Annotated in this window: 41 protein-coding genes, 1 tRNA gene and 1 CRISPR repeat array (2 of these 43 only partly in view); of the genes, 17 read left to right on the top strand and 25 right to left on the bottom strand. The window is 36.6% G+C overall.

Annotated features, from left to right (window positions below; all coding sequences use genetic code 11):
* The 3 genes from prmC to HNP38_RS04965 form a co-directional block, all read left to right on the top strand.
* Positions 1–523 carry the 3' portion of a peptide chain release factor N(5)-glutamine methyltransferase gene (gene prmC, locus HNP38_RS04955; RefSeq protein WP_184185344.1) on the top strand. The gene continues 344 nt to the left of window position 1, outside the view, so 523 of the gene's 867 nt are visible here — the last part of the coding sequence; its start codon lies beyond the left edge, outside the window; its stop codon occupies positions 521–523.
* A 3-nt stretch (positions 524–526) separates the two neighbouring features.
* Positions 527–886 carry a DUF4180 domain-containing protein gene (locus HNP38_RS04960; RefSeq protein WP_184185347.1) on the top strand — a complete coding sequence of 120 codons (360 nt, stop codon included), beginning with the start codon at positions 527–529 and terminating at the stop codon, positions 884–886.
* Between the two features lie 128 nt (positions 887–1,014).
* Positions 1,015–2,277, top strand: coding sequence for a hypothetical protein (locus HNP38_RS04965; RefSeq protein ID WP_184185350.1), 1,263 nt, complete (start codon positions 1,015–1,017; stop codon positions 2,275–2,277).
* A 209-nt stretch (positions 2,278–2,486) separates the two neighbouring features.
* Here HNP38_RS04965 and HNP38_RS04970 read toward each other — a convergent pair whose 3' ends face one another.
* The 4 genes from HNP38_RS04970 to HNP38_RS04985 are packed head-to-tail and all read right to left on the bottom strand — an operon-like array spanning position 2,487 to position 8,157.
* The gene (locus HNP38_RS04970; protein ID WP_184185366.1) at positions 2,487–3,128 is read right to left on the bottom strand and encodes a rhomboid family intramembrane serine protease; all 642 of its coding nucleotides are present in this window, start codon (positions 3,126–3,128) and stop codon (positions 2,487–2,489) included.
* A gap of 17 nt (positions 3,129–3,145) precedes the next feature.
* A complete protein-coding gene (locus tag HNP38_RS04975; protein WP_184185369.1) occupies positions 3,146–5,743 on the bottom strand; it encodes a DNA gyrase/topoisomerase IV subunit A in 2,598 nt (865 codons plus the stop codon).
* Positions 5,718–6,227 carry a hypothetical protein gene (locus tag HNP38_RS04980; protein WP_184185372.1) on the bottom strand — a complete coding sequence of 170 codons (510 nt, stop codon included), beginning with the start codon at positions 6,225–6,227 and terminating at the stop codon, positions 5,718–5,720. The genes HNP38_RS04975 and HNP38_RS04980 overlap by 26 nt, the downstream gene beginning before the upstream one ends.
* A 49-nt stretch (positions 6,228–6,276) precedes the next feature.
* On the bottom strand, positions 6,277–8,157 hold the full coding sequence (locus HNP38_RS04985; protein ID WP_184185375.1) for a DNA topoisomerase IV subunit B: 1,881 nt from the start codon (positions 8,155–8,157) through the stop codon (positions 6,277–6,279).
* A gap of 278 nt (positions 8,158–8,435) precedes the next feature.
* On the opposite strand from HNP38_RS04985, the gene HNP38_RS04990 reads away from it, so the two are divergent.
* On the top strand, positions 8,436–9,587 hold the full coding sequence (locus HNP38_RS04990; protein WP_184185378.1) for a methionine aminotransferase: 1,152 nt from the start codon (positions 8,436–8,438) through the stop codon (positions 9,585–9,587).
* A gap of 105 nt (positions 9,588–9,692) precedes the next feature.
* On the opposite strand, the gene ychF is transcribed toward HNP38_RS04990, so the two are convergent.
* The 3 genes from ychF to typA form a co-directional block, all read right to left on the bottom strand.
* Positions 9,693–10,784 carry a redox-regulated ATPase YchF gene (gene ychF, locus HNP38_RS04995; protein ID WP_184185382.1) on the bottom strand — a complete coding sequence of 364 codons (1,092 nt, stop codon included), beginning with the start codon at positions 10,782–10,784 and terminating at the stop codon, positions 9,693–9,695.
* Between the two features lie 365 nt (positions 10,785–11,149).
* The gene (locus tag HNP38_RS05000; RefSeq protein ID WP_184185385.1) at positions 11,150–12,748 is read right to left on the bottom strand and encodes a glycoside hydrolase family 10 protein; all 1,599 of its coding nucleotides are present in this window, start codon (positions 12,746–12,748) and stop codon (positions 11,150–11,152) included.
* Between the two features lie 126 nt (positions 12,749–12,874).
* Positions 12,875–14,683: a translational GTPase TypA gene (typA, locus tag HNP38_RS05005; protein WP_184185388.1), complete on the bottom strand. Its 1,809-nt coding sequence runs from the start codon at positions 14,681–14,683 to the stop codon at positions 12,875–12,877.
* A gap of 246 nt (positions 14,684–14,929) precedes the next feature.
* Between typA and HNP38_RS05010 the strand changes: the two genes are divergently transcribed.
* Positions 14,930–15,400 carry a hypothetical protein gene (locus tag HNP38_RS05010; RefSeq protein WP_184185391.1) on the top strand — a complete coding sequence of 157 codons (471 nt, stop codon included), beginning with the start codon at positions 14,930–14,932 and terminating at the stop codon, positions 15,398–15,400.
* On the opposite strand, the gene HNP38_RS05015 is transcribed toward HNP38_RS05010, so the two are convergent.
* Positions 15,393–15,662, bottom strand: a complete 270-nt coding sequence (locus HNP38_RS05015; protein WP_184185394.1) for a DUF1294 domain-containing protein — start codon at positions 15,660–15,662, stop codon at positions 15,393–15,395. The genes HNP38_RS05010 and HNP38_RS05015 overlap by 8 nt on opposite strands.
* A gap of 81 nt (positions 15,663–15,743) precedes the next feature.
* On the opposite strand from HNP38_RS05015, the gene HNP38_RS05020 reads away from it, so the two are divergent.
* A complete protein-coding gene (locus HNP38_RS05020; protein WP_184185397.1) occupies positions 15,744–16,652 on the top strand; it encodes a hypothetical protein in 909 nt (302 codons plus the stop codon).
* On the top strand, positions 16,594–17,517 hold the full coding sequence (locus HNP38_RS05025) for a hypothetical protein (RefSeq protein ID WP_184185400.1): 924 nt from the start codon (positions 16,594–16,596) through the stop codon (positions 17,515–17,517). The genes HNP38_RS05020 and HNP38_RS05025 overlap by 59 nt, the downstream gene beginning before the upstream one ends.
* 618 nt (positions 17,518–18,135) lie before the next feature.
* A CRISPR array of direct repeats spans positions 18,136–20,187; the repeat unit is 47 nt; unit sequence GTTGTGAATTGCTCTCAAAATTTAGTATCTTAGTGATTAGTCACAGC.
* Between the two features lie 58 nt (positions 20,188–20,245).
* Here HNP38_RS05025 and cas2 read toward each other — a convergent pair.
* From cas2 to cas9, 3 genes are read right to left on the bottom strand one after another with little or no spacing between them, the layout of a single operon-like run.
* On the bottom strand, positions 20,246–20,584 hold the full coding sequence (cas2, locus tag HNP38_RS05035; RefSeq protein WP_007842732.1) for a CRISPR-associated endonuclease Cas2: 339 nt from the start codon (positions 20,582–20,584) through the stop codon (positions 20,246–20,248).
* Entirely contained in the window at positions 20,581–21,474 is an 894-nt protein-coding gene (gene cas1 / locus HNP38_RS05040; protein ID WP_184185405.1) for a type II CRISPR-associated endonuclease Cas1, read from the bottom strand. The genes cas2 and cas1 overlap by 4 nt, the downstream gene beginning before the upstream one ends.
* 15 nt (positions 21,475–21,489) lie before the next feature.
* A complete protein-coding gene (gene cas9 / locus HNP38_RS05045; RefSeq protein WP_184185408.1) occupies positions 21,490–25,701 on the bottom strand; it encodes a type II CRISPR RNA-guided endonuclease Cas9 in 4,212 nt (1,403 codons plus the stop codon).
* Between the two features lie 218 nt (positions 25,702–25,919).
* Between cas9 and HNP38_RS05050 the strand changes: the two genes are divergently transcribed.
* A complete protein-coding gene (locus tag HNP38_RS05050) occupies positions 25,920–28,043 on the top strand; it encodes a Tex family protein (protein ID WP_184185411.1) in 2,124 nt (707 codons plus the stop codon).
* 97 nt (positions 28,044–28,140) lie between these two features.
* Here the strand turns inward: HNP38_RS05050 and HNP38_RS05055 are convergent, their stop codons facing one another.
* The 5 genes from HNP38_RS05055 to HNP38_RS05075 form a co-directional block, all read right to left on the bottom strand.
* Positions 28,141–28,317 (bottom strand): histone H1, encoded by a 177-nt coding sequence (locus HNP38_RS05055; RefSeq protein ID WP_184185414.1) that lies wholly within the window; start codon positions 28,315–28,317, stop codon positions 28,141–28,143.
* 158 nt (positions 28,318–28,475) lie between these two features.
* Positions 28,476–30,617, bottom strand: coding sequence for a DEAD/DEAH box helicase (locus HNP38_RS05060; RefSeq protein WP_184185417.1), 2,142 nt, complete (start codon positions 30,615–30,617; stop codon positions 28,476–28,478).
* Entirely contained in the window at positions 30,614–31,930 is a 1,317-nt protein-coding gene (locus HNP38_RS05065; protein ID WP_184185420.1) for an ATP-binding protein, read from the bottom strand. Before HNP38_RS05065 ends, HNP38_RS05060 begins: the two co-directional genes overlap by 4 nt.
* Positions 31,923–33,395, bottom strand: a complete 1,473-nt coding sequence (locus HNP38_RS05070) for a tellurite resistance TerB C-terminal domain-containing protein (protein WP_184185423.1) — start codon at positions 33,393–33,395, stop codon at positions 31,923–31,925. The genes HNP38_RS05065 and HNP38_RS05070 overlap by 8 nt, the downstream gene beginning before the upstream one ends.
* Before the next feature lie 43 nt (positions 33,396–33,438).
* Entirely contained in the window at positions 33,439–34,329 is an 891-nt protein-coding gene (locus HNP38_RS05075) for a BRCT domain-containing protein (RefSeq protein ID WP_184185426.1), read from the bottom strand.
* 473 nt (positions 34,330–34,802) lie between these two features.
* Between HNP38_RS05075 and HNP38_RS05080 the strand changes: the two genes are divergently transcribed.
* Positions 34,803–36,314 (top strand): WG repeat-containing protein, encoded by a 1,512-nt coding sequence (locus HNP38_RS05080; RefSeq protein ID WP_184185429.1) that lies wholly within the window; start codon positions 34,803–34,805, stop codon positions 36,312–36,314.
* 83 nt (positions 36,315–36,397) lie between these two features.
* Here the strand turns inward: HNP38_RS05080 and HNP38_RS05085 are convergent.
* From HNP38_RS05085 to HNP38_RS05095, 3 genes are all read right to left on the bottom strand, one after another.
* Positions 36,398–36,469: transfer RNA gene (locus HNP38_RS05085), tRNA-Arg, on the bottom strand.
* A gap of 34 nt (positions 36,470–36,503) precedes the next feature.
* Positions 36,504–38,273 (bottom strand): TonB-dependent receptor, encoded by a 1,770-nt coding sequence (locus HNP38_RS05090; RefSeq protein ID WP_184185432.1) that lies wholly within the window; start codon positions 38,271–38,273, stop codon positions 36,504–36,506.
* 81 nt (positions 38,274–38,354) lie between these two features.
* Positions 38,355–41,318, bottom strand: a complete 2,964-nt coding sequence (locus HNP38_RS05095; protein ID WP_184185435.1) for a tetratricopeptide repeat protein — start codon at positions 41,316–41,318, stop codon at positions 38,355–38,357.
* 252 nt (positions 41,319–41,570) lie between these two features.
* Between HNP38_RS05095 and HNP38_RS05100 the strand changes: the two genes are divergently transcribed.
* From HNP38_RS05100 to HNP38_RS05110, 3 genes are read left to right on the top strand one after another with little or no spacing between them, the layout of a single operon-like run.
* Positions 41,571–43,241, top strand: coding sequence for an APC family permease (locus HNP38_RS05100; protein WP_184185438.1), 1,671 nt, complete (start codon positions 41,571–41,573; stop codon positions 43,239–43,241).
* 7 nt (positions 43,242–43,248) lie between these two features.
* On the top strand, positions 43,249–43,863 hold the full coding sequence (locus tag HNP38_RS05105) for a hypothetical protein (protein ID WP_184185441.1): 615 nt from the start codon (positions 43,249–43,251) through the stop codon (positions 43,861–43,863).
* Positions 43,864–43,865: 2 nt separating this feature from the next.
* Complete coding sequence (locus HNP38_RS05110) at positions 43,866–44,180, top strand: DUF962 domain-containing protein (protein WP_184185444.1); 315 nt, start codon at positions 43,866–43,868, stop codon at positions 44,178–44,180.
* 471 nt (positions 44,181–44,651) lie between these two features.
* Here the strand turns inward: HNP38_RS05110 and HNP38_RS05115 are convergent, their stop codons facing one another.
* Positions 44,652–46,676: a hypothetical protein gene (locus HNP38_RS05115; protein ID WP_184185447.1), complete on the bottom strand. Its 2,025-nt coding sequence runs from the start codon at positions 46,674–46,676 to the stop codon at positions 44,652–44,654.
* A 266-nt stretch (positions 46,677–46,942) separates the two neighbouring features.
* On the opposite strand from HNP38_RS05115, the gene HNP38_RS05120 reads away from it, so the two are divergent.
* Positions 46,943–47,173: a DUF4377 domain-containing protein gene (locus HNP38_RS05120; RefSeq protein ID WP_184185450.1), complete on the top strand. Its 231-nt coding sequence runs from the start codon at positions 46,943–46,945 to the stop codon at positions 47,171–47,173.
* 41 nt (positions 47,174–47,214) lie between these two features.
* Here the strand turns inward: HNP38_RS05120 and HNP38_RS05125 are convergent, their stop codons facing one another.
* Positions 47,215–48,153, bottom strand: coding sequence for an SPFH domain-containing protein (locus HNP38_RS05125; RefSeq protein WP_184185453.1), 939 nt, complete (start codon positions 48,151–48,153; stop codon positions 47,215–47,217).
* A gap of 60 nt (positions 48,154–48,213) precedes the next feature.
* On the bottom strand, positions 48,214–49,569 hold the full coding sequence (locus HNP38_RS05130) for a deoxyguanosinetriphosphate triphosphohydrolase (protein WP_184187587.1): 1,356 nt from the start codon (positions 49,567–49,569) through the stop codon (positions 48,214–48,216).
* A gap of 158 nt (positions 49,570–49,727) precedes the next feature.
* Between HNP38_RS05130 and HNP38_RS05135 the strand changes: the two genes are divergently transcribed.
* Positions 49,728–50,270: a hypothetical protein gene (locus tag HNP38_RS05135; RefSeq protein ID WP_184185456.1), complete on the top strand. Its 543-nt coding sequence runs from the start codon at positions 49,728–49,730 to the stop codon at positions 50,268–50,270.
* A gap of 37 nt (positions 50,271–50,307) precedes the next feature.
* Here HNP38_RS05135 and HNP38_RS05140 read toward each other — a convergent pair whose 3' ends face one another.
* Both HNP38_RS05140 and HNP38_RS05145 read right to left on the bottom strand, forming a co-directional pair.
* The gene (locus HNP38_RS05140) at positions 50,308–51,030 is read right to left on the bottom strand and encodes a LytR/AlgR family response regulator transcription factor (protein ID WP_184185459.1); all 723 of its coding nucleotides are present in this window, start codon (positions 51,028–51,030) and stop codon (positions 50,308–50,310) included.
* On the bottom strand, positions 51,027–52,118 hold the full coding sequence (locus tag HNP38_RS05145; protein WP_228460940.1) for a sensor histidine kinase: 1,092 nt from the start codon (positions 52,116–52,118) through the stop codon (positions 51,027–51,029). The genes HNP38_RS05140 and HNP38_RS05145 overlap by 4 nt, the downstream gene beginning before the upstream one ends.
* Before the next feature lie 161 nt (positions 52,119–52,279).
* Here HNP38_RS05145 and HNP38_RS05150 point away from each other — a divergent pair, with 161 nt between their 5' ends.
* The 3 genes from HNP38_RS05150 (at position 52,280) to HNP38_RS05160 (ending at position 57,235) form a co-directional block, all read left to right on the top strand.
* Positions 52,280–54,652: a TonB-dependent receptor gene (locus HNP38_RS05150; RefSeq protein WP_184185465.1), complete on the top strand. Its 2,373-nt coding sequence runs from the start codon at positions 52,280–52,282 to the stop codon at positions 54,650–54,652.
* A 17-nt stretch (positions 54,653–54,669) separates the two neighbouring features.
* Positions 54,670–55,494 (top strand): DUF4249 domain-containing protein, encoded by an 825-nt coding sequence (locus HNP38_RS05155; RefSeq protein WP_184185468.1) that lies wholly within the window; start codon positions 54,670–54,672, stop codon positions 55,492–55,494.
* 781 nt (positions 55,495–56,275) lie between these two features.
* Positions 56,276–57,235, top strand: a complete 960-nt coding sequence (locus HNP38_RS05160) for a hypothetical protein (protein ID WP_184185471.1) — start codon at positions 56,276–56,278, stop codon at positions 57,233–57,235.
* Between the two features lie 293 nt (positions 57,236–57,528).
* On the opposite strand, the gene gcvP is transcribed toward HNP38_RS05160, so the two are convergent.
* Positions 57,529–57,671, bottom strand: the 3' portion of a protein-coding gene (gcvP, locus tag HNP38_RS05165; protein WP_184185474.1) for an aminomethyl-transferring glycine dehydrogenase. The gene runs 2,716 nt beyond the window's last position; only the last 143 of its 2,859 coding nucleotides appear in the window; the start codon falls outside the window, past its right edge; it ends in the stop codon at positions 57,529–57,531.

The following is a 57,671-nucleotide window of genomic DNA, read 5'->3' on the forward strand; positions in this document are numbered from 1 at the left end:
CCGGAATGAGACCGCCGGGAAACAGCTAAAAATTCTTGACATAGGAACCGGAAGCGGAATTATCCCTCTTGTGCTAAAAAAGCATTTTCCTGAAGCGGAGGTTCACTCTATAGACTTTTCTGAAAAGGCTTTACAGACGGCGGTAAGAAATGCCCGACACCATAAGCTGGACATTCAATTCATCCACCATGATTATCTTGCTTTTGAACTGACAGAACGTTATGATATTATTATTTCAAACCCACCTTACATCGGTATTGAAGAAGAGCATGAAATTGCAGATTCCGTAAAAGAGTTTGAACCTAAAATGGCACTCTTCTCTCCCACTTCCGATGCTTTGATCTTTTACAGGAAGATTGCCGAAGATTCCCAAAAGCACCTCAATGATGAAGGACTTCTTTTCCTGGAGATCAACCAGAAACTGGGAGCAGAAACATTAAATCTTTATACTCATTTGTTCACTAAGGTAGAGTTGATGAAAGACCTGTCTGAGAATGACCGGTTTATTGCAGGAATCAAATAAACAATGGAAATCCGGGCACACTTTATCACCAAGATAAAAATTGCAGAGATCATCTCTGATGCAATGGTTATCGGATCTGTTGAGGATGGGCTGGACCTTCTTGGAAACATTTATTATCAGGATTTTGACAGGGTTATTCTTCATGAAAAGCATATTACTCCTGATTTCTTCGACCTGAAAACAAAGATTGCCGGAGAAATCCTTCAAAAATTTTCTAACTACAGGGTCCGATTGGCCATAGTAGGTGATTTCAACAAGTACAAAAGTAAGAGCATTCAGGATTTTATTTTTGAAAGTAACAGCACACAGCATATCAACTTTGTTGGCAGCTTGCCGGAAGCTTTGGAGAGGCTTTCAAAGTAAAAGATCTCTTTTCCCGATCTCTCTGGATTGTCTGATATTTAATCAGTAAAAACAAATAAACTATTAATACCGGCTATAAGAAAATAATCCGGATCAGGTTTACGTTATAGGATTCTAATAGCCTATGAATGAAAAATAAAATTGTTTTACTAGCCGGAATTATTTTTAATTCCTTTCTGTCTGCCCAATCCGAATTCACTACCTTCAATAACGGACTGATCTATAATGAGCATACAATGGATAAACTGGAAAGAATTGTGGACTCATTAAACCTGAAATATAAAACCTGTGACCTGAACAAGGTATTTTATTCCCAACAGCAGGTGAAAGGGCATATCATCAGATTATCCAAAGGGAATGTGGCTCAGGCTAAAAAAGATATGGATATGAACATTTCTTTTGAAAATTTTGTTTCAAAATATCCTGACGCGGAAATTCAAAAGGATGTTTTAATCATAAAACTAAAAACCAAAGACTACCATGAAAAAGACATTATCCGGTTTTATGAGATCAGGCTTGACGATGACTATGAGCTTAAAATAGATAAGGAATACAAAAAAACGGTCCATAATAAACCTGTAAAAAATACATGGTACTATGAGTACAGTGACAAAACATCTTATTCGAATGAGTCTGTAAAAGCATTTTATTTTCCTGAAAACATGAAAAGCATTCCTCTGGATCCAAAATATTCCCGGCAGATCATCTATTCGGATTGCCTTATTGATACTTCAATTACAAAATTCAAGGAAAATTCAAGTAGGGACAGATATGATTTAAACAGACGCATTAAGCTTCCCTATAACTGGAAAAACCTTACGACGCCTGAAAAAGAAAAGATTCTTGATGAAATGAGATCTAACATGGCAGTAGGAATGTGTAGCCAGGATAACAGCCCCAGAATTCAGGGGATCAACATGGCTTTATTGTCCGCTGATATTGCACATTGGGGACTTTTTCTAAAATCTCATCTTGACATTATGAATGACCGGTTTGAAAGGGTTTCCGATGCAAGCTATGCATGGGGTAATCGCCAAACCTATATTAAAGAGCTTGAAGAGCTGGATATCAATGTGCCGGATCTTATTTTCGGCATTTCATTCCGCATAGAAAATCCTGTGAACAATCATTATTACGGGAGTATCGGAAGGTTAGGAAGGGCAATTTCAGAGTCAAAAGACAGGGAAAAATTCTTATCTCAGATGCTTTCTATGATCCGGGATGAGGATCTGGATGATTACAACCGGGTTTTATCCTATTTCTTATACATCAACTGTAATCATTATATTGAGAATGAACGTGAGAAAAAAATAAACAAATTAAATCTCAATGATGCCGTAAAAAAGCTTCCTCAATACCTGTCAGAAAAAATTAAGCCCGAAAAAATATGATATTGAGCTAAGATGTCTTATTTAGCAATTTCTTTCAGGCATCTTAATGTTTTCATACACCATCAAAGCTCTGTCTTTTGTTTTTTAGGCTCACAAAAAGCCTTCAATATAAAAAACCAATGAACCATAAAAGAACTCAACCTATATGTTGCTTTATACTCTATGGTTCATTGGTTCTGATATTCTGATATTTTAATCAAAGATAATTTTTATCCTATTCTCTTCCTTATAAAAATTTCATAGCTCAGATAAGCAAGCGGAAGTGACATTACTCCCAGGTAATACCAGTTGCTCAATGCCAGCTGAGAATGTAATACGAGGGAGTAAACCAATCCGAAAAACGCTCCTCCAAGATGTGCAGAATGTCCTAAATTATCCCACTGTTTCGGATTCAGCATCATATAAACCGAATATCCGAAATATAAGGTCCCAAAGATCCAGCCCGGTAAAAAGTTAACTCTGATCTCTTTCGGAGCCAAGGCTATTGCAGCAAAAATTATTCCCGAAACAGCTCCGGAAGCTCCAATCGCAGAATACCAAGGCTGATTTTTATAGATCATTAAGCTGAAAAGGTTCCCAAGGATCATTGATCCGAAATAGATGATCAGGAAACCTATATTTCCAAAAAAATAAGTAACCACTCCCTGAAAAAAATATAGGGAAAGCATATTGAAAAACAAGTGCATAAAATCTGCATGAAGAAATGCAGAGGTTATCAGCCTGTAGTATTCCTTTTTGGAAGTGATGGCCGATACATTAAATTTATATTTCTCAAATAACTCTACATTGTTCATTCCCATATAACTGATAATGCATGTTACCGCTATTATCACCAAAACTATTATACTCATAATTTTAATCTTAACATTTAGTTTTCATTTCCATCTCCTTCAAACAGATCGCCGATGACGCCTTCGTCCATATCATGATCGATAAAACTGATATGCCCTTCGGTGTGCTCTACTTCATCAAAGCCTTCATTTTCCTCAGGCTCAGGGACGGTTATATTAATTGCTTTTACTTTAAATTTTGTAAACTGATTACCAATGGCTTTTATTCCTTTTACTGCAATGAATTCATCTATATTTACGGTTTCCGGATCCCGTTCTTTGCCTTTGTCTTTGGCAAAAATGATCTCTGCGGTGGAACCGTCGGCCACAATTACGTTTTCGATAAATGATTTGGAATGTTCAGACGGCATGAAGGTCTGTGCATTGGTCGTATTTTCCAGCAGGAATCTTTTGATGAAATAAATTTCTTTTTCTCCGTCATAATAGATACAGGTGATCGGCTGTTCCGGTTTCCATTTTTCAAGGATCAGGTATTCGTCGTCAAAGCGGTTTCCAAGATCAAAGGTTATCAATTTGGCTTCTCCGTTGGAATTGATGGTCAAAATTTTATCATCCCCTTTAAAGCTCCCCAGCAGTGTCCCTCTTGCATCCGCATTCAGCCTTCTTACGGTATCATCAAACCATATTTTCCTCGGAGCAAGGGTAGATACGCCTTCTTCTTTCATATCCACTTTTTTCACGGCATATTTGGTCACAAGGTTTCCTTTGGAATCACGCCCTTTGATAGCCAGTTCAGAAAAATCTACATCCATTTTGTTCTTCCTGATCCTTGGATTAGGCTTTAAAAGAACCGTTACTGTTTCTGCTTCGCCATTCGGGTTGGCTGAGAAATACAGCATTTCCGAACCTTTTTTGTCTGAAGCTAAAGGATAATCCGTATTCCTGGTCACTCCCGTTACGGAGAAGCGCTTCATATAGTACGGCCCTTCTTTCCCCTCACGGTAGATCATGTTATATACGGTCCTTTTATCATTTTTCTTCCACACGGCAACATGCAGGATGTCTTTTCCGATGAAGGTTTTGGCTTCTACTTTCACCACTTTCATGCTTCCGTCTTTCCTGAAGGTAATGATGTCGTCAATATCCGAACAGTCAAATAAATACTGGTCTTTTTTCAAAGAAGTTCCTATGAAGCCTTCTTCAAAGTTGGCATAGAATTTTTCGTTGGCAACCGCCACTTTGGTTGCATCAATGGTATCGAAGATCCTGAGCTCTGTCTTCCTTTCTTTTCCTTTTCCGTATTTTTTCTGGATATTCAGGTAATAATCGATCGCATAGGCAATAAGATGGGCCAGATGATGTTTTACCTGTTCTATTTTACCTTCAAGGGCAGCAATATTTTCTTTAAATTTATCTAAATCGAATCTGGAGATCCTCTTGATCCTGATCTCCGTCAGTTTAAGGATATCTTCTTCGGTTACGGCTCTTAAAAGATGACCCGTATGAGGTTTCAGCCCTTCATCAATGGTTTTAAGAACGTCTTCCCATGTCTTCACTTCTTCAATATCGTGATAGATCCTGTTTTCTATAAATATCCTTTCCAGTGAGGAAAAATGCCAGCTTTCCTGCAATTCGTGCAATTCGATTTCCAGTTCCTTTTTAAGCAATGAAACCGTATGATCGGTATTCATTCTTAAAATTTCGGAAACATTCAGGAACATCGGCTTATCTCCTACGATCACACAGGCATTGGGTGAAATGGTCACCTGGCAGTCTGTGAAGGCATACAGCGCATCTATTGTTTTATCCGGAGAAACCTCATTGTGAAGATGAACAAGAATTTCTACCTTATCTGATGTATTGTCTTCAATTTTTTTGATCTTGATCTTGCCTTTTTCATTGGCTTTTAAAATGGAATCGATCAGATCGCTGGTAGTCTTTGAGAAAGGTAGCTCAGAAATGACCAGGGTATGCTTATCCTGTTGTGAGATCCTTGCTCTTGCTCTTACCTTTCCGCCTCTATGCCCGTCATTGTATTCGGTAACATCCAGATAGCCTGCCGTTAGGAAATCCGGGAATAACTCAAATTTCTTGCCTTTCAGATAAGCCACAGAAGCATTGATCAGCTCATTAAAGTTATGCGGAAGTATTTTTGTGGAAAGTCCTACCCCGATCCCCTCCACTCCCTGAGCAAGAAGCAAAGGAAATTTAACAGGCAGGTCTATCGGCTCATTATTCCTTCCGTCATAGGATTTTGCCCATTCTGTAGTTTTAGGGTTGAAGACCACTTCCAGTGCAAAGGGAGTCAGCCTGGCTTCAATATATCTTGCCGCAGCTGCAGAGTCTCCCGTATACACATTTCCCCAGTTTCCCTGGGTGTCTATAAGCAACTCTTTCTGCCCTATCTGTACCATTGCATCTGTAATAGAAGCATCACCATGAGGGTGATATTTCATGGTATTCCCAACGATATTCGCGACTTTATTATACCGCCCGTCTTCCAGCTCCCGCATGGAATGCATAATTCTTCGCTGAACAGGCTTAAAACCATCATACACGGATGGTATGGCCCTGTCTAAAATTACATAAGAGGCATAATCCAGAAACCAGTCTTTATAAAGCCCGGAAACTTTTTTCAGACTTTCTCCTTCATGCGAATGTTCTTCTGTCATCATTTACACTTTGTACTTTTTTCTCGTTATTAGCTTTTATTACTTTATTCAGAGATATCTTGAGGTCACTTACTTCTTTTTTTGTGAGATAAGAGATCTCGTATTTTAAAATTGTAGATCCGTTATTTTTACTTGAAATGGTAACATACAGTCTTTTCATAAAAAACATGCTTACTACTTCATACTTCATCAGTTTATATTTAGGGAATTCATCACTCATAGACCCACTCATAAACGGGATGATATTTCTGTTCTTAAAATTCAGGGCTTCCCCGTCACTGTCATATTCAAAGATCTGTCTTCCATTAAAATAAAAAAGGCTTAATAAAATAATGGGCAAAATAATCAATAAATAGCTCTCTAATCCTAAAATATTAAACTTGTATTCTTCTAAGAAGAATGCAGCAAAACCTGCTAATAAGATCATTAATAATAAGGTACTAATGAAGTTATAAACCGGAATTTTGTTTCGGTTACTTAATCTCATAATAATTTTTTTGATTTGTGTTTGTTTTTTGATCGGTGTGTTTTGTTATCTATTCTGCATCGCTTAAAATCTCTTTTTTATCTATATCCGGATCTTCCACTACTAAATTATCTAAAATAAATACCTGTCTGTCCGGTGTATTCTTACCCATATAAAATTCCAGGATCTGATCAATCGTCTGGTCTTTTCCTATCACCACAGGCTCCAGGCGGATATCATTCCCGATAAAGTGCTTGAACTCATCTGGTGAAATTTCTCCTAACCCCTTAAATCGTGTAATTTCAGGGTTCTTTCCGAGTTCATTCAATGCTTTTATTCTTTCAGTTTCCGTATAGCAATATCTTGTTTCTTTTTTATTTCTTACTCTGAACAAAGGGGTTTGAAGGATATAAAGATGTCCGTTTTTAATCACATCCGGAAAGAACTGAAGGAAGAACGTGATCATCAAAAGGCGGATGTGCATCCCGTCAACATCGGCATCCGTAGCAATGATCACCTGGTTATACCTCAGGTCTTCCAGGCTTTCTTCAATATTCAAAGCCGCCTGTAATAAATTGAATTCTTCATTTTCATAAACCACTTTCTTGGTGAGTCCGTAGCAGTTTAGGGGTTTTCCTTTTAAAGAAAATACGGCCTGGGTCTCTACATCCCTTGATTTGGTGATGGAACCGGAAGCGGAGTCTCCCTCTGTAATGAAGATCTGGGTTTCTGCTTTTCTTTCGGCCTTCTGGTCGTTATAATGCTGTCTGCAGTCACGCAACTTTTTATTGTGCAGGGAAACCTTCTTAGCTCTTTCCCTGGCCAGTTTCTGAATTCCTGAAAGCTCTTTTCTTTCTCTTTCGGAGATCAGGATCTTTCTTTGTATAGCTTCGGCGATCTCAGGGTTTTTGTGCAGGAAATTGTCCAGCTTGCTCTTCAGGAAGTCAATGATAAAAGTCCTTACCGTAGGGCCTTCCGGTCCCATATCATTGGATCCCAGTTTTGTTTTTGTCTGGGATTCGAAAACGGGTTCTTCCACATTGATGGAAATAGCTGCAATAATGGATTTCCTGATATCCGAAGCATCAAAGTTCTTATTGAAGAATTCCCTTATGGTTTTCACATAGGCTTCACGGAATGCATTGAGGTGCGTCCCGCCTTGTGTTGTATTTTGTCCGTTCACAAATGAGAAATAGGTTTCCGTCTGCGATTTATCCGAATGGGTAATAGCCAGCTCAATATCATTATCTTTCAGATGAACGATAGGATAGAGAGTTTCGGTTTCCATTTCTTCTTCCAGCAGATCTTTAAGTCCGTTCTCTGAATAATAGGTCTCCCCGTTAAAAATGATCTTCAATCCGGGATTCAGGTAGGCATAATTACGCAACATCCTTTCAATATACTCTTTCCGGTATTTGAAATGGAGAAAGATGTCGGCATCCGGTATGAAAGAAATTTCGGTACCGTTCCTGTCCGATGTATCTGCTTCGGAATGGTTCTGGGTAATCATTCCCCGGGAGAATTCCGCCATTTTCATTTTTCCTTCACGGAAAGACCTCACCCGGAAATAATCTGAGAGCGCGTTCACCGCTTTGGTACCCACCCCGTTCAGACCCACGGATTTTTTAAAGGCTTTACTGTCATACTTTCCTCCCGTATTCATTTTAGAAACGGCATCTACCACCTTTCCCAAGGGAATTCCCCGGCCAAAATCACGGATCGTGACTTTACCGTCATCCACTTTTATCTCGATTCTTTTCCCGGCTTTCATCCTGAATTCATCGATAGAGTTGTCCAGAATTTCTTTAAGCAGGATATAAATACCGTCATCAGCAGATGAGCCGTCGCCCAGTTTCCCGATATACATACCGGGACGTAAGCGTATATGCTCCTGCCAATCGAGGGTTCTTATATTATCTTCAGAATAGATAGGTTGTATTTCTTGTGACATATGTATTTCAGCAAACATACAAAAGTACGAAATTGGACAAGATTATTCTACACTTTTTTGATTCATTTTTTCGATATTAGTCTATATGCATTGGCTTATTATCAATCATTATATATTTACGGCATGATTCATTAAAAAGTGAGAAATATATTTATTTTTTCATTTTAGAACGGGACATTTTTGTATCGTTAAAGGTTATCAGCTGCAATATTGGCGTTTTTAATGTTTCATTCTGAAAAAAATAAATTAAATTCGGGGTACGTAAAAACTCCGTTTCAATGATACAACTTCCTTTTTCGAAGCTTTCCAATGTAGGGACCACCATTTTCAGCCAGATGACGCAGCTGGCCAATGAGAACCAGGCCATCAACCTGTCCCAGGGATTTCCTGATTTTATGCCGGACACCGAACTTTTGGATCATGTGGAACACTTCATCAGAAAAGGCTTCAACCAGTATGCACCTTTAGGAGGAATGATAGGGCTAAAGGAAGAGATCGCTAGGAAGATCGGAAACAGCCATCAGGCCGATTATCACCCTGACTCTGAGATAACCATTACAGCAGGCGGTACACAGGCCATATTTACTGCTATTGCGGCCTTCATCAAAAAAGGTGATGAAGTGATCATCTTTGAGCCTGCTTATGACTGCTATGAGCCTACCGTAGAGCTTTTCGGAGGAATTGTAAAACGTTTTGAAATGAAAGCTCCTGATTATGAGATCGACTGGAATGCAGTAAAAGGGCTGGTCAGCGAAAAAACCAGGATGATCATCCTTAATAATCCCAATAATCCTTCAGGAAAGATCTTACAGGAAAAAGACATTCAGGAGCTCATCCGTATTGTAAAAGATACTTCCATACTGATCTTAAGTGATGAAGTCTATGAAAATATTGTCTTTGACGGAAAACAGCATTTAAGTGTATGTAAATATCCCGAACTCAAAGAGCGGAGTCTTCTCGTGGCATCGTTTGGAAAGCTTTTCCATGTTACGGGCTGGAAGGTAGGCTATTGTGCCGCTCCGAAGAATTTAACGGATGAATTCAAGAAAGTGCATCAGTTCAATGTATTCTGTGTGAACACACCTATTCAGCTGGCTTTGGCCGAATACATGAAAAATGAAGGGCATTACAATTCTCTTAACGGGTTCTTTCAGGAAAAAAGGGATTTCCTGAGAAAAGGACTCGCCGGTACTTCCTTCGGGCTTCTGGATTGTGAGGGAACTTACTTTCAGGCTGTGACTTATGATAAGATCTCCGATAAAAGCGATTTTGAATTTGCCCGGGAATTAACGGTCACCCATAAAGTGGCCAGCGTACCCTTTTCATCTTTCTATAACAGCAAATTGAGTGAAAATGTAATACGGTTATGCTTTGCTAAAAAACAGGAGACATTGGAACAGGCCATTGAGAATTTATCCAAATTATCCTGAATTCGGGATAAGATTTTCTAAACTGTAATGAAAATCCAACAAAAAAACGCCCCCAAATTCATGGAAACGTTTTTCAATTACTATAACTAACTTTAATACTTTTTCTTATACGTTAAATCTGAAGTGCATGATATCACCGTCCTGAACGATATATTCCTTTCCTTCTACAGAAAGCTTTCCTGCTTCCTTTACCTTCACTTCAGATCCATAGTTCATGTAATCATCATATTTGATCACCTCTGCACGGATGAAACCTTTTTCAAAGTCAGTATGGATCACTCCGGCTGCCTGAGGAGCCGTCCACCCTTTCCCAATCGTCCATGCCCTTACCTCCTTCACACCTGCCGTAAAATAAGTCTGAAGCTTTAATAGGTCATAAGCTTTTCTGATGAGACGGTTTACACCCGGCTCTTCCAGACCTAATTCTTCAAGGAAGATCTGCCTTTCTTCATAAGTCTCCAGTTCATTGATGTCTGCTTCGATCTGAGCCGCCAAAACCACAACTTCCGCCCCTTCATTTTTAGCCATTTCTTCAATTTTGCCTATCCATTCATTTCCGTTTTTGATGGAATTTTCATCTACATTACAAACATAAAGAACCGGCTTTTTGGTCAATAACTGAACGTCATCAATAATGGGTTTTGTAAGGTCATTTACAGGAAATTCCCTTGCATTTTTACCATCCTCAATAAATTGCTGAAGGTTTTGAAGCGTCTCATACGTCAAAACATCTTCTTTCTTCCCGGATTTGATGAATTTTTTAGCTTTCTCCACTGCTTTTCCTACTGTTTCAAGGTCTTTCAGCTGAAGCTCAATATCAATGATCTCTTTATCCCTCAAAGGATCTACTGAACCTTCTACGTGAACAATATTTCCATTATCAAAACATCTTAAAACATGAATGATCGCTTCACATTCACGGATGTTGGCCAGGAACTGGTTTCCTAAACCTTCTCCTTTACTGGCTCCTTTTACAAGCCCTGCAATGTCAACGATCTCAACTACTGCCGGCAAAACTCTCTCCGGTTTTACTATTTTTTCAAGCTCAAACAATCTGCTATCCGGTACGGAAACCGTTCCCAGGTTAGGTTCTATGGTACAGAAAGGATAGTTTGCTGATTGTGCTTTGGCATTACTCAGACAGTTAAAAAGAGTTGATTTACCTACGTTCGGCAATCCTACGATTCCACATTTCATATTGTTCGATTCAAAGTTTAATGTTCAATGTTTAAAGTTCAATTTTCAACCTTGAACTTTCAGCGTGCAAAGATAGTAATTTTGAAGTGAGTTTCATAATAAAAAGAGGCTATCTCAAAATGCAATCTTTGAAGCTTAATAGCAAAGTTTAATATTTGTGGAGGTTGGATTACTACCGGAATGACAAGATTATGTTTAAATCATGCTTAATAGTATTTTAGTTGAGGTTTACAGTATTTATTCACGTAGTTTGTCATTCTGTAAGAACCTAAACCCATTCAAATATTCAGAATTTATGATCTAATAAATAGGACTAAAAATGACGATTTCTCAGGTCTTCACAATTCTGTTTTTCAGCTTTTTGATCATTTGATCTTTTTTGCCATATAATCACTTTCGTTGCCTAGTCTGTCGATGGCTTTAACAGCAACTGCATTCAAAGTTTTACCGTCTTTATATTTCGGGATATCTCTTGAAAGGTTATCCAAAGTTAAAATCTCTGTCTCCCAAACGCCGTTATACTGTGTAAAAAGTACCCATTGAAAAACATCACCCATATTTTTGCAGCTCCAGGTTGTCTGTGCAAAGCTTCCGTTATCTGTAACGAATACGGTAGGTACAGGAAGGGGAACTGTTTTGATCCAGGGAGTTTTCGGAACCAGGGCCTTTTCCTTGTAAGGCCCGTTCTTCAAAGTGGAAAGCATAGCCGGATTCTTGGTTAATCCTGCAATACTCCAATGAATTTCCCCGGCATCATTTTTCAAAACCTGCCTGGAAATCTCGATCTGGTTTTTAATTTCTGCCGCACGGTCCGAAACCTTTATTTCCACGGTATTCAATCCCGGCCAGAGATGACGGTTCTGGGTATTCTCGGACTGCCACCATTTCAGCAAGGGCTCAAAGCCCTGTTCTTTCGCATTTACAGGCCAGTATAGCTGCGGTGAAAAATAATCGACCCAGCCTTTGTTCAGCCATAATTTTGCGTCAGCATACAGCTCGTCATACTGTGAAGAACCTGCAATACCTTCCGGATATCCCGGTTTCCAGATCCCAAACGGGCTGATCCCGAACTTTACATGGTTTTTCTCGGCATGCACCTCTTTATAGATCCGTTCTACGAATTTATTGACGTTGTCTCTTCTCCAGTCTGCTCTGGATAATGTACCGCCATTCTTCAGATATTCATTCCAGCTGGCCTTGTCCGGAAAATCTGCTCCTCTGTTATAGGTTGCATACGGGTAGAAATAGTCATCGAAATGCACCGCATCAATGTCATACCTTTTCACAATATCCTTCACCACATTGGAAACATGCCCCTGTGTCCTCGGACCAGCGGGATCAAACCAATACATTCCGTTCTTCAGCCTTACGATAAGTTCAGGCAACCTATTGACCATAGACTGGCTGGTCACCGTACCTCCATTGGCATGGTGCGCTCTGTAAGGATTCAGCCATACGTGGAGCTCCAGCCCTCTTTTATGGGCTTCTTCGATCCAGAACTGCAACGGGTCATAGTTCGGATAGGGAGCCTGACCGGTATACCCTGTCAAAAAATAAGACCATGGCTCGATATTACTGGTATATAAGGCATCTGCGGAAGGACGTGCCTGAAAGATCACCGCATTGAAATTATTGTCTTTCAGCATATCCAGCATCCGGACAGCTTCTGCTTTTTGCTGCTCAACAGACAGGTTGTTCCTTGAAGGCCAGTTGATATTGGCAACACTTGCCACCCAAACACCCCTGAACTCTCTCCTGATCTCGGGAAGGGTAACTTTAAAAACCTCTTCTTGTACAGCTGTACCAATGGTTTTAATGGAATCTTTGTTTTTGGAAGGGGTTGTAACTGACCCTAACGGGGTTTTTGTAATGGGCTTTACCGTATTATTCTGAAGGGAGCGGGCACTGCTGCATGATACAAACATTCCCACCAAAAATATCAGCGTTAATTTATTCACTTTCATAGGCTGCAAAACTACATTTAAATTGTATTTTCTAAGAGATTATTATGCCAAAATAGGCATTTTTAGCTTTATCTAAGAAAAAAGCCCCGAAAAACCGGGGCTTCAATATTTTATCTTGTACAGAAATTATTCTGCTTTTGCCATTCTTTCAGCACGTTTTCTGTCTTCTTCAGCCAATAGCTTTTTACGCATTCTGATGAAGTTTGGAGTCACCTCGATGCATTCATCCTGCTGAATATATTCCATGCATTCTTCAAGAGAGAATAATATTTTTGGAGCAATGTTCCCATCTTTATCCTTTCCGGAAGCTCTCATGTTGTTAAGCTGTTTTCCTTCCACGATGTTTACGACAAGATCCCCGGGCTTATTCTGTTCTCCTACGATCATCCCCATATAAACTTCTTCTCCCGGATCAACGAAGAATCTTCCTCTGTCCTGTAATTTTTCAATAGAATAAGCGGTTGCCGGACCCTGGTTTTTAGACACTAAAACACCCTGGCTTCTTCCCGGAATCTGACCTTTGAAAGGCTTATACTCTGAGAATCTGTGTGCCATGATCGCTTCACCGGCAGTAGCTGTTAACATCTGGGAACGCAATCCGATCAAACCTCTTGAAGGAATATCGAATTCCATATGCTGCATTTCTCCTTTGGTTTCCATGATCAGCAAATCTCCTTTTCTTTGGGTAGCCAGGTCGATCACTCTTGATGAATATTCTTCAGGAACGTCTACTACCATTGTCTCGTAAGGTTCGCACTTTTCACCATCAATATCTTTCAGGATCACCTGAGGCTGCCCGATCGTCATTTCATATCCTTCTCTTCTCATTGTTTCAATAAGAACCGACAAGTGAAGAATACCTCTACCGAATACCAAGAATGTATTAGCATCATCTGTCTGCTGAACTCTTAATGCAAGGTTTTTCTCTAATTCTTTTTCCAATCTTTCTTTAAGGTGATTGGAAGTAACATATTTACCATCTTTCCCGAAGAACGGAGAGTTGTTGATAGAGAACGTCATGTTCAACGTAGGCTCATCAATCGCAAGTCTTTCCATTGGCTCCGGATTTTCAAGGTCAACGAAAGTATCCCCGATCTGGAAAGCATCGAATCCTACCACAGCACAAATATCTCCTGCCTGAACCTCTGTTACTTTTTTCTTTCCTAATCCTTCGAAAATATATAATTCTTTTACTTTTCCTTTTACGATCTTATCTCCTTCCTGTGCAAGGCCTATCCACTGCCCTTCTTTCAAAGATCCTCTGATCACTTTTCCGATCGCAATTCTTCCCAGGAATGAAGAATAGTCTAAGGAAGTTACCTGCATCTGAAGGCTTCCTTCTTCTATTTTCGGAGCCGGAACGTGTTCCAGAACACCATCAAGAATAGGAAGAATGTTATCTGTAGGCTCTAAAGATGTATTGAACCATCCCTGTTTTGAGGAACCGTAATAGGTAGGGAAATCCAACTGCTCTTCAGTTGCATCCAATGCAAAGAAAAGATCGAAAACTTTATCATGAACTTCATCAGGACGACAGTTTTCTTTATCTACCTTATTGATCACCACAATAGGCTTCAGTCCCAACTGAAGGGCTTTATGCAAAACGAAACGGGTTTGCGGCATCGGGCCTTCAAAGGCATCTACCAATAGTAAAACTCCGTCAGCCATTTTCAATACTCTTTCCACTTCTCCTCCGAAATCGGCGTGACCGGGAGTATCAATTACATTAATTTTTGTGTCCTTATAGGTTACAGAAATATTTTTGGATAAGATGGTGATCCCTCTTTCTCTTTCAAGATCATTGTTATCCATAATTAATTCGCCACTTTCCTGATTTTCCCTGAAAATATTGGTAGCGTGAATGATCTTGTCAACCAGGGTTGTTTTACCGTGGTCAACGTGTGCGATAATCGCAATATTTCTAATGTTTTGCATATAAGATTTTTACGGGTGCAAAAGTAGTGATTTTTAATGAATTAATTATTATGATTGTAATTTATTTAACAAATTCATAATGAGGAAATTAAACCAAAGCCTCTGTTTTAGAATACAGATAAGAAACCCTAAACTCATTTTAAGACTTATAATTCATAAAAAGAAGTATGTTTTGTTATTAAAAATTCAATACATTTATCAACTGTTTAAATTATAGCCAGTATGTTTTCAAAAAATGTAGTTTGTATGTTTGTTGCTGTAATAAGCATTATTTCCTGCGAAAAGTCTCAACCTCAACCTTTTACTTTTGATTTTACCGGAAAAGATTTTAAGGAGAAAGAGCTTACAATGAATGACTATCCTTCTATATTCACTTTTTCAAAATTAAACGACAGCCTACTGATAGTGGAAGGCTCCATATTTCAGGGCTGGAAAAAGGAATCCATCAGGTTTTCGGATACCCTGGAATTAAAAAACGATTTTAAAGTTACGGATAGTACAGGCTACCAGACTCATCAGGTTCTTTTTTATTCCAAACCCAAAAGGGTTTCTTTCCAGTTAACGATTTCTGCCTCCAAACCCAAATCTTTTCTTAAAGGAAAAATTGACAATACTGCATCTGAAATCCCGTCTGAAAATATTTTCAATTATGAAGGAAGGCTTTTTATTGATGATAAAAAACTGAAATATTTCAGTGAAGAATTATGGATCAAATAAATGAATAGAGGTATTTTCTGAAAGAAAAAATAAGAATGATCTGTATTAAAATGATTACTCCAAATTTCAGCAAAAATGACGTCTTGGAAATTTTGTGCCTGAAAAGAAACATCCCGGAAACCGCACCGATGGTTCCCCCAAAAAGCGTTAATGATAAAAGCGTATGCTCAGATATTCTTTTTTTATGATTTTTAGCTGAAAATTTATCATAACTGAAAAATATCAATGTAAGGATATTCATCAAAAGAAAATAAAAGATCATCCCATAAAATTAATTGGTCAAAGCTAATGAAAAATGTATTTTTGACCTTCAAATAAAGGCACAATTTCAATTAAAACACCTATGACAAAAAAATTCATCATCCTGGCTGCCCTTTGCATGATCAGCTATTCCAAAGCACAGGACAAAGCGGAGCAGGCTTTACGCATTTTTGCAGAAAAATATCCGCAGGAAAAGGTACACCTGCTATTCAATAAAAGCAGTTATGTGGCAGGAGAGAATCTATGGTTCAAGTCTTTTGTATTTGATGGGTATGCTATTTCTAACATTTCGACATCTTTATATATAGAATTTTACGATAGTCATAAGATCCAAATAGCAAAAAAATTAATTTCTTTATTTAAAGGAGAAGGTCATGGGAGTATTGCGCTTCCAGAAAAATTAAAAGAGGGAATTTATTATATTAGAGCATATACTGCTTGGATGGCTAATTTTAATGAAGATTTCCAACTAATACAACCTATTGAAGTTTATAATCCAAATTCTCCAGAAAGACTTACAATGAATACAGTTTCAGATTGGACAGCTTCAGCTTATCCAGAAAGTGGAACTTTTATAAGTGATATCAATACAAAATTTGCAGTAAGATTACGGTCTGAAACGTTTACACCTTCAGATTGGCATGGTTATCTTATTGATATGGAAAAGCCTGATGTGAAAATTACTAGCTTCAAAGGATTTGATCAAAATGTTGGATCTTTTAGTTTTACTCCTCAAAGTGGAAAAAAATATGGACTTGTAATTCAAGATAATATGGGTAAAAAACAGAGTATTGATTTACCAAATGTTTCTGATTCAGGCATTAATTTACAAGTTATAAGCAGTATGGATGCTGTAAAATATACTCTAAAGTCAAAGAATTTATCTCAAGAAAATAATTATTATACGGTCTTAGGTACTATTAACAATCGTCTTGTTCATAAAGCACAATTCAAAAAATTATCGGATCAACCATATTCTAACCCCTACTGATAATCTTATAAATGGTATTTTACAACTCACTGTTTTTGATGACAAAGAAAATATTATTGCTCAAAGACTTTGTTTCGTACAACCTGAATTATTAAAAATACAACGACCTGTATTACAAGAAATATCTTTAAATAAAAAACCACGTGAGCTAAACTCATTTAATATAACAAATAATTACACCGTTCTGGTTCAAGATCCCGAAATAAAGAGTTCAGAAGAAGAAAACAATTTACTAAGCCGTTTGTGGCTTACTGGAGACATTACTTCTAATATTATAAAACCCGCACAATATTTCATAAAGAATCATAATTCCGAAGCTTTAGATGCTCTATTAATTTCTGAAAAATGGAAACGTTTTGATTGGAAAAATATTATTTCAGGTATTTACCCTGTTATAAAATATCCGGCAGATTCATCTTATATTACATATAAGGCCAAAGTAATGATTAATAATCAGCCAGCTGTCAACGCTTCTTTAAGCTTAATTTTTGATATTCCTGAATTTGGCTCAAAATTTTATGAGATACAAACAGATGAAAATGGAAATTTTACACTAAGCGGAATGATATTCGAAGATAATATGAAACTTTCATATCAATTAAATAAAGAGCAAAAAATGGATAAAAGAGACTTTCAGGTTTTTTTTCAGCCAAATTATGCTTTTATACCCTATAAAAATAATTTACCTAAAAGCAAGTTTAATCTTACAAAGAGACTTTCTGAAGATGCATTATCTCCCGAAGAAATTAGATCCATAGCGACTAAAAACACTCAAAAATTTATATCTGAAAAAATAACAGATATCGAGGAAGTAAAAATTAAAACATCTAAAAGTGATAAATTAAAAATTCTTGAAAAAAATTAAGCAGTCCATTATTTCAAAGCATTAATGAACAAATTTTTGATTTTGTAAATGATCATGAAGAAGCTCAGACAGCACCTAACATATTTACCTGGCTGCAGGCTCGAGTAGCAGGATTAGAAATATATTCTACTGGTATAGGATATAAAGTGAATCTCGGGGGCTACAAACCTCTTATTTTTCTTAACGAAATGGCAGTAAGCACCAGTCAGATTGAAATGATCCCTGTATCAAGTATAGCTATGGTTAAAGTTATCAAGGGAACTTTTCCAGCTGGTATGGGCAGTTTAAATGGAGCCATAGCTATATATACGCGTCATGGTAATATGGCTCCAGAAATTAAATCACAAGATAAATTATCCGGATTAAAGCAATACACATTTAAAGGATATGATAAAGAAATTCCCTTTAATAATTCGGTTTATATTAATCCCGATTTTAAAAATATTCCAAAAGACAGTCGAAGCACTCTTTACTGGAATCCTTATCTGGAAACACAACCCAATGAACCGGCAACCATTCAGTTTTATAATAATGACGATGCTAAAAACTACAAGGTTATAATTATGGGATTTGACAGGTCTAATGATATTCCGGTGTATTATGATGAGATTCTCGAGTAGTTTTGATTGTTTTCAAAATTTAGTATCTTAGTGATTAGTCACAGCTTTCATGGATAACCATTCCAGTACGTCATTGTTGTGAAGTGCTTTCAAAATTTAGTATCTTAGTGATTAGTCACAGCTCGTTTGTTTTCATTTTAATCTGTTTTTTGGTTGTGAATTGCTCTCAAAATTTAGTATCTTAGTGATTAGTCACAGCATTGTGAGGTATTAATAGTCTGTTACGTGCGTTGTGAATTGCTCTCAAAATTTAGTATCTTAGTGATTAGTCACAGCTCGCCACTTAGATACACAGATAGCTGATGAGTTGTGAATTGCTCTCAAAATTTAGTATCTTAGTGATTAGTCACAGCACGGCCGGCAATCCTAAATAATCTGCAAGAGTTGTGAATTGCTCTCAAAATTTAGTATCTTAGTGATTAGTCACAGCTAAATACTAATTCTAAGTGTGACATGTTATGTTGTGAATTGCTCTCAAAATTTAGTATCTTAGTGATTAGTCACAGCTTCACTGGCTCAGCATCGGATATAGAAATGGTTGTGAATTGCTCTCAAAATTTAGTATCTTAGTGATTAGTCACAGCGGATAAGGAAAATTCCACCCAGCCACGTGAGTTGTGAATTGCTCTCAAAATTTAGTATCTTAGTGATTAGTCACAGCCCGGTAATCGGTTAAAGCTCTTTTTATCCTGTTGTGAATTGCTCTCAAAATTTAGTATCTTAGTGATTAGTCACAGCCGGAATTCTTTTTTCCTGCTTTCATTTATGGTTGTGAATTGCTCTCAAAATTTAGTATCTTAGTGATTAGTCACAGCAAACAAAGAGCTATTTCTATCAACAGATTCGTTGTGAATTGCTCTCAAAATTTAGTATCTTAGTGATTAGTCACAGCCAATTACGGAGGTTTCATATTTACTGCCGGGTTGTGAATTGCTCTCAAAATTTAGTATCTTAGTGATTAGTCACAGCGTATTTGTCGCCGGCATATATATGTCCTATGTTGTGAATTGCTCTCAAAATTTAGTATCTTAGTGATTAGTCACAGCGTTATTATTTGTTTTATTAATATCAACAATGTTGTGAATTGCTCTCAAAATTTAGTATCTTAGTGATTAGTCACAGCCAGCTTGATATATTTTAGCCTTCCTGAGTAGGTTGTGAATTGCTCTCAAAATTTAGTATCTTAGTGATTAGTCACAGCCTGTCTTCTACGGCAAATATACGTTTTGTAGTTGTGAATTGCTCTCAAAATTTAGTATCTTAGTGATTAGTCACAGCTTGCGGTAGGGAAGGGGCTGTAGTGTTTCCTGGTTGTGAATTGCTCTCAAAATTTAGTATCTTAGTGATTAGTCACAGCGCGGCCGATCAAGACGTAAGTCATCGCTTTGTTGTGAATTGCTCTCAAAATTTAGTATCTTAGTGATTAGTCACAGCACACGGGACCAATTCGCCCATATTGAGGCTGTTGTGAATTGCTCTCAAAATTTAGTATCTTAGTGATTAGTCACAGCGGCACCTTTAAGGTTGCCATCCATTTTCAAGTTGTGAATTGCTCTCAAAATTTAGTATCTTAGTGATTAGTCACAGCGGGTTATTCAATTTTTCTATTAATATTAATGTTGTGAATTGCTCTCAAAATTTAGTATCTTAGTGATTAGTCACAGCTGCGGTAGGGAAGGGGATGTCGTATTGCCTGTTGTGAATTGCTCTCAAAATTTAGTATCTTAGTGATTAGTCACAGCTAGCTTATCCCTATAATAACGGGGAAGAGGGTTGTGAATTGCTCTCAAAATTTAGTATCTTAGTGATTAGTCACAGCTATAATTGTTTTTATACTCATTGCCTGATTGTTGTGAATTGCTCTCAAAATTTAGTATCTTAGTGATTAGTCACAGCATTTCGTGCCATTTTCTGGGCGTCTGTAAAGTTGTGAATTGCTCTCAAAATTTAGTATCTTAGTGATTAGTCACAGCATGGTACTTTTAGCTATACGCCACCAAATGGTTGTGAATTGCTCTCAAAATTTAGTATCTTAGTGATTAGTCACAGCCTCAAAATATAACCCACTGAATTATAGTGGGTTATATTTATTTTTAGAATTAAAAAAATCAGAATAGTTCAAGCTGTTGGAAGGTTGGTGGTGGCTCTTCTTTATTTCTGGCAAAAAAGATTTCAATATCTCCAAATTGTTTATCCGTAATACACATAATGGCCACTTTACCGGCTTTGGGTAACATAAATTTTACTCTTTTTATATGAACTTCAGCATTTTCACGGCTTGGGCAGTGACGTACATACATAGAAAATTGGAAGAGGGTAAAACCATCGTCGATCAATGCTTTGCGGAAACGATTGGCATCCTTCATATTGGCTTTGGTCTCCGTTGGTAAATCATATAATACTAAAACCCACATAATCCGGTAAGCGTTAAACCTTTCGGCATTCATATCAATTCGGGATAAGAGATCAGACGTTTTTCTCCTGTATAGCATTTATAAAGCGAAGCAACCGTTGTCTTTACAGCTACCAGCAACGGTCTGGTCTTACCATCGATTTTCACATCTTTTGTTGCCACCTGTAATATATGGGCCTTAAATTCTTTTGTCAGCTCATCAGAGTTTGGATTTTTCGTCAGCCAATCCATAACCAGTAAGTCAATAAACGGGCGATAAGGTTCCATCAGATCATCAGCAAGACAATAAGGATTGTATTTATTTTTGTGAAAAATTCCCAATACAGGAAGTAGTCCCGTTTCAACAATTGCCCTGGCAACAATACTCCGCAAAACAGAGTAGCCGAAATTGAAAAACTGATTAGGAGAATCTCCAAAACGCTCTCTAAGAAAATCCAGACTGATCAGATATTTCCAGTAATGCTGCGCTGCAATACCTTCCATATTGGTGATATCGCCGCTTTTTACATTTTTCTGATAGTCTGCCATAGGTTCATAGTAGTTCCCTAATTTTCTGAGGACTTCCATCTGATTTTCTATTTTACATTCTATGGTTTGTTTCCAAAGCTGTTTTTTAAGTGGTTCACTAGCTTCCAACTGATCTTTCACTCTGTCTGAATGTTCTGTATGCCCATATAGAGGAAGCATGATCCCGTAGGGTAAATGATGAGCATCACAACTTACCACAACTACATTATTTCCCATCATTTTTTGAATAAGCTGATGCGAAACCGTGATCTGGAAATGATCCAGCATCAGCAATCCCAGATCTTCCACAGGAACACTTCCTTTTTCTGTTTTGGTTTCCGGGCAAAGAATTTTCATCTGCTCATCTTTGAGCTTCAGATATGCCGGACTGCCGATATAGATGGAACGGGTAATCATGATTCTTATAGGGTATTAATATTCTCCTGCCTGTACAATCCTACCTAAATGATTAAGCCTGACCTTTACAATATTTCTCAACCCCTCAAGACTTTTTACACTTTTATATGTTATATCCTTTAACTCCTTCTTATCTTCAACTGATGTTTCTAAATGATGCCTGAAAACATATTCTCTAACATATGAATTGCCATATAATAATTTTGAAATTTTCTGAACTCTGAATAAGTTTTTAGAAATCATTTCTAAATTTCCATTATCATATAAATCTATTTCGTTCGGATTGAAATCTTCACCCAGAAACAGAAACATTTCATTTTGCTTCAAGGTAAACAAAAAACGGTATCCTTCACCGGATCTGTAATTCTTATTAACAACCGGTAATTTTTGGTTCACTCTTTCAACCGCTTCATAAAAGGAGACGATATCATCATCTAATTCTCCATTTTCTTTTATATACACTGCTAAATGGTGATTATTACCCGTACTCACAAAATCCACCGGAATTTTATTGTTATGATCATCTAATATTTCATTCCCGAAGTGATCTTTCTTAAAATGTAAAGATTCTGCATTGCTGACTCCGGTAATGGTAACACTTTTTATTGAAATTCCTTTTTCCTTATTAAGCCATATCGGGTTTTTGTCCAAATCAGAAAAAGCTTCTTTTGCATTACCATCAAATTCATCCAGACGGGATTTTAAAATTTTCCGAGTTCCGGCATCTATAATTTTTTCCAGATTCTTATAATCCTTAAAATTGTCCGCATTTATAGGTTTTCTAATCGTAAAAATGGTGTCATACCATGAGAGGATAATTTTTTCAGGGATAACACCAGTCTTTTCCTCGTTATAATAAACAGGATTTTTCTGGATGGCATTTTTTCCGGAAAAAGCTTTTTTAGGATCATTTCCATTTTCATTCAATCTTTTCAATAATGCATTTTTGTAGACTTCATTCTGCACTTTCTGAATAGTCTGCAGATCAAATTTTGCCGATATTTTTTCTTCTCTGGTCTGCAAAATTCTGGCAGTTCCATAGACTGTTTCTTTATGTAGCTGTCCTCTTGGTGTAAGTCCCGTTTTTTTGATGACTCCGCCTTTTTTCTTAATCTTATTGATATTAGAGGTTACCACTTTATTTTTCGCTTTATGAGAGATCAAAACTTCCTGTAAATGTTTTTTGGCCATTTTTCTGAAATCTTTAATCGGAGAAATGAATCTCCTCGATCCGGAGCCATTCTTTTTTTCAATTACTTCTGTAATCATATTCTCAATAGCATAGATATTTTTGTGTTCCTTATGCTTTTCATTACTTCTTGCATTGAGATAGTTCAGATACTGGATATGATTATGGGTTGTAAAAGCAACTGTAAGTGCATCCATCGCATGATGACGGTGGTCGTTTCGCTTAGACCATTCAGAGATGATTTCTTTTTCTTCTCCTTTAGAGTTTCTAACAATCTCGGTAAGTCCTGATTTTCTGAATTTTTCCAAATTCAGTTCTTTCATCGTATTCACCAGATTCCAGTCTTCCCTGAGCTTATCCGTAATACTTCCTGAGGTAGATATCACAGAGTGGGTAATTCCGAAAAGAATTTCTTTGGCTTTTTTAGCAATGTATTGTGAGTCCCGTAAATCCCGTTCTACAAAACCATCACCAATCTCCAACCCTTTTTTCAATAACTTCTCATATTTGGCTTTAGAAATAGATTTTTTCTCGTAAAGCTCTTTAATGACATTCAGATATTTTCCGAAATCTTCTTTATTACCCTGTTCTATAAAATCGTAAGCCGTAAAATTCCCTTTATCCAGATTGGACTGCCTCGGAACCAGAACCTTATTGGAAAAACTGTCATCAAAAAACCTTGATTGCGGAATAATATGATCTATATCGTATTTGCCCGTAAAAAGGTTTTCTTTTTGTATTTTCTTATCCGTATAAAGATCTTTGAACCCATTAGCGGCCAATTCCAGATATAGCTTATAACGTATAATATCATTTTTTGACGGCTTAGGAATACCAAATTCTCTTTTTAGTTCCTCTGCATACTTTTGATGGAGAAGTGTTGCTTCATTCATACTTTTAGTCATTTCAGCTCTCTCTTCGGCATTTTTTTTCAGCTCTCTTGCCAATTCAATTCTTATCTCGTCCGGGTTTCCATATTCTTTGATGATTTCATTGACCAGATTAATCATTTGATTCAAAATCTTTTCAACCACAGGGTTTCTCAAAGAATTTTTGGAGAGAATATCTAATTTATCTTTTAGCACTCTGTTTTTTAAATCTTCAGCAGTTAAAGAATTCTTTGAATGATTATATCCTGCCAAAAAGCACGCTTCGCTATATTTATGCTCTTTGATGTATGGGAAAATCCTACGCATTGCTTTACTGCTTAAACTTCCATATTCTTGTGAAAATACAATAGAAGATAATATTTTGGAATGTTCTTTTTTAAACCCAAATTTCTTTTCCAAAAGCTCATACAGCTTTTCGTTTCCGGAAGCAGAATTATCGCCTTCATATGAGTATAGTAAATGCCATAGCTGATAAAAAGGCTGTTTCTCATATTCCGGGTTCGGAAGTTCAGGATCAAAATCCAAAACGGAAGTATTGATAGTGTTAGCCTCAAATATTGGTTTTATCATCGCTTTTATTTCAGAAGCAGATACTTTCAGTTCAGATAATTTGGCTTCATCTTTATCTTCTTTAATTTTCAGCAACTTAAAAACATTATATCCTTCCAGGTCCAGAATTTTCAGATAAGCCTGGTACAATTTTTCATTCGTTTTATTTCCTTCAATGGTTTTAAAATTGATTTTCACCTCTTTTTCCTTAAATCCAATAAGCTCCAGAGCTTTTTGTGCGGTGATATTTCCCTTCAGATTCACTTCATCGAAAATCATTTCTTTTTCTTCCAGATCCAAAAACCTCCTTCCCTCTTCATTTTTAATCTCAATGTTGTTCAAAACCTGCCAAATTTTAAATTCCTGAAACAAAGGAGAAGATTTGGGTGCTACTTTTAATCCTACCGTTTTTCTTTTAGTCTTTCCATTTTCCTGAATTTCAATTTCCTTGTTTTCAAATTCACAGATACTGATCAATCCTTTCTGTGATTTCAGTTTTCTCTGATAAAAAATAACCACATCCCGGATTTCATCCTTTAATTCAAGGGTCAGTTCAGAATGGAATTTTGACTGTGCTTCCCAGATTTTCTCGAACTCGTCCAAATAATCCTGCCTGTAAAAAACCTGATTTTTGAGTCTGGTATGGGGATTTTTCTGCAACTGTACATAAAGATACTCCCCAATCGTCTGATCGTTAAAATAAAGCTCTTTACTCCTGTCACTTATTGCTCCAAGATAACCACTTGAATTATTGAGATTATTATTGATTTCTGTAATTACATAAGCTACTTCTTTAATATCCAGCTGGTGAGAAATAGCTTTACTTCTCCACTCATAAGCCTGTAGCTTCTTTTCTTCTTTTGTTCCTTTATTATCTGCCGTATAGATTTTATAACGATTCAAAAAGGTGGCTATGGTTGCCCTCTGCCCTTTTCCTTCAAGTTCTTTTTTAAATTCATCTGTCAGAATTTCGAGATAAAATTGTTTTTGGAAGCTCCATACCTTATCCAACTCTGCCTGTAGATCTGAACGATAAAAATCAGGGATCTGTTTTTTACCCTTTTTTAAAAGCTGATATCCATATTCTCCGGGAGTACTATTTCCCTCATATAATTGCTTCGCAACAGCCATCCCGTCAATGGCTTTCCCCTCATCATCACTTTGTACTTTCCGGCTGCTTTTATAGCCTCTTTTTTTGTTGATCAGAAATAAAACTCTTGCCAGTTCAGATAATTCAATTTTTTCTCTTGCAGATTTCGCCCTCAGCTGTTGAGTCTGAAAAGTAGAATGCTCTCCTACTTCAGTTAAGATATCATTCCTGTTTATAATTTTATGATCGATTAAAATTTCCAGCAGATTTTTCCTTCTCAATTTGAAACGCTGGAGGTTTCTTCTGGCGCTTCTTGCCAAAGTCCTCCCCGCATTGGTAGTAATAGGCTTTCCCTTTTCAAAATTAGTTTGTTCGTCTGTTGTAAGGGGATTTACACGAACTCCCAATTTTATAATTTTATTGTTTTCCGGATTTTTAAGATCTTCTTCAACCACAGCCCATCCTATGGAAGACACTCCGAGGTCCAGTCCTATGATTCTTTTTGACATAGTAATACAGTTATTAGTGTTATATAAATGTAAGAAAATTACATTATTAGTAAATTACGGTTTTCCGTATTGTATAATCAAATCTATTTACTATTTTTGAATTACTAAATTTTGAAAGCAATTCACAATAAGGATTATTCCGTTGTGAAAACATTTAAGGCGGGGCAACTCGCCTTTTTCATTTCAAAACACTATTTTCGCTTTTTCAAAAAACCAAAATGACTTCTTTAAAATTTATACAGCAGCAACTCAATATATCCGAAAAAAGCATAAGCAATACCCTTCAGTTATTATCAGAAGACTGTACCATCCCTTTTATTGCCCGCTACCGGAAAGATAAAACCGGAAATCTGGATGAAATTCAGATAGAGCAGATCTCAAAACTTAATAAGCAGTTCGAAGAGATCATCAAACGAAAAGAAACCATCTTAAAATCCATTGAAGAACAAAATGCCCTGACTGCCGAACTGAAGCAAAGAATTGAAGACAGCTTCGATATTCAGGAGCTTGAAGACCTTTACCTTCCTTTCAAAAAACGAAAAAAAACCAAAGCTGATGCAGCAAAGGAAAAAGGACTGGAACCTTTAGCTAAGATTATCATGAGCCAGAAAAGCAATGATCTTTTGTTTTTGGCTTCAAAATATATCAATGAGAATGTATCATCGGAAGAAGAAGCTTTACAAGGCGCAAGGGATATCATTGCCGAATGGATCAATGAAAACATGTATGTCCGTAAGAATCTGCGCCGGATGTTTCAGCGTAAGGCAGTTATTACTTCCAAAGTTGTAAAAGCTAAAAAAGATGAAGAAGATGCTCAGAAATTCTCCCAATATTTTGAATGGGAAGAAAACCTGAACAGAACTCCTTCGCACCGGCTTCTTGCCATGCTCAGGGCCGAAACCGAAGGCTTTGTGAAAACCAATGTGGAAATCGATAAGGAAGAAGCTATTGATTTTATAGAGAATGCAATCATCAAATCTAATAATGAAACGTCAGAGCATATTTCATCTGCCATAAAAGACAGCTACAAACGATTGCTGGAACCTGCTATTTCCAACGAAGCCTTACAAGAAGCTAAAGAAAAAGCGGATAAAAAAGCAATCGAAATTTTCTCAGAAAATTTAAGCCAGCTACTCTTGGCTCCTCCTTTGGGAGAAAAAAGGATCCTGGCTATTGACCCTGGTTATAAAAGCGGCTGCAAGGTGGTCTGTATGGATGAAAAAGGGGATCTTCTGCATAATGAAACCCTCTACCCTCACGCTCCGCAAAATGAATCCGGAATGGCCATGAAAAAGATCCGTTCTATGGTCAATGCGTACAATATTGAAGCGATCTCTATCGGAAATGGTACAGCAAGTCGCGAAACAGAGTTTTTTATTAAAAAAATTGCATTTGATAAGGCTGTTCAGGTTTTTGTGGTCTCAGAAGCCGGTGCGTCTGTGTACTCTGCCAGTAAAATAGCCCGGGAAGAGTTTCCATCTTATGACGTGACGGTTCGTGGAGCTGTTTCTATCGGAAGACGATTGGCTGATCCATTGGCTGAACTGGTAAAAATAGATCCAAAGTCCATTGGTGTTGGACAGTATCAGCATGATGTAGACCAGACCCAGCTAAAGAACGAACTTGATTCCACAGTAATGAAATGTGTAAATTCTGTTGGTATTAACCTGAATACGGCAAGCAAATCACTTTTAAGCTATGTTTCCGGGATCGGTGAGAAAATGGCTGAAAATATTGTGAATTACCGTTCTGAAAACGGGCCTTTTGAAGACAGAAAGCAGTTGAAAAAGGTACCCAGATTAGGTGAAAAGGCCTTTCAGCAGGCTGCTGCATTCGTAAGGATCTCCCATGCCAAAAATCCTTTGGATAATTCTGCGGTACACCCTGAAGCTTATGGAATCATAGAAAAGATGGCTAAAGATCTGGGGATCAGAACAGATGAGCTTATTGCCAATAAGGAAAAGATCTCTCTGATCCGGCCTGAAAAATACATTACTGAAGATATCGGTATTCTGGGGATAAAAGACATCCTTAAAGAGCTTGAAAAACCGGGATTAGACCCGAGAAAAGCTGCAAAAATATTTGAATTCGACCCTAATGTGAAAAGCATTAAAGATTTAAAATCGGGTATGATCTTACCGGGGATAGTTAACAATATTACGGCTTTCGGATGTTTTGTGGATCTGGGGATCAAAGAAAGCGGGCTGGTTCATATTTCCCAGCTGAAAGACGGTTTTGTTTCTGATGTGAACGAGGTAGTAAAGCTTCATCAGCACGTTCAGGTAAAAGTAACTGAAGTGGATGAAGCGAGGAAAAGGATCCAACTGAGCATGATCATATAAACTTCCTATGGATAGGTAAACCTCCTGAAATAAATTATCGGATAAGAGCTATAACTATTATAAAAAATAACCCCTGCTTTTCGGCAAGGGTTATTTTTTATTTTTTTGATTCCTCAACAGAAACTTTTCTGAATTCTTTGAACAGTTTGCTTAGTTCTAAAGCTGATTTACGAGCTCTTGTTCCGGCTGCCTTGTTCCCTTTTTCTGCCTGTTGGTTTGCTTCAGTAGCGAATACTTCAAATTCCGCGTTGATTTTTTCGATTAGTTCTTTCATTTTATTTAAAAATTTAGGCTGCAAATATAGGTTTTATGGGAATTCAAGCCTAATTTACTTTAAAAAAATTGCACTTGTTGGTATTTTGTTATACAGAACCAGAAATAAGTACTTCTTAAACCACACCATTAGAAGCTTATTCTTATTTACTTTAAAACTTACAAATTTTCTACAAAATTTATTTTTTTTAAATAATCATTACAGCTTTTAAAATCCAAATAATTATTTTTAAGCAATTCAATCTGATATTTTATTGGTAGAAACCCGCCCCATTTTGAGAAATCTAAAGCTCCCGGGCTTTTGTCCAACATTAGCATCAAAGCAAAATTTACATTCTTTTTTTCGCATATTTCTTTGAGTTTTGATTTGAAGATATTTTTGTCTATTTTCAGATGAAAAGAACTGTTCCATTCAAAATATTGACAATCTATACCTTCTGTTTCTAAAAGAAATTTAATTGTCCTGTTGATTTTAGAGTCTGCAAATGAATAGAAGGTCAGATTATCATTACTAATCAGTAAAGGACGTTCATTAACTATGTCTTTAATATTAAAAACGGAAAAATCATTCCGCAGATTATTAATTACATTTTCCCCATTTTCACTAAGTGCTTCAATCTTATTTTTTGTCACTAAAATTTCAAGCATTTTTTCTCTTATTTTGTGTGCCGTATCTCCCCCACTTCCAAAAAATAAAGGTTTTTTGCCATCCATTGCTCTCACCACCTCTACTTTTTTTGCTTTAAAGTCCACATGTAAGATCTTCCATATCTTAGCTGCAAGAAAAATATTTTCATCTTTTTTTAATTGAAAAGATAGAGGAAGCTCTCCTATTTTATTTCCGTTGCTGGAAACTTTAAAGAATGTCTCTGTTTTAAAAACACTATAAAAGTCTTTATTATTAACAATTTTTTCTCCTTCTATTCCGATAATAAATTCATAGTCCAACTTTTCAAGAAAATCTATCTGCAAAAGATGATTGATAATTTCTTCCGCCTCTTCTGGTTCGATATACACAAACGCAGTATTGAGCCGAATTTCTTCTAAAAGTTTATCTAAGATTATTCCTGATGTTCCCTTAACAATAGACAAAATCTGATGAACAAGAATGTCATAGGGTTTTTTATCAATGCGGACAGGCTCTATATATTGATCTTTATACAAATGCCAGCAACCCAATGACTGCAATAAATTCCATTCATCTGTTGCATATAGAAACAAATTGCTTGCTTTATCTTCCCGCCTCCCACTTCGTCCGACTCTTTGAATTAATGAGGCAATACTGTTGGTTGAATCAATCTGAACGACCTCATCCACATTCCCAATATCAATTCCTAATTCCAGTGTAGATGTACAGGAAATACAGAAATTTTTATGTTTATTTTCCTGATCTTTAGCAAATTTTTCTATATCTTCTCTTACCTCCTTGTCAACAGAAGAATGGTGTGAAAAATAGTTTTTATGCCCATTTTTCCTGTCTGATTGTCTCTTAAGTTTTACGGCCACTTCTTCTACCCTGCCTCTGAAATTAGGAAAAATTAGTGTTTTACTGTTTTTAGTCTGCTCATAAAGATCTTCTATCAGTTCTGACGGAAGTTCACTGTTTCCGCCTTCAAAATATTTAAATACCGCATTGATAGGCTTTGGAGTGGTGTCTCTTATAATTTTCGTATGTTCAGAATCGCCAAGGAATTCTTTCAGCTCCATGTATTTATTAGTATCACTTATTGTGGCAGAAAGTGCTACAATACTGATTTTTTTATTATTGACTCTTTGTAACCTGTTCAATAAAGACTGAAGATGAATTCCACGGTCTGAACCTAAAAAAGAATGAATTTCATCTATAACAATATATTCCAAGGCGGAAAATAAATGACAGACGTTATAGGGTTTATTCACAAACATTGCTTCCAGGGACTCGGGAGTAATTAGAACTATTCCTTCAGGATTTTTAAGCAGCCTGTCTTTCGCTCCTTTAGCAGCTTCCCCATGCCATTTCGTTACGGGTACATCAAGATAATCGCAAAGGTCCTGAATTCTTACAAACTGATCATTGATTAAAGCAATTAATGGTGAAATATAAAGAACCTTTACTCCCTGTTCTTTAAAGTTTACTTTTGATAAAATCGGCAAAAAAGCAGCCTCAGTTTTACCTGAAGCTGTTCTGGATATTAAAACATAATTGTTATCCGTAGAAATAATTCTTTGAATGGCTGCCTCCTGAATAGGCCTTAGACTCTCCCATTTCTTGTCACGAATATATTTTCTGATAGGCTCAGAAAGCAGGTTGAAGGCTGTCATATTTCTTCTATACTGTCAATAAGAACAGAATCATTTGGTCTTTCATCGGAAATTTCAATTTCTCCGAAAAGCTGTTTTTTATCTACTTCAGGGTTTTGTCTGATAATGTTCAGAATGTTCAAAAAATCCCTGATCACTTCTCTCGGCGTCAGAAATTCTTCAGCTCCGGGCTTGTTAAACATTTCTTCCATGAATGCTGAAATTTCTTCATCAGTAATGTTTAATTCCGTTTTATAATTAAAATCGAAAATCAATTTTAGTTTTTTAAGCAGAACAAAAATTTCATTGTGATTTAAAGGCATCAGTTTAATAACAGGCTGTGCAAAATCCCGGATCTCCAGTGTTTCAAATTTATTGCTTTCTAATCTTGATTTTAAAGCCTGATAGCTAAAAAGCCCTCTTCTTTCATTTTCCAAAAATTCTTTTGTCCCGGCAAAATTGATGAAAAGATTGGTAACCTTTCCCTGGAAACAATCATTGTAAATAGACAAAACTTTCTCGTAGTTTTTCTCACGGGAGGCTGCTGTGGATATTTTGTAGAGATTAATCGCTTCATCCAGATTGATCATAAAACCGCTATATCCCATACTTACAAAGAGTTTGCAGAAATTTTTAAGCATATCATAATAATTGGAATCACTGATAATTTCCCGTACCCCCAGTTCCTGTCTTGCTTCAGTTTTCGTTTTGTATTCTCCTTTAAGCCATTTCAATGCATTTCTGCGCAGCAATTCATCGTTTTTAGTATAACCTTCATAATACTTTATAATCACGGAACCAAAATCAAAGCCACCTACTTCGGTGATTTCATTTACGGTTTTCATGATTGAGTTTTGAATCAGATTCAAATACTGTTCATTTCTGATCTCTACTAATGAAATATTGTTTTCTTCCGCAGTTTTTGTAATTACCTGCTCAATCCATTTTTCCAGAAGAGTCTGGAGCGCTCCTCCTTCTGGCTTTGTCTGAATAGCAATATTATCCATAATAGCGGAGTATAGGATTACGCTTTTTCCGTCATTGGAATATAACCTGTTGTCCGGGGTGAAATCTGCATTGGCTACAACAAATTTTTGCTTTAAAGCTACCGTATTTAATAAATGAAGCATAAAAGATTTTCCGCTTCCAAAATCCCCGACCCAAAATTTAGCAAGACTATGTCCGTTTTTCACATCTTCCAGAGAGCTGATGAAGGCATTAATTTCGTCAGACCGTCCTACAGTAATATGCTGTACTCCAATTTTAGGAACAACACCGCTGACTAAGGAATTGATAATTGAGGTTGCTTCTTTTGGCTTAATATTGTCAATCATTGTTTAAAAGTTTTTTATAATATTCTGTGTTAATTGTAAAATATTCATCTTCTTCCTCAATCAAAATATCATCAAGTATTTCGAAACAGCTATCATTAACAGAATTAATGGTTGATCCCATGAACATATTCTTTGATTTAATGAACTCCTCAAGATCATTTTGAAGAATATTAAAGCTCTGTTTTTCAAATAAATCCAATATCTCTTTTTGAAGATCTGTTAAATTCAGTTCTTCAAGATACTTTGAAATCTGAAGTTCAGAATTTTTATTTATTATATTGATCGTTAGTTCGTTCTCATCTTTTGCTTTTCCGGTTTTTATAGAAGCATTTTCATCTTCATAGTCATCATTCAGGATTTGTCCCAAAATATCAGCGGTCTCAGAATGTTGAGACTGAATGTTTTTAATTGCTGCATGATCAATTTTAATTTTCTTTCTTTTGGGAAGATATATTTGATTAACTTTTTCAATCGCTTTTTCCAGGTTTCTGTCTGCAATAAATCCGCTTAAAATTTTCTCAAAATCATTAAGCTGTTCATTGGTTGAAAACAGATTCTTCTGAATGGTTTTGGTCAATTGCTTTCTATCAAATTTCGGTGCATTCAGATCTTTATGCAAATAATGAACGTAAAGCCTTAATGCACAGGTTTTATCATATCCTGCAACAAACTTCGAGGCTTCGAAAAATATGGCATCAACAGACGGATTTTTGATGTTAACATCAGTCAATCTGAAAATCTCTCTTTCAAAGGATAAAGGATTGGAATAATCTTCTTTGACGAGATCAAATTTCGCCTTCCAGCGATTGGTATTTGTTTCGTTAAGAATGATATTCGTTTTATAATCGGCATCCAAGATCTGATGTTGATTTTCCGTTAAAAAAGTTTCTAATTTTGAAATTATTTTTTTATTGTATTGGTAAAGAATATCTGGATTACTATAATTAAAATCAATATTAATTTTCCTTTTAATTCCATATACCTCGCGCACACTATTCTCACATAATTTCAGAATATGATTCAAAATTTCTGACTGTACAGAATTATAGGTATATTTATAGTTCAGGCTTTCTTTTCTGTAGTTATATTGAAGACAGACAATAATTTCTGAAAGTTCATCAATCACCGTTTCATAAGCTTTGTTGATAGGAACGCAGTTTTTTTGAAAAAACTCTATTGATCTTAAAAATTGTTTCAGTATCTGTATTTTGCAGAATTCTATTTCGTTGAAAACATTATCCGCAAATCTCAACTTATCAAGAATTTCTATCTGCTCATCATCTAGGTTAAGCTTTCTGGTATACTTTTTACCTATTTTCCATGAGTCATTATCGTATTGCTGATCCTGAATTACAGACTCAGCAGATATTTGTTGAAGATTTGGCTCAAAATTGATTGGAATATTTGCATTTCCGGAAACATCAATAATAGAATTATTTATACTATGTAGATTCCCATTCGACATATTAAGTTTGTGTTTGGTTTGGAACTTCTATGAAGGTTTTTCTTTAAACTGCATCAAAAATATCAAATTCGTGAACCAAAACAATAGTATGTCCTGATTTTCTTAGATCCAATGCTTTTTCAACTTTTCTGCCATAGCATGAATAACTCCAGCAGGCATTATTCATATCTCCAATAATAAGATAATCTGTTTTTTTTGAAATATTATTTACCGAAATTCCCCCTTTATTTTGAATTGCTTCCTGCAATTCATTTCTGGTTCCCCTACTCAAAATTCCTGTAATACAGAAGGTTTTTCCTTCAAAGGTAATTTCAGGATCTACTGCGCAAATTCCGGAAATATTCACATCGGAAGTATCTCTTTCTATTTTCTCGGCTATCTCATTGTTTCGCAATTCTACAAATTGCTTAACGAAGGCTGTTAAAATGGTTCTTTCTTCTTCCTCAATTTTCTTATCTACCACAATAGAAAGGACTAAACTCCTGATCTCATCATAGGGATAATATGAATTTAAATGTTCATTTTCTGAAAGCCAGGCATGAAGCCTAAAGATCTCATCATCATTCAGAACCCCATCAGCCAGAATTCCATGAAAAATTCCCTGCAAAAGCTGCAGATCTGAAGTAATTCCATTGTAGTAAATACTGTCATGCTCATATTTCTGACATAACCAATATAAATCTTCTACCGCTTCTTTTGCAGGTATTTCGTTAGATACCGTATTTTCTATCAGAAGCATAAATTCACGAAACGGGTTTCTTTCAATCAGGTCATAATGATCTTTTGCCCATAATCCGAGCTCTTTCATCTCTTTGGCATCTATTCTATCATCTGAAATAATTCCCAGCAAAATCCCTTTTAATGAATTAAGAGCTTTATCTGCTCTTGATTTAACAGTAACAATCTGTTGATTTACGTTTTCAAAGTTGGTCATTTTTAATAATACATAAGTTAACGTTAAATTTAATAAAAAATAAAATCAACTCATTTATGGTAATCCGTAAAATTTAAATCAAATACATATTTAACTGTATCAATTATAAAAATTTTGAATAACCAGATTTATTAACAACTCAAAAAATTAACGCTCTATAAGTAGTTTAGTAACATAAATAATATCTTTTTCATCTGCGCTTTTAAGGGGCCGCTTACTTTCTGATAAATCTTTTTCAAGTGTATTAAGAAACTAATTTTCTTTTTTTCCACATCATTATAATATTTATAGTTATCTTTAAAAACTTTTCAGCTTGCTCAGGAGAAAACTCCGTACCCATTATTATATTTGATTATTAAAACAACATTGGGTGTTTCAACTATACAGAACCTATACACTGAAGGTTCAATAGCGGTAATACATAAATATAATCAGGCTTTATACAGACTCCAAACATTTAGTAAAATTTAGATATGAAAAATAATTCGATATTTTTTCTGCTGATGATATTTTGTTCACTTTTATCAGCCCAAAATAAAAAAACTTACCTGGCGAAGGTAGAATTAAACGGAAAGTACGGTTATATAGATACTTCAGGTAAAGAGGTAATCCCCGTTATATATGACGATGCCGGGTCTCATAACGACTCTGACGGCCTGGTCAGCTGGGGCAATAATCTCATTCCCGTCAATATTGGAAAATACAATCCTAAAATAGAAACGCCTAAACTGATGGTTAAAGGATCAGAAACAAATGGTACCACTACTTCACATAGCCCATCTGAAATAGCACAAAAAGAAAAGGAAAAAGGGAAATGGGGGTATTGTAATGCACAGGGCATTTTGGCTATTCCTGCCCAATTTACTGACGCAGGCCCCTTCAGTGAAGGGAGAGCCGCTGTAAAAACAGGTGATAAATGGGGATACATTGATACGGCCGGAAAAATAATGATTCCGGCTGCCTATGAAGAAGCCGGCTATTTTTCGGAAGGGCTGGCTTTGGCTAAAAAAGACGGACTTTACGGCTACATCAATACAAAAGGTGAAGAAGTGCTCAAATTTCAATATGAATATGCCTATCCTTTTCAAAACGGGTATGCAAGGGTATCTCAAAAACATCAGTCAAAAGATGACAGGAAAAATATGATCAACAGGACCATCAATAAAGAAGGTAAAATGATCACCCCCGAAAAGTATGATCTGGGATCTGATTTTTCAAATGATCTGGCTGTTTTTTCATTATCGGATATAGAACCTCACAGCATGATCAAGTATGGGATTATTAATACCAAAGGAGAGGTTTTAGCGCCACCTGTATACAATGAAATCTCAACATACAGTGAGGGTATGGCCAAAGTAATGGTCTATAAACGCAGAAAAGGTGATGATGAACGTTATCCTGTTCATGGTTATATCGATACACAGGGCAAGGAGATCGTCAAACCTTCTTTTGCAGTAGCAGAAGATTTTCATCAAGGTACAGCAGTAGTATCTCTGGATGATGACCTTGATAACGGGTGGTTCAAAACCGGGCTCATTGACAAAAAAGGGAAAACCATTCTTGACTTTAAATGGATGTATCTGCAACGCATTGGAAATACCTGTCTTGGAGTAAACAGCAACTGGTTTCGGGCCGCTTCCATTGCCACAGAAAATAAAAGTATAATTGATAGTAAAGGAAAAGCAGCAAACATTACGATCAATAACAGCCTCAATTATTTAGGTGAAAATTTATTTCTCAGCACTAATGAAGAGGATGAGCCAATTGCCATTATCAACTTAGACCAAAAAACTTCTACAGCTCTCCATAAAACCGAAGGAAAGAAATCCGAGTGTTCGCAGCTTGGAACCATCCAGTTCAGTGAAAAATGTAAGGATTGTGAGGAATGGGATGCCCGCCTTCACGGGCTTATGGACTTAAAGGGAAATATAATTGTTGATGCCAAATATGACAGGATATCGGTTTTTGAACCTGTGGATAATTAAGTAATCCTGAAGTATAATGCTGGCAGGTTTAGGTTAAATAAAAAACGGAACAAGTCTTTCTTTTTTAGACTTGTTCCGGGAAGTGACCGCAGAAGGACTCGAACCCTCACTGTCGGAGCCGAAATCCGAAGTTCTATCCATTAAACTATGCAGCCGGCAGATAATTAATAATGAAGGATCAATTATTAATTAAAAAGTAATCTTCACCCCGCCTAAGACCTGAGCACCCAGGACTTTATATCCTTTGTATGTCTGGTATTTAGAGCTTAGAAGATTATTTCCGAGTGCAAAAATACTGAAATTTTTGTGAATTTTATACTCTGCAGAAAGATTTAAATCTGCATAACCGCCTACTTTATCATTAGTATCCTCCGTAGACTGGTAAATGATGTTCGGGGTTGTCTGGATCGCTTCCAAGGCATAAGAGTTTGTCGTTCTGTCACTTGCAAAGATCCCTTTGAATCCCAAAAGGAGCTTTTTATCCAGCATGGTATATTTAGCGCCGATGCCTGCACTAATTAATGGAGCATTATAAATATTTTCATAATTCTTCAGGTCATACTTCCTGAACAGCACTTCCCCGTCCAATATCAGGTTTTCCAGCGGAAAATATTGAATACTTCCTTTAATATCGCTTACATTTCCATCGTCATATATTGCAGAAAAAGTATTGGCAAAATTATAGGCAGAACGTTCTATAACATCATAATTGAACAAATCATTCGCTTTGAAGAACATAATATCCCTCATTTTCCCGAATCCTGCTGAAAAGTCATACTTGATCATCTCATCAAAATCACCCCTTAGCCCTACATAAAAATGATATTTGGTCTCTGTAGGCCTTAACATCTGGTCTGAAAGGATGAATGGATTCTGCTGAAGCAGGTCACCATAGGTATTAAGCTTTAAACCTCCGTCTACCCCGCCATAAAATTTGAATTCTTTGGAAGCGGCAAACTGGAACTCAGCCTGTGGGAACCAATACGTTTTATTACTCTTCATCTGTTCTTCCATCAGCCCATTTGAGTGTTTACCGTTCAGGAAAGCAAATGATGAGCCTAACGTTAAATAGGATTCTCCTTTAGCAAAAGTAACTTTCGGAGTCAGGCCGGTATTAAAGAAATTGGACGAATTCTTATCACGGATGGCAAAGTCTGTCCTTACCGTTTCCAAACCTACTCCCAGATCTGCATTTAAAACAATATCCGATTTACCTATTTCAACGGCATGCTTTGAAAGGTTTGCCAAAATGGACACCTGATTCTCCTGGGCATCAAAATGATCTTTCAGGAATGAAGATTTCACCCTTACATCATTTAAGATCTCATTGGAATAAAAATCATAATATCCGTTGACTTTAAACTGATTGGTTTTCTGTTTCAGATCAACATCTGCAGCCGGTTCTAAGGCATAAATACCATAATAATTATAATTATCCAGCCCATACTCCGCATTGATATTGAATTTTCCTTTATCTCCATAAGCATTTAAAAAAGCTCCTAGGCTTGCAGAACTCTGCTTGGAATCCCAGGCATATTCCTTTTTTAAACCCTGAGTAGAAAGAACGTGAACATCTGCCCCCACTTCGATCTTGTTTTCCAGTGTTGTGGATATGTTAGCATCCGCCAGGATCTTCCCGTAATTGCCCATTCCAAACTGGAAATAGTTATTTTGAGCATTACCGTCGAATTTCGGAGTTACATCTTCCCCCTGAATGGTTGAAGTTTTAAAATCCGAAACCGCAGGCACGTCTGTAATGGTATATTGTACAGGATTCTGGGATTTCTCTTCAGGCGGATAATTCTTAATGGTTTCCACGGACGTCTTTTTCTTTTCGATCTTCTTAACCTCCGGTTCTCTTTTTTTATTAAGAATCAGCTTTTCTTCCTTGATCTGGGAAAACGCAAACGGCGAGATCCCTAAAAATAATATGGATAATAATTGAATTCTTCTGTTCATTGTTTTTGATTTGTATTAACGTATAATGTCGGATGTATAATGTATTTCATGCTATACATTTTACATTGTACACTGTACATTTTACTTTTTAATCTGCTTTTTCACCTCTTTCGCTTCTGCTACGATCTCAGGGAAATCCTGATAGTTCGCAATGATCTGATCACAGGTATAGCTCGCCTGGTAGTTGTCCTTTAAACCGATATAATTCTTTGCCATCAGTACCAGTGCTTTTGCACCCCAATATTCTTCAGAAGCATAGTTATTAGCAAGCTTGAAGACCGTTTCATTGGATGATTTGAAGGCTTTTCCTTTGTTCTGATAGAATGCTTTTGCATATAACGCCTCAGCAGCCACTTCAGTGTTAGAGGATTTCTCCAGTGATGTATATGCCGACTGTGCATCTTTATCTTTCCCTGAATTCATCAGGCTTCTTGCCTTGATCACTTTTGCGGTTTCGATCACCGCAGCAGAGTTTTTATTATTGGCGATCACGGCATCTGCAAGTTTTTCAGCCTGTGAAAAATCTTTTTCCTCCGCATACACTTTCATCAGCTCTACATTCGCATAGTTTTTAATGCTGATATTGGAAGAGTTCCTGATATTCTCCAGATATTTTTTAGCCTCAGCATTATTCCCTTGCGCAATATAGATTTGGGCCAAACGGGTTTGCGCGTCATCCTGGTAATCATTCTGAACATTAGCCACTTCCTGCAATATCAGTAATGCCTTGGTTGTATTATTGGTCTGATAATAGCTCTCCCCTAATTCATACTTAGCCTGATAAAGCCCCTCTCCTGTCGGATTCTGAGTTAAATACTTTTCGTAGTAAGAAATAGCATTTTTATAATCTTTCTTTGTGAAATATTGTTTTCCTGTAGAAAGGTTGATCTCATCAATTTCCGCAGCATCTATATTTACCCCGATATTTCTCGCAAAGGCTTCATATCCTGAAACATCACCGTTCTTCGTGAAAACAGGTTTAGCCGCCTGAACGATCTTTTCCGCATAAGCCGTATTCTTGTATTGCTCTCCTAATGATCTCAGTTCTGAAAGCGCTTTGTCACTCTGGTTCTGATCAATATAATTCTGAGCCCTGTAAATGGAGGCATTGGCGATCAGATCCTTATCTGACGAAGTTTTGATAACTTTTGAGAAATAATCGCTTGAATTGGCAAAATCATCCTGAGCCGCATAAGCCGTTCCTATTTCATATTGGGCATCATCATAATATTCGGAATCCGGGTATTTGGATAAAAGTGTCTTTAAACTGCTGATTTTTGCCTGCGTATCTCCTTTAAAACCTAAAGCCATTGCTTTTTGGTATAAGGTATAATCAGTAGCATCTTCATTTTTATCATAGATAGCGATTGCTTCGTTCAGGTCATTGTTTGCATAATGAATATCTGCCAGACGAAGTTCCGCATCATTTTTAAATTCAGGTTTCGGATTAGTTAAGTACTGCCTGAAATAGGTTTTAGCCTGATCGAATTTTTTGGATTTAAAATAAGCATACCCCAGATCATAAGGCAATTGCTGCTTTTCCGGGAAGCTTTCATTAAGAAGCCTTTCATAACGCACAATCGCAGAAGGGTAATTCCCTTTCTGATAATATACCTGTCCTACCCAATACAAAGCCCTGTTATTAAACTCTTTATTGATATTAAATTCTAAACTTCTTAAGAAATATTTTTCAGCTTCATCATAATTCCCTTTGTTGAATTCTTCCGTTCCCAGCAGGTAAGACACTTCCTGATCTATTTTATCAATATCCGGAGAGGAGCTCTGCAACCTGTCGATAGCGTTCAGTGTTTCCTTATAATTCCCTGAATACAGATAGGATTTCACTAAAAGTGACCTCATTTCCGGTGTTTTGGGATCATTCTGGTTTTCATTAATATAATTCTGAAGGACTGTTGAAGGACTTTCAAAAGGGTTTCCGATATCGTAGCTTAATTTTGCATACTGCTCATGAGCCAGTTTTTTTACTTTGGCATCATAGTCCATCTGGTAAGAAGAGTGGAATGCCGAAAGGGCTTCCTGCTTTTTATCAACTGCAAGATAGGCGTTACCTAACTGATAATACGCATTCTGTGCCAGAGCTGAATTGCTGTTGACAAGCTGATTGTAATAAGAAACCGCTTCATCATATTTTTTAAGCTGAGCTGCCACAAACCCCATTTCATACAGATCATTTTCAGAAGGATTTTGCTGAACACTCAGATAATCTTTCAAGTGAGGATATGCCGAAGCATAATCATTTTTCATAAAATAACTTTCTCCTATGATCTTATGGACTTCAGCTTTATAGGAATCGGAAATATCTTCATTCAGCAGGGTGTTTCCTTCAGAAATAGCCTTGTCATAATCTTTATCATTGTAATACATCTGCACATAGTACGGACGTACCAGTTTTGAATATTTTTCCTGATCTTTTACGGAATCAAAATACCGGAATGCCTTATCGTTCTGCCTGTTGGAGTAATACAAATGTCCCAGCATATAGGCGATGTCTCCTTTTTGGGATTCATCGGCTGTTTTGTAGGCTTCTTCCAGGGCATCTGTCACCCCTTTGGAGTCTCCCATCATAAATTTAGCATACCCCAGTTTCAGGATATACTGTGTATTTTCTTCTTTTGAAAGCTGGTACTGGTTCACTTTCTTTAAAGTTTCCAACGCTTTTTCAAAATCTTTTTTCGCAAGGTAGTAATCTGCTAAAGGCAAATTGGCCTGCGCAAAATAAGCAGAGTTCGGATATTCTTTTATAAAAGCTGCCAGCCCTTCTTCCGCATGATTCTTCTGAAGGATCACGCCAATAACGTTATCAAAGAATTGTGCGGCTTCCTTTTTTGACCTCAATAAATGCTGATTATAGAAATACTGTCGGGCATACTCGAACTGGGAAGCATTATATATTTTGGTCTGGTAAAGATTTTCGGCTAAACCGAACCTGTAATTTTCTTTCTGGGAAAAGTATTGAGACTGCTGCGCCCCGGAAATTCCGTAATAGAAAACAGCAGCAGCCAAAAGTATTTTTTTTGATTTCATTAATTATCAAATTTTAAAATGTATAGGCCGTGAAAAGCAGGCCGGATATTTTAAATTTCAGATAAGATTTATCCACAAATTATCAACGAAAATATTGAAAAGTTATTGTATAAACAAGTGTTTTAACATATTGTTAGTATGTGGATTATTTTTTAATACTTATTAACTTTCCCAGAAGAAATATTAAGAAAATCTTAATTATTTCACAGAAATAATTACATTTGTTTTTTTACAACTCAAATATAGACTTGAATGAATCAGCTTTTCAGGAGAAAAAATTATTCAGAAACGGATACATCTACTAATCTTTTAAGGGTTCTGGGTGTTTGGGACATCGTTTTTTTTGGTATTGCGGCCATTATAGGGGCAGGAAGTTTCAGCAGCCTGGGAGAGGCTGTTTTCAGAGGAGGTCCCGGAGTTATCTTACTATATTTGATATGTGGCTTTGCCTGTGGTTTCACGGCCTTATGCTACGCTGAATTTGCCAGCAGGATCCCCGCAGCAGGTTCAGCTTATACTTATGCTTATGCCAGCTTCGGAGAGCTGATCGCGTGGATCATTGGCTGGGCGCTGATTATGGAATATTCCTTCGGGAATATTTATGTAGCCTTTTCGTGGTCGGACTATTTTACAAGTTTTCTCGAGCGTCTGGGAATGCATATCCCTGATTATCTGACCTGCAGTTATACGGAAGCTAAAAAAGCGTTCCTGAATGGTTCTGAAAATAAAGAACTGCTCAATGCATGGAACTCAGCTCCTTTGATTGGCAGTTTAAAATTCATTGTGGACATTCCTGCTTTGGTTATTAACGGCCTGATTACATGGCTTTGTTATATAGGAGTAAAGGAAAGCAAGAATTTCAATAATGCTTTGGTTATTTTAAAACTGGCTGTCATTGTTCTGGTGATTTTAGTTGGCTTTGCTTATATAAATGACAGTAACTGGACTCCTACCAATCCTGAAACCGGGGTTTCATCTTTTATGCCTAATGGTTTTGCCGGGGTTATGAGTGCCGTTTCCGGGGTTTTCTTTGCTTATATCGGTTTTGATGCATTAAGTGTGCTTTCCGAGGAAACCAAAGACCCGCAGAAAACACTACCTAAAGGAATGATCATTTCTCTGGTGCTTTGCACCTTCATTTATATTGCCTTAACACTGGTTTTAACGGGGATGGTGGATTACAGGAAGTTTGACGGTGTGGGTGACCCGCTTTCATTCATCTTTGAAAAAGGAAATGCCAATGTAGCCTGGATGGAGCTTATTGTTTCTTTTGTGGCCATTGTTGCAATTACTACTGTATTATTGGTTTTCCAGATGGGACAGCCAAGAATCTGGTACGCAATGAGCCGTGACGGATTAATGCCCCAGAAGTTCCAGGAAGTACATCCGAAATATAAAACGCCTTCTTTTGCTACGATCATCACAGGTATCGTGGTAGGGGTTCCGATCTTATTTACCGATAAATCTTTTATTTTGGATTTCACCAGTATTGGGACTATTTTCGCTTTTGTTTTGGTTTGTGCAGGTGTTCTGCTTCTTCCTGCCAAGGAAAAGATCAAGGGAAGATTTCATCTTCCGTATGTAAATGGTAAGATCATATTTCCTGCTATTTTCATCGGAGGATTGATCGGTTTTTATTTCTATCAGCCGGATTTTTTCAAAGATCTGATGAATTGGAGTGATCCGAAAGAAGGCGAATTCAGAGCTTCTATTTTCTTCTTTATCCTTGTCAATCTGGTTCTTTGTGTTCTGGCTTTTGTAAGGAACCTTTCACTGATCCCTTTGATCGGCTTAAGCTCGTGTTTGTATCTTCTTACGGGGATGAGCCATGATAACTGGTTCTGGTTTGGACTGTGGTTTGCTATAGGTTTGGTAATCTATTTCTGCTATGGTTACAGAAACAGCAAGCTTAGAAAAGGTTAATTTTTCTATGAAATATTTTTTCTTTTTATTGCTTCTCATTTCAGCCGGCTGTAAAAAAGCTGATGAAAAAAGCAAGAATGGGACTGTTTCTGCCAGCCATGTTGATAAAACAATGCCGCCTTATAAAGAGTTTATATCATCCGTACAGAAAAAAACAGGAAAAGAAAAAGAAGAATATTTTTTTAAATTCATTAATTATGACGTTCCTCAATACTGGATACACACGCCCTGGTCATTTGCCGGAACCTCAAGAGAACCCCGAAAAGGAACCATTGCCTGCGGATATTTTGTAACCAATATCCTTTCGGATTATGGTTTTGATATCAACAGGGTCTATCTGGCACAGCAGGCTTCATCTGTAATGATCAAAAAGCTCTGTAAGGATGTAAAATATTTCAGTAAAAGGGAAGATTTAGAAAAATATATTTTAAATAAAGATAAAAATCAGGTATATATCGCTGGATTGGATTTTCATACGGGCTTTATTACCCGGGAAAACAGTGACACTTATTTTATTCATTCCAGCTACATTAAAAATAAAGGTGTAGTAAAGGAACTGACTAAAAATTCACAGGCATTAAATGCTTCCCAAACTTTTATGATCGGAACTTTAAATTATTAACCATGTCCGAAAGAATAAAAACATTCCGCGAATTTTATCAATTCTATCTCACGGAACACAGTAAAACAGGAACTAGAATCTTTCATTTTATCGGAACACTGCTTGTATTCGTTGTGATCGGATATGTGATCAGCTCAGGAAAAGAAAGATTTTTATGGTATGTACCGATATTCGGGTATGGTTTTGCCTGGATCAGCCATGCATTGATCGAAAGGAATAAACCGGCTACATTTAAATATCCATTGTGGTCGCTGATCTCTGATTTCAGGTTGTTTTTTGAACTATTGATTGGAAAGCAGAAGTTCAGCGGAAATTAAGGTTTAACCACAAAAGTCACAAAAACTTTGAGTGTACCGGCTTCACTGGAAAGCTTAATGCATCTATAAGTTTATATAAGCGTATGGTATTGTCATTCCGTAGGAATCCAAACAAGACACTTTAAAAATTGACAGGTGAGATTCCTACGGAATGACAGACTTTGAGAATTGGTTTTAAATACTATTTTATTAATATACTTAAGCATACTCCTTGTCATTCCGTAGGAATCCAAATGAGATTTTAAAAACTGACGGATGAGATTGACTTCGTCGAATCACTTCGTTAGGTTTCCTGCGGAATGACATAACTCCGTGAATGGGCTACTTTAAACAACACTACATTAAGTATTATCAAACATTGTTATTTCATATAAATCTATGACGTACAATTACAACTTAAGTCTTCCGTACCTTTGGGGATTTCGGGCGGAGGGGCTTTGCCCCCTCCGCCCGAAATCCCCAAAGGCCCTCCTACTTATTAAACTTTTTCTTCAGGCTGAACTTAAGCATATTCATCAGGCCCGGTTCAATAATATCAATCCCTAACCCAAAGTTACTATCCGCAATCATGTGGTGCGCTTCCCTGAATGCTTCAAAATCATTACGGGGAATTTCAAGATTCACCAAAGGCTTATAATCTATATAGACTGTAGCTCCATTTTTGGTAATCTTCTTACGGCTCGTATAATTGAAATAGGGATTACTGATCGTGCTTTCCTGAACCGTGTATTTTTCTTCCGTATCTATTTTCTGATCAGTATAAAGGTGAACTTCATATTTTTCGCTGTCGAAATTGTGCCAGAACGGAAGGTCTTCGTGTATAAAATCCCTTGCACTTGCTTTTACCACATTCCGGTCAAAATACATCAGGAATCGATTATTTTTAGGATCTGTATAATAAGGATTTTCCACCGCTGCATGATATTGGATTCTGAATTCATTCAGTTTTTTATCATCACTTATGATATCTATTGAGGCATCTTTAAAAATATTCCTGATATCGGTCCCGTTCCTGTCATTAGAGTAATTCAGGCCATAAAAAAGGAAATTATTCCAGCTGTCCACGATCTCCCGTTTATTGGTATTCCTGAAATACCTTCTCATGGCATTGGCACGGTTTCCTTTATAGGTAGTGGTAAGCTTTAAGTCTCCCGTAGTGCCTCGGGCATGGAATTCTACTTTTTCATCAATACAGTAATAAGGGAACCGATATGCTTTTCTTTCCTTCAGTTCCTGGTCCGATTTCACTTCCAGATAATGCATGAAATAAATAAACCCTCTGTTCTCAATCAGTCCGAATTCATCACGAATGGTTGCATCTATAAAATATATTTCTCCTTTATAGCTGACCTTTACAATAGCATGATTAAAGGTAAGCAACGACGGAAGATAGTATTTAATATAAAAATCTGTATTAAAATTCACAAGAACAATAGACGAATCAATACCTATATAATCCAGGATCACTTTTAAAAGGACAGATTTTGCTTTACAGTCTCCCTGCTTGTTCTGATAAGTAACGGATGGTTCCTGCGGCCTGTGACCATTCATTTCATCTGCATTGAAGATATAGTAGATATTGTTCTGAACATATTCAATAGCAAACTGAAGCTTCTCATCCTGATCAGCTATTGCATCCAGTTTTTCAACCAGATTGGGAGCAAAATCCTTCAGAGAGGCATTGCCATATATTTCTTCATAAATAGGGGCTATATAATTGGAAAGGTCTTTCCAGTTGCTGCTGGTGGCAAAGTCTATAAAAGGGAAAATTTCGCGGTTGGCATCCACAGGATTGATATAGTTTTTTTCTTCAATAATGAATTTCTTCCCTTTCTTTAGATAATTGGTCTCCGGCTCCAGTACATTCCCCATCTCATCCCTGAAAAATGTTTTTTTATATGCAATCGGTTCATTACGGTCATTAATGAAGGTGAACTTATAATTTCCGTACGCCCAGTAATTGTCTGGACTTACCCATACATATCGGGAAAATTCCTTCCTTAAAAAATCACGCTCCGTGAAGGTTTTTACCCTGGAATCTTCAAGAATCAGAACATCATACAGCCTTAAATCCTTTATGGTAATATTGATCTTTTTTGTACTGCTTAAGATTCCACCACCACTCTGGTTTTCATTATCCAGCACCTTAATCCTGGTATCCGGGATTTTATCTATTAATACTCCTTCTCTTAAAACACTGATCCGGTGTATCCCGTACATTTCATTTTCTTCAACCACCACATCCATTACTGAAGCTCTCTCCAGGTTGGAGGGTTCATTCAAGGTATAGGCCATACAGACATATTCGCTGTTTTCTATATTGCTTGTATAATAAATTTTATCCAGGAAATAGCAGTAGTCTCTGCCTTCATTGATCTGCCTCTCCGAAAAATCAGATTCCTTTATTCTCTCTATCAGCTGTTGGTCATCTACACTTCCTGCCCATGTTTCAGGCGGCCGGATACTGTAATTTTCAATTTGAATTGGGTTATCCATACTATATATTTATGATTTTGGTTTAAACTTGAGGCGTTCAAATTAGGTAATAAAAAACTAAAAAACAAGAGTAAAACCACTATACTACGCAACATGCACAGATAGATTTCGGCACAGTAATTATCACGAATGAGATTAACCCGACATTATGAAAAGCATCTGCCCGCTTCTAAAAAACATCATTCCCGCCTTAATTTTATTTTTAATTGTACAATGTACAGCTTCATCCCATGCATCATCAGGCATAAAAGAGAAAACATTTATCGTTGGGTCAGAAATGGGAGATTGTACGGTGTGATTCCCATGAAATGCCTTCAGGTAAAAGAAAACCGGCAGATATCTGGACCAATTTTTACAGCAATATTGAGGGAATTACATATGAATCGGGCTATGAATATGTTTTAAAAGTTAAAACGGCGAAGATCGCAGATCCTCCGGCTGACGGATCTTCTATAAGATATATTCTGGTAAAACAGGTTTCCAGAACACAAAAATAAAAGCTCCCGGAGGTCTGGGAGCTTTTACTATGTGAAAAATCTTAATGTTCATGGTCTTTCGGTGGTGGTGCATACTTACCTTTGGTGGTCTCCCCTACCGTATTGGCGGCAGTCATGGCCACTACGAGATCATTCAGCATATTACTCGCTGCTGTGGGGGAATTTGGCAGAAGCACAAGATTACTTCTGTTATTGGCCCCTACTGAATGCAGGGTATCATAATGTTGAGTAACCACAATTAAAGCCGATGCTTCGTGAGAATTGATATCTACATTGTTCAGCATTCTTACGGATTCCTCAAGACCTTTGGCTATTTCTCTTCTCTGATCTGCAATCCCTTGTCCCTGTAGTTTTTTAGATTCCGCTTCGGCTTTTGCTACAGCCACAATTCTGATTCTTTGGGCTTCGGATTCATATTCGGCAGCGGTTTTCTCTCTTTCTGCTGCATTGATCCTATTCATGGCATGCTTTACCTGCTCATCAGGGTCTATATCTGTTACCAATGCTTTAATGATATCATATCCGTAGCTTTGCATTGCTTCCTGCAATTCACCTTTTACAGCAACCGCTATATCATCTTTTTTAACAAATACATCATCCAGCTTCAGTTTAGGAACCTCTGCCCTCACAACATCAAATACATAGGAAGTGATCTGATCCTGTGGATTTTCCAGACGATAATAGGCATCCCCAACCTGGGTTCTGATCACCTGATACTGAACGGAGATTTTCATTTTAATGAATACATTATCCAGCGTTTTGGTATCGATCATCACATCCAGCTGCTGGATCCTGAGATTCATTCTTTTAGAGATCTGGTCAATGATCGGGATTTTAAGATGAAGCCCGGAATGTCTTACCGAGTGGAATTTTCCAAAACGTTCAATAATAGCGGCCGTTTCCTGTTTTACAATAAAGAAAGAGGCAAATAAGATGATAAGGCCGAAAAAAATAATGGGTCCTAATAAAAAAGGTGTCATAGTTTAATTTTTTGAATAAGTATTTATGTTTTGATATAAATATACTACTTTATTTGCAAACTAAACCGTCATTCCTATATCAATTCCTTTTATTTTCCTGTAAAGATCCGTTGCATAGTTGTCTGTCATCCCGGAAACAAAGTCTATAACTCCCAGTACTTTCTGATAATCAGTCCCGTTTTCATAGACAAATTGTTTCGGAAGCAGCTTTAAAGCCATCTTATCATAGGATTTCCTTTCTTCTTTGGATTTCAGGATAGACGGAATAAAATGATCCAATAGTTCATACATTACATTATAGCCTGCATTTTCAATTTCAACAACGGCTTTATGCCCGTATATTTTTTCAATGGAAAAGCTTTCTATATCCTGTAATGTCTTATTCTCAGATTTATAAATATCCAGCAGCGCTTTCTCCAGATTTCCGTGAAGAATGGTTTTAAAATTCTGCCTGTAAATGTCAATTGATTTATTGATCAGGGCATTAATGACTTTGGCCCTTAAATAAGAAATTCTTTCGTTATCATTATCAATAGAGGCCAGCTTGTTTTTTACCCGCTGAACATCATTGCTTTCTGACTTCACCAGCTCGAAAAACAAATTTTCACAATCGGATGTGGAAACAATACCCAGCCTGTGGGCATCTTCCATATCGATAATATTATAGCAGATATCATCTGCGGCTTCTACAAGCCATACAAACGGATGTCTCTTAAATATATAAGGATCTTCATTTTCTGCGATCAGCTTTGTTCCTTTGGCAATATCTAAAAATATGTCTTTTTCATTCTGGAAAAATCCGAACTTTTTCCTATGGATAATGCCCTTTTTCTTGGCGATGGCCTCACACGGATATTTGGCAATGCTTGCCAGTGTGGTCATGGTAAGCTGGATCCCGCCTTCATCTTTTCCCTGCTGTTGATGGGCAAGAACCCTTATAGCATTGGCATTCCCTTCAAAATTGACCAGATCGGCCCACTCTTTCTCTGAAAATTTAGGTTTCAGGTCATTTTCATTCTTCTCAAAGTAGCTGGCAATGGCATCTTCCCCGGAGTGTCCGAAGGCCGGATTCCCCACATCATGGCACAAACATGCCGCTGCAATTACATTTCCAAGGTTATGAAGGTAGAAATTTTTAGAGTCTTCTGTAAGATCGTTTTGAAAATTTTCAAAAATAAATTCTCCGATAATGCTTCCCAGGCTCCTTCCCACCGATGAAACTTCCAAAGAATGCGTCAGCCTGTTATGTACGAAAACACTTCCCGGAAGAGGAAAAACCTGGGTTTTGTTTTGCAGCCTCCTGAAAGCAGAAGAGAAAATGATCCTGTCAAAATCTCTCTGAAAATCCGTCCTTGAAGCTATGGTATGGGGATTATTGCCTGTACGCTGATTGGTAAAGATCTGGTTTAGATTCATCATTTTTCAAAATTACTTCAAATTTTGATTGTGAGAAAACTAAACCGTTTTATTTTTTAAAGCTGTTCTTTAAACGGAGCCATTATCCGTAAAATACCTGAAAAATTTTTCTCCTTTTTCTCCTAACTTAGTGTAACTAATAACCAAAAATCAATATCATGTCAGAATTAATGAAACAAATACTGGGAAGTTCCATTATAACCACCCTGCTGACCTCCATTATTGTTTATTACTTCCATAAAAAGACGGAAAGACAGAATGCCCTTATCAAAAGGGAATTTGATAATCTCGCCCAAAAAGACAATGCACATTTCGAATGGAGGAAAAATACGGTTGAATTATTGGGCCAGGTTTATCTTCACCTCAACAGGACTTCTCTGGGTTTTAAAAACAAATATTCCGGAATCAAAGACTATGATCCTTATTATGAAGACGAGGTCATTTATGACTCCAATAAGCATATCCGGGATCTATTAATCGAAAAGGGGCATTATTTACCTCCCGAATTACTGGATGAAGCATCCCGGCTTGTAGAGCATTTTGATGTATGGCTTACCAAATATAATCAGACAAGACTGGTGGAAAAGGACATTAAAACAAAGCAGATTTATGTAGGGCCTGATGGCTTCCGTTTCCCTGAAAATGCTGAAAAAATGTTCAAGGAAAAGTATATTGAGATGTTCAAAAGCCTGCACACATAAAAGTTTCATGAATGGGTCAGGATCCATATTACTGAAATTACCTGCTGACAATTTTATTGATCACGAACTCATTAAAAAAGAAGTCCCTGTAAACATTCCCTATCGGAATTTCATTTTTTCCGATAAATACCGTGTTATTATCAACAGATTCAATGTGCCTGGCATTAATAATATAGGATTTGCTTACTCTTACAAACCTATTCTTTGGCAGCTGATCCTGAATGGTTTTAATATTCATTGCGGTAATTACTTTCTGATTTTCCGTATGGATCACTACATAATCCTTTAAGCCTTCAATAAAAAGGATATGATTAAAATATACCTTAAACATTTTTCGGTCTGCCTTTACGAAAAAGTGATCATCCGTAATATTTTCAATGGGATTGCCGGGGTTTTCCGTTTTGAAAAGCTTCAGGTAAGTACGGGCTTTTTCTACCCCTTTCCGGAAACGTTCCAGTTTTATTGGTTTTATTAGGTAATCAATAGCATCCACTTCATAGCTGTCTATCGCAAATTCAGAAAATGCGGTGGTAAATATCACAAAGGTTTCTTTAGGAATATTTCTGGCAAACTCAATTCCGTTGATGCCCGGCATCTGGATATCGAGAAACACCAGGTCAACTGTATTATTCATCATAAAATGAGCCGCAGAATCCGCACCATTAAAATCTCCGGCTAAATTCAGATCATCGGCCCGGTCGATCAGCATCCGGATGGCTTCTCTTGCTAAAGGCTCGTCATCAACAATTATACAGTTCATAATTTTATGGTTAAAGTTACACAATACGTTTCTTTTTTATCTTCAATCTTTAAAAAATGGGACTGCGGAAATAACAGCTCCAGCCTTCTCCTGATATTGACCAATCCTAATCCCCCGGAATTGTTAACTGCTTTCTGAACAGGCTTGGAATTGATGCATTGAAAGAAAATCTCATGATCCCTGACATTAAAAAACAGATTGACATAGGATGACTTTGCAGAATCATTATTATGCTTGACGGCATTCTCCACAAACGAAATAAATAACAGCGGCGGAATCTGAATACCATTCAGGTTACCTTCTTTAGAGATCACAAAATCAAAACTGTCACGCCTTACTTTCTCCAGATTTAAAAAATCTTCCAGAAAATGGATATCCGAAGTTAGCAAAACTTTTTCTCTTGTACTGTCATATAACTGATACCGAAGCAGATCACTCAATTTCATTAAAACATGCGAAGCTTTTTCAGGATCTTTTTTGGTGAGTACATTGGCATTATTAAGCATATTGAACAGAAAATGCGGATTAATCTGGTTCTTGAGCTGTTCCAGCTCTGCCAAGGTTTTTGATCTTTCCAGCTCATCGATCAGTTGCTTATCCACTACCCATTTCTGAAATAATTTTATGGACGAAGAGGCGGAAATAAGTACAATGATAAGGGAAGAAAAAAGGGGAATATTCAGGTCATTTTCATCCGAAAGCGAATTAAAGAAATAACAGCCGACTGCTGATATGGCAATGATGATCAAAACAGATATAGCATATAAAGCATATTTATTCCTAAACAGCAGTTTCGGGACCAGCCAGTACATATTGGTATAAAATAAAAGCAAAAACAGCAGTAAAGTCAAAGCGGGTTCCGCAATTTCCGAAGCACTGTTAAATAATATAGCTCCAATAAAAATGATCAGCAGCAAATGCCGGAACAGCCTGTACCGGGAAGAAATTAAAAACTGGAACAAGCGGTTCTCATTAATATGTTGTTTTTGCAGAGCTTCATCCATCGCCTGATAAGTATATGAGACAAATTTAAAACTTAAAAACGCTTCAAATCGTATTTTATACGAAAGCTTATTTTTTTTATACAAAAAAGAAATCGTTTAGCTGATCCCGAAATAAGGGTTTATTTTTAGTAGTAGCTAATGACCGTTTGATATAAAAAATGATCTGTTTGGTATAATTGAGAAAAAGGCAACTCCATAAAACAATAGTTTCGCTCCAGATTCTATAATTAATCCAAACTTTTAAAATGATCCATAAAAAATTGTATCTGCCCTTGTTTGTCACGCTTACAACCATGGCGTATTCCCAGGAAAAAGTTACCTTAAGCGGCACTATTGCTAACGAAGCGAGTAATGAGACCCTTATTGGGGCAAGCATCAGTATTCCGGAGGCGAATACTTATATTACCACCAATTCTTACGGGTTCTACTCCATTACCCTGCCCAAAGGAGATTACACTCTTATTATCAGTAATACCGGTTTTGACAATGTAGAGGAAAAGATCTCATTGACTGAAAACACGAAAAAGAATATTGTATTGGCTGAAAAAAGCAAAGCAATAGAGGAAGTTGTCCTGAAAGCGACCAGCACAAAAGCCAATATCCGCAAACCTGAAATGAGTGTGAATAAGCTTTCAATAGCTACCATCAAAAAAATGCCTGCGGTAATGGGCGAAGTGGATGTTTTAAAATCTATACTGCAGCTTCCCGGAGTGGCCAATGCACAGGAAGGATCATCAGGATTTAATGTAAGGGGCGGATCGGTAGACGGAAATCTCGTCTTACTGGATGAAGCGGTGGTATATAATACTTCTCATTTATTCGGTTTCTTTTCTGTTTTCAATTCCGATGTCATTAAGGATCTTAAATTGTATAAAGGAGGCATTCCCGCGAATTACGGAGGCAGAATATCTTCTGTACTGGATATTTACCAGAAGGAAGGGAATAATAAGGAATATCATGCAACCGGAGGAATTGGTGCAATCTCAAGCCGTTTATTAGTTGAAGGCCCCATTGTAAAAGAAAAAAGCTCTTTTGTTGTCGCTGGAAGGGCATCGTATGCACATCTCATCATGAAACTGGCTAAAGAACCCAATTCCGCCTACTTTTACGATCTGAATGCCAAGCTAAATTACAGGCTTAATGATAAGAACAGCATTTTTTTATCAGGATATTTAGGGAATGACAATATGAATTTCAATGACAGCTTTATCAATACGTATGGCAATTCCCTTCTCAACATAAGATGGAATCATATATTTTCAGATAAGTTGTTTTCCAATGCATCCGTCATATACAGTGACTACAATTACGGGCTGCGGTTAAAATTTGTAGGGATCGACTGGAAATCAGAGATCAAAAATTACAATTTCAAATATGATTTCAAACATTATTTATCCAATAAACTTAATCTGAGCTATGGATTAAATTCCATTTATTATCAGTTCAATCCCGGCACCATCAATCCTTTTGATGCTTCTTCGAGCATTAATCCTGATCAGATCGCGAAAAAATATGCTTTCGAAAATGCATTATACATCAGTGCAGAACAAAAAATTTCGGAAAAACTTTCCCTTAACTATGGACTCCGTTACAGTAATTTTCAACGGTTAGGCAATGAAAGGGTAAACACTTATGCCAATGATCAGCCCGTTATTTTCAATCCTGAATTACAGATCTATGAGGAAGCTTCACCTACAGGAAGCATATCATATGATAAAAATAAAAAGATCTTTGGATTTGGAAATCTGGAGCCCCGGCTGGCTGTTGCTTATTCTTTAAACGACAATCAGTCTGTTAAGGCAAGCTATAACCGGATGAGCCAGTACATTCATTTGATATCCAATACGGCTTCCGTTTCTCCTCTTGATATCTGGGCACCGAGTGATCAGTATTTAAAGCCTGAGATACTGGATCAGGCAGCACTTGGTTATTTTCAGAATTTTAAGAATGGGAAGTACTCATTGGAAGTAGAAGCTTTTTACAAGAAAATAAAAAATAAGGCCGATTATATCGATGGTGCCGAACTCATTGCCAACAAAGCGATCGAACGGGTACTCCTTAACGGTGAAGCGCGTGCATACGGCTTGGAAGTCATGGCAAGGAAAAACAGCGGGAAATTAACAGGCTGGCTTTCTTATACCTTATCCAGGGCAGAGCAAAGAACACCGGGCAGAAATGCCGATGAGCCAGGGATCAATAACAGAGAATGGTACCGTGCCAATTATGATAAAATGCACAATTTTTCCCTTACTGCAGCCTATCAGTTCAGTAAAAAATGGTCTTTTGGAGGGATCTTTACTTTTCAATCGGGAAAAGCAGCAACATTCCCGAATGGAAAATACCAGTATCAGGACATTACTATTGCCAGTTATGGATCAAGAAATGAAAATTCGCTTCCTGCCTATCATCACCTGGATCTATCCGCAACGTATACTCCAAAGCCGGATAAGAAAAAAAAATGGCACAGTGAATGGGTTTTCAGCATTTATAATGTGTATAACCGAAGCAATGCGGCATCATTCACTTTCGGGCAAAATCCGGATTCGGGGCAGAGCGAGGTAAGAAGGATGTCAATATTTGGGATCATCCCGAGTGTAACCTACAATTTTAAATTCTAATTTCTAAAATAAATACGATGAAAATATTTAAAAAATTTATGATCATAGCAATGGGATTATTTTTAATAGCCTGTGAAGATGTGGTGGAAGTCGATCTGGATAAAGCAGAACCTGAATTGGTAGTAGATGCCTCTATAGATTGGGAAAAAGGGACGATAGGGAAAGACCAGAAGATCAGATTATCCACTACAACAGGATATTACAGCAGTGAATTTCCTACTGTTTCGGGAGCGAATATCGTTGTAACCAATTCGGCAAATGCGGTCTTTAGTTTTATAGAAAATCCGGATAAGAAAGGAGAATATATCTGCTCCAATTTTGAACCCGTGATCGGGGAAACTTATACATTGACCATTCTTTTAAACGGCGAAACTTATAAAGCCGAAGAAAAATTAATGAGTGTCCCTGATATTGAAGATACTATAGAGCAGAACAATTCCGGAGGAATGGCTGGAGATGAGGTGGAGATCACCTATTATTATCAGGATAACGGCGCTCAGGAAAACTATTACCTGAACCGCATTACAACTCATCTCGTAGCATTTCCCCAATACCAGGCGGAAGATGATGAAAACAACCAGGGAAACCTAACCCCCATGTTTTATTCGCATAAAGACCTTAAAGCCGGAGATGTAATTCATATAAAGCTATATGGAATTTCTAAAAGATATTTTGATTACTTCAGAAAGCTGCTATCTGCATCCGGCAATGATGACAGCCCGTTTCCAACAACACCTACTGCTGTCCGGGGCAATATTTTGAATCAGACCAACAGCAAAAATTCTGTTTATGGGTATTTCAGGTTATCGGAGGTAGCCGTTAAGAGTTATACCATTCAATAATGTAGATTTTAAGAATTTTCTTAATACAGAAATCCATTTTTGTTTAAAATTTTATCATAAAGAAATGGAATGTATAATGATGTTATGCATTCCATTTCTTCTTTTTTGGATTTTCAGGTCCAATATGGAAGTATTCAAAACTTTGTGAATTTTTCAAAATTTTACATACAACACAATTAATGCATTAATAAATTAACAAAAACACATTAAATGAATATAAATAAAACATTACGAAAATTTAACACAAAAACCCCACAAACACCTGATATACATCATAATTTTAAGTTTGGAATATCAAATAAAAGGCATAAATTTGCATTATCAAATTAACAAAATATATCAAATAATTTAAAAATTAAACAAAATGGTAACTTACATCGGAATCGCAACATGTTTAGTAGTATTTGCTTCTTATTTCGCAACAATCAGAAGAGAAAGAACTAACTAAAATTTCCACAACTCAATTGTATTGTATTATGTTTTTAATCTGAACCTTCAGATTTCCGCTCTTTTACTCATTGGGAGTAAAAGGGCAATAAAAACATAAAAACCACTTATTAAAGTAACAAATCTTAAATTATATACATCCGCTTTTTATAGGCGGATTTTTTATTTATTGAAAAACATTAATTTTATTAAAGTATTTTAATTAGTAATTGTTTTTTATTAGATATTTATTAATTTTAGGAAAATATAATTTGTATTAATAATGCCTCAATTTGAGTATTCTAACCAATGGTGAAAGCCCAATTAAAGCAAAAAAAGTAAATATTGTATAAACATGAAAAAAAATATTCCTTTTCTACTTTTAGCTCTACTCTTAAATTCCTGCTTAAATGAATCAGAAAAAAAAACGGATAAGAACTCTATTAGTGATAGTTCGAATAATATTCAAAATCTAAAGAATATAATGACAAGCAAGCCCTTTAACAAAGCAAAGCTATTAACTACTACAGACCTCAATCGAGTATTAGCTATTCAAGACAGTTTAAAAAGTACAGGTATCACTAATCCTATTGATATAGACAATATAATCTTAAATCAAGTGAAAGGCAATTTGGTAGAGTATGTAGCTTGGGGAGCTGGTAGAACTTTAAAGGGCTATAATGTAAGGATTGAGAAGCTTGAGATTTCAAGTTTTAATATTGTATGGGACAATATTAGTCAAAGAGAGGATTTTACCGAACGCTATTTTGATATTTATCAACAGGCAAATTGTGCTTCAACACCTCGACAATGGAAGGAGACACTTGAATTGAAAAATATAGCAAATGAATCTGTTATATTTCATAAAAACAACTATTTTAAATCTTCAAAAGAGATTGCCTTTAAAGTAGATATCCCAGCAACTCCTAACCATATTATTCAAAGAATCGTTTTTAGTACACCAGATGAATGGTTAACAAAAAACTCTGTAGTCACAAATAATTCAAGAGTTGTTGAAATTGAAATTCCTGCGGAGAAAAAAGCTTTTGTTAAGCTACAAAAGATTATAAAAAATAATATCATTCCGTATACAGTAACTATTCAAATTGACGGAAAATTACTTGCCGACTATAAGTGGAATGATAGTAAAGGTAAAGGTAGTATCAAGAATTATAGTTCACCTATTTCCAAATTTATACCTATTGAAAAAAGAACGTTTACCATCACCGGCTTTAGAAAGATTGGCAAAGCCGGAAATTTAGAAGTCATATTTGATGAAAGGCCAGTTAACAGGACCGAAGATTGTATCTTCTAAAAAAGGAATTATTAAGTCTTTAATCAAAATAATTGCTAATGATTGATCTGACAAAACTAAACTATTCGTTCATATAAAAATCTAAGCTAACTATAAAACGAGTTTAAGTGCAAACTTAAGATTAAATTCATAAATGAAATTTAGTAAATAATTTGAAATTTTGTGCTTCGAAAACCACTCGAAAGCAAAGTCCGAAAATGTTGATCAATCAACAATCCTTCTCTCTGCAACACAAAGCAAAATCCCTCTCAAAACTGAAAGGGATTCATTATATCTAAAAATTAGCTATTCTATTACATATAAGCCTCAATCGGCTCACAGGTACAAACCAGATTTCTGTCCCCATAAGCTTCATCTACTCTTGAAACGGAAGCAAAAAATTTGTGTTCCCTTACCCACTCCAGCGGATAAGCTGCTTTTTCCCTGCTGTATGGCT

The sequence above is a fragment of the Chryseobacterium defluvii genome, assembly GCF_014204415.1.
Lineage (GTDB): Bacteria > Bacteroidota > Bacteroidia > Flavobacteriales > Weeksellaceae > Chryseobacterium > Chryseobacterium defluvii_A.

What these genes read in the sequence shown, in the direction of transcription:
- HNP38_RS04960 (WP_184185347.1), top strand. Translation starts at nt 527, where the DNA reads ATGGAAATCCGGGCACACTTTATCACCAAGATAAAAATTGCAGAGATC.
- HNP38_RS04965 (WP_184185350.1), top strand. Translation starts at nt 1,015, where the DNA reads ATGAAAAATAAAATTGTTTTACTAGCCGGAATTATTTTTAATTCCTTT.
- HNP38_RS04970 (WP_184185366.1), bottom strand. Translation starts at nt 3,128, where the DNA reads ATGAGTATAATAGTTTTGGTGATAATAGCGGTAACATGCATTATCAGT.
- HNP38_RS04975 (WP_184185369.1), bottom strand. Translation starts at nt 5,743, where the DNA reads ATGATGACAGAAGAACATTCGCATGAAGGAGAAAGTCTGAAAAAAGTT.
- HNP38_RS04980 (WP_184185372.1), bottom strand. Translation starts at nt 6,227, where the DNA reads ATGAGATTAAGTAACCGAAACAAAATTCCGGTTTATAACTTCATTAGT.
- HNP38_RS04985 (WP_184185375.1), bottom strand. Translation starts at nt 8,157, where the DNA reads ATGTCACAAGAAATACAACCTATCTATTCTGAAGATAATATAAGAACC.
- HNP38_RS04990 (WP_184185378.1), top strand. Translation starts at nt 8,436, where the DNA reads ATGATACAACTTCCTTTTTCGAAGCTTTCCAATGTAGGGACCACCATT.
- ychF (WP_184185382.1), bottom strand. Translation starts at nt 10,784, where the DNA reads ATGAAATGTGGAATCGTAGGATTGCCGAACGTAGGTAAATCAACTCTT.
- HNP38_RS05000 (WP_184185385.1), bottom strand. Translation starts at nt 12,748, where the DNA reads ATGAAAGTGAATAAATTAACGCTGATATTTTTGGTGGGAATGTTTGTA.
- typA (WP_184185388.1), bottom strand. Translation starts at nt 14,683, where the DNA reads ATGCAAAACATTAGAAATATTGCGATTATCGCACACGTTGACCACGGT.
- HNP38_RS05010 (WP_184185391.1), top strand. Translation starts at nt 14,930, where the DNA reads ATGTTTGTTGCTGTAATAAGCATTATTTCCTGCGAAAAGTCTCAACCT.
- HNP38_RS05015 (WP_184185394.1), bottom strand. Translation starts at nt 15,662, where the DNA reads ATGATCTTTTATTTTCTTTTGATGAATATCCTTACATTGATATTTTTC.
- HNP38_RS05020 (WP_184185397.1), top strand. Translation starts at nt 15,744, where the DNA reads ATGACAAAAAAATTCATCATCCTGGCTGCCCTTTGCATGATCAGCTAT.
- cas2 (WP_007842732.1), bottom strand. Translation starts at nt 20,584, where the DNA reads ATGAATGCCGAAAGGTTTAACGCTTACCGGATTATGTGGGTTTTAGTA.
- cas1 (WP_184185405.1), bottom strand. Translation starts at nt 21,474, where the DNA reads ATGATTACCCGTTCCATCTATATCGGCAGTCCGGCATATCTGAAGCTC.
- cas9 (WP_184185408.1), bottom strand. Translation starts at nt 25,701, where the DNA reads ATGTCAAAAAGAATCATAGGACTGGACCTCGGAGTGTCTTCCATAGGA.
- HNP38_RS05050 (WP_184185411.1), top strand. Translation starts at nt 25,920, where the DNA reads ATGACTTCTTTAAAATTTATACAGCAGCAACTCAATATATCCGAAAAA.
- HNP38_RS05055 (WP_184185414.1), bottom strand. Translation starts at nt 28,317, where the DNA reads ATGAAAGAACTAATCGAAAAAATCAACGCGGAATTTGAAGTATTCGCT.
- HNP38_RS05060 (WP_184185417.1), bottom strand. Translation starts at nt 30,617, where the DNA reads ATGACAGCCTTCAACCTGCTTTCTGAGCCTATCAGAAAATATATTCGT.
- HNP38_RS05065 (WP_184185420.1), bottom strand. Translation starts at nt 31,930, where the DNA reads ATGATTGACAATATTAAGCCAAAAGAAGCAACCTCAATTATCAATTCC.
- HNP38_RS05070 (WP_184185423.1), bottom strand. Translation starts at nt 33,395, where the DNA reads ATGTCGAATGGGAATCTACATAGTATAAATAATTCTATTATTGATGTT.
- HNP38_RS05075 (WP_184185426.1), bottom strand. Translation starts at nt 34,329, where the DNA reads ATGACCAACTTTGAAAACGTAAATCAACAGATTGTTACTGTTAAATCA.
- HNP38_RS05080 (WP_184185429.1), top strand. Translation starts at nt 34,803, where the DNA reads ATGAAAAATAATTCGATATTTTTTCTGCTGATGATATTTTGTTCACTT.
- HNP38_RS05090 (WP_184185432.1), bottom strand. Translation starts at nt 38,273, where the DNA reads ATGAACAGAAGAATTCAATTATTATCCATATTATTTTTAGGGATCTCG.
- HNP38_RS05095 (WP_184185435.1), bottom strand. Translation starts at nt 41,318, where the DNA reads ATGAAATCAAAAAAAATACTTTTGGCTGCTGCTGTTTTCTATTACGGA.
- HNP38_RS05100 (WP_184185438.1), top strand. Translation starts at nt 41,571, where the DNA reads ATGAATCAGCTTTTCAGGAGAAAAAATTATTCAGAAACGGATACATCT.
- HNP38_RS05105 (WP_184185441.1), top strand. Translation starts at nt 43,249, where the DNA reads ATGAAATATTTTTTCTTTTTATTGCTTCTCATTTCAGCCGGCTGTAAA.
- HNP38_RS05110 (WP_184185444.1), top strand. Translation starts at nt 43,866, where the DNA reads ATGTCCGAAAGAATAAAAACATTCCGCGAATTTTATCAATTCTATCTC.
- HNP38_RS05115 (WP_184185447.1), bottom strand. Translation starts at nt 46,676, where the DNA reads ATGGATAACCCAATTCAAATTGAAAATTACAGTATCCGGCCGCCTGAA.
- HNP38_RS05125 (WP_184185453.1), bottom strand. Translation starts at nt 48,153, where the DNA reads ATGACACCTTTTTTATTAGGACCCATTATTTTTTTCGGCCTTATCATC.
- HNP38_RS05130 (WP_184187587.1), bottom strand. Translation starts at nt 49,569, where the DNA reads ATGAATCTAAACCAGATCTTTACCAATCAGCGTACAGGCAATAATCCC.
- HNP38_RS05135 (WP_184185456.1), top strand. Translation starts at nt 49,728, where the DNA reads ATGTCAGAATTAATGAAACAAATACTGGGAAGTTCCATTATAACCACC.
- HNP38_RS05140 (WP_184185459.1), bottom strand. Translation starts at nt 51,030, where the DNA reads ATGAACTGTATAATTGTTGATGACGAGCCTTTAGCAAGAGAAGCCATC.
- HNP38_RS05150 (WP_184185465.1), top strand. Translation starts at nt 52,280, where the DNA reads ATGATCCATAAAAAATTGTATCTGCCCTTGTTTGTCACGCTTACAACC.
- HNP38_RS05155 (WP_184185468.1), top strand. Translation starts at nt 54,670, where the DNA reads ATGAAAATATTTAAAAAATTTATGATCATAGCAATGGGATTATTTTTA.
- HNP38_RS05160 (WP_184185471.1), top strand. Translation starts at nt 56,276, where the DNA reads ATGAAAAAAAATATTCCTTTTCTACTTTTAGCTCTACTCTTAAATTCC.